Origin of the sequence: Photobacterium halotolerans DSM 18316, assembly GCF_000425165.1 — a bacterium.
Classification (GTDB): domain Bacteria; phylum Pseudomonadota; class Gammaproteobacteria; order Enterobacterales; family Vibrionaceae; genus Photobacterium; species Photobacterium halotolerans.
In genome coordinates, this window is the sequence record NZ_AULG01000027.1 from 1 (window position 1) to 57,671 (window position 57,671).

53 protein-coding genes and 1 riboswitch (1 of these 54 running past the window's edge) are annotated in these 57,671 nt (G+C 54.5%); of the genes, 30 read left to right on the forward strand and 23 right to left on the reverse strand.

The window, feature by feature from the left end; all coding sequences use genetic code 11:
- Together H511_RS22830 and H511_RS0107610 are read right to left on the reverse strand one after the other, a co-directional pair.
- Nucleotides 1–277, reverse strand: a 277-nt coding sequence (locus tag H511_RS22830; RefSeq protein ID WP_036759146.1) for a transposase, incomplete at its 3' end; no start/stop codon positions are given.
- Nucleotides 270–494 carry a hypothetical protein gene (locus H511_RS0107610; RefSeq protein WP_027251772.1) on the reverse strand — a complete coding sequence of 75 codons (225 nt, stop codon included), beginning with the start codon at nt 492–494 and terminating at the stop codon, nt 270–272. The genes H511_RS22830 and H511_RS0107610, both read right to left, overlap by 8 nt.
- Before the next feature lie 165 nt (nt 495–659).
- Between H511_RS0107610 and H511_RS0107615 the strand changes: the two genes are divergently transcribed.
- The 3 genes from H511_RS0107615 to H511_RS0107625 are packed head-to-tail and all read left to right on the forward strand — an operon-like array spanning nt 660 to nt 2,081.
- Nucleotides 660–968 (forward strand): antibiotic biosynthesis monooxygenase family protein, encoded by a 309-nt coding sequence (locus tag H511_RS0107615; RefSeq protein ID WP_027251773.1) that lies wholly within the window; start codon nt 660–662, stop codon nt 966–968.
- Between the two features lie 22 nt (nt 969–990).
- Entirely contained in the window at nt 991–1,374 is a 384-nt protein-coding gene (locus tag H511_RS0107620) for an amino acid-binding protein (RefSeq protein ID WP_027251774.1), read from the forward strand.
- A gap of 59 nt (nt 1,375–1,433) precedes the next feature.
- Nucleotides 1,434–2,081, forward strand: coding sequence for an ArsR/SmtB family transcription factor (locus tag H511_RS0107625; protein ID WP_051287991.1), 648 nt, complete (start codon nt 1,434–1,436; stop codon nt 2,079–2,081).
- Between the two features lie 102 nt (nt 2,082–2,183).
- Here H511_RS0107625 and H511_RS0107630 read toward each other — a convergent pair whose 3' ends face one another.
- Both H511_RS0107630 and H511_RS0107635 read right to left on the reverse strand, forming a co-directional pair.
- Entirely contained in the window at nt 2,184–3,194 is a 1,011-nt protein-coding gene (locus tag H511_RS0107630; RefSeq protein WP_027251776.1) for a porin, read from the reverse strand.
- A 473-nt stretch (nt 3,195–3,667) separates the two neighbouring features.
- Complete coding sequence (locus H511_RS0107635) at nt 3,668–3,922, reverse strand: hypothetical protein (RefSeq protein WP_027251777.1); 255 nt, start codon at nt 3,920–3,922, stop codon at nt 3,668–3,670.
- A gap of 266 nt (nt 3,923–4,188) precedes the next feature.
- On the opposite strand from H511_RS0107635, the gene H511_RS0107640 reads away from it, so the two are divergent.
- The gene (locus tag H511_RS0107640) at nt 4,189–6,261 is read left to right on the forward strand and encodes a BCCT family transporter (protein WP_051287981.1); all 2,073 of its coding nucleotides are present in this window, start codon (nt 4,189–4,191) and stop codon (nt 6,259–6,261) included.
- Nucleotides 6,262–6,296: 35 nt separating this feature from the next.
- On the opposite strand, the gene H511_RS0107645 is transcribed toward H511_RS0107640, so the two are convergent.
- Nucleotides 6,297–6,953, reverse strand: coding sequence for a pyridoxamine 5'-phosphate oxidase family protein (locus H511_RS0107645; RefSeq protein WP_027251779.1), 657 nt, complete (start codon nt 6,951–6,953; stop codon nt 6,297–6,299).
- A gap of 98 nt (nt 6,954–7,051) precedes the next feature.
- Nucleotides 7,052–8,584, reverse strand: a complete 1,533-nt coding sequence (locus H511_RS22835) for an MFS transporter (protein ID WP_051287983.1) — start codon at nt 8,582–8,584, stop codon at nt 7,052–7,054.
- A 201-nt stretch (nt 8,585–8,785) separates the two neighbouring features.
- Between H511_RS22835 and H511_RS0107655 the strand changes: the two genes are divergently transcribed.
- The 3 genes from H511_RS0107655 to pykF all read left to right on the forward strand — a co-directional run bounded on the left by H511_RS0107655 (nt 8,786) and on the right by pykF (nt 12,751).
- Nucleotides 8,786–9,094, forward strand: a complete 309-nt coding sequence (locus H511_RS0107655; protein ID WP_211225193.1) for an ArsR/SmtB family transcription factor — start codon at nt 8,786–8,788, stop codon at nt 9,092–9,094.
- Between the two features lie 83 nt (nt 9,095–9,177).
- Entirely contained in the window at nt 9,178–10,638 is a 1,461-nt protein-coding gene (gene pdxR, locus H511_RS0107660; RefSeq protein WP_155804827.1) for a MocR-like pyridoxine biosynthesis transcription factor PdxR, read from the forward strand.
- Between the two features lie 700 nt (nt 10,639–11,338).
- Nucleotides 11,339–12,751 carry a pyruvate kinase PykF gene (gene pykF, locus H511_RS0107665; RefSeq protein WP_027251782.1) on the forward strand — a complete coding sequence of 471 codons (1,413 nt, stop codon included), beginning with the start codon at nt 11,339–11,341 and terminating at the stop codon, nt 12,749–12,751.
- 115 nt (nt 12,752–12,866) lie between these two features.
- Here pykF and H511_RS25105 read toward each other — a convergent pair whose 3' ends face one another.
- The 7 genes from H511_RS25105 to H511_RS0107700 form a co-directional block, all read right to left on the reverse strand.
- Nucleotides 12,867–12,998 carry a hypothetical protein gene (locus H511_RS25105; RefSeq protein ID WP_027251783.1) on the reverse strand — a complete coding sequence of 44 codons (132 nt, stop codon included), beginning with the start codon at nt 12,996–12,998 and terminating at the stop codon, nt 12,867–12,869.
- A 196-nt stretch (nt 12,999–13,194) separates the two neighbouring features.
- Nucleotides 13,195–13,689 carry an acetolactate synthase small subunit gene (gene ilvN / locus H511_RS0107675; protein WP_027251784.1) on the reverse strand — a complete coding sequence of 165 codons (495 nt, stop codon included), beginning with the start codon at nt 13,687–13,689 and terminating at the stop codon, nt 13,195–13,197.
- Complete coding sequence (locus tag H511_RS0107680) at nt 13,689–15,407, reverse strand: acetolactate synthase 3 large subunit (RefSeq protein ID WP_027251785.1); 1,719 nt, start codon at nt 15,405–15,407, stop codon at nt 13,689–13,691. Before H511_RS0107680 ends, ilvN begins: the two co-directional genes overlap by 1 nt.
- Nucleotides 15,408–16,010: 603 nt before the next feature.
- Nucleotides 16,011–17,831: an AMP-dependent synthetase/ligase gene (locus H511_RS0107685; protein WP_027251786.1), complete on the reverse strand. Its 1,821-nt coding sequence runs from the start codon at nt 17,829–17,831 to the stop codon at nt 16,011–16,013.
- Nucleotides 17,832–18,076: 245 nt separating this feature from the next.
- The gene (gene leuO, locus H511_RS0107690) at nt 18,077–19,033 is read right to left on the reverse strand and encodes a transcriptional regulator LeuO (protein WP_027251787.1); all 957 of its coding nucleotides are present in this window, start codon (nt 19,031–19,033) and stop codon (nt 18,077–18,079) included.
- 319 nt (nt 19,034–19,352) lie between these two features.
- Complete coding sequence (locus H511_RS0107695; RefSeq protein WP_027251788.1) at nt 19,353–20,465, reverse strand: MJ1255/VC2487 family glycosyltransferase; 1,113 nt, start codon at nt 20,463–20,465, stop codon at nt 19,353–19,355.
- Nucleotides 20,462–20,977 carry a phosphatase PAP2 family protein gene (locus H511_RS0107700; RefSeq protein ID WP_036759149.1) on the reverse strand — a complete coding sequence of 172 codons (516 nt, stop codon included), beginning with the start codon at nt 20,975–20,977 and terminating at the stop codon, nt 20,462–20,464. Before H511_RS0107700 ends, H511_RS0107695 begins: the two co-directional genes overlap by 4 nt.
- A 486-nt stretch (nt 20,978–21,463) precedes the next feature.
- Here H511_RS0107700 and leuA point away from each other — a divergent pair, with 486 nt between their 5' ends.
- From leuA to thiQ, 8 genes are all read left to right on the forward strand, one after another.
- The gene (leuA, locus tag H511_RS0107705) at nt 21,464–23,014 is read left to right on the forward strand and encodes a 2-isopropylmalate synthase (protein ID WP_027251790.1); all 1,551 of its coding nucleotides are present in this window, start codon (nt 21,464–21,466) and stop codon (nt 23,012–23,014) included.
- Between the two features lie 2 nt (nt 23,015–23,016).
- Nucleotides 23,017–24,108, forward strand: a complete 1,092-nt coding sequence (gene leuB / locus H511_RS0107710) for a 3-isopropylmalate dehydrogenase (protein ID WP_027251791.1) — start codon at nt 23,017–23,019, stop codon at nt 24,106–24,108.
- Nucleotides 24,109–24,134: 26 nt separating this feature from the next.
- Nucleotides 24,135–25,574 carry a 3-isopropylmalate dehydratase large subunit gene (leuC, locus tag H511_RS0107715; RefSeq protein ID WP_027251792.1) on the forward strand — a complete coding sequence of 480 codons (1,440 nt, stop codon included), beginning with the start codon at nt 24,135–24,137 and terminating at the stop codon, nt 25,572–25,574.
- Between the two features lie 17 nt (nt 25,575–25,591).
- The gene (leuD, locus tag H511_RS0107720) at nt 25,592–26,194 is read left to right on the forward strand and encodes a 3-isopropylmalate dehydratase small subunit (RefSeq protein ID WP_027251793.1); all 603 of its coding nucleotides are present in this window, start codon (nt 25,592–25,594) and stop codon (nt 26,192–26,194) included.
- A 151-nt stretch (nt 26,195–26,345) separates the two neighbouring features.
- Nucleotides 26,346–27,125 carry a DUF547 domain-containing protein gene (locus H511_RS0107725; protein ID WP_027251794.1) on the forward strand — a complete coding sequence of 260 codons (780 nt, stop codon included), beginning with the start codon at nt 26,346–26,348 and terminating at the stop codon, nt 27,123–27,125.
- Nucleotides 27,126–27,214: 89 nt separating this feature from the next.
- Nucleotides 27,215–27,317, forward strand: a riboswitch (TPP riboswitch).
- Between the two features lie 116 nt (nt 27,318–27,433).
- On the forward strand, nt 27,434–28,420 hold the full coding sequence (thiB, locus tag H511_RS0107730) for a thiamine ABC transporter substrate binding subunit (RefSeq protein ID WP_081669221.1): 987 nt from the start codon (nt 27,434–27,436) through the stop codon (nt 28,418–28,420).
- A 27-nt stretch (nt 28,421–28,447) separates the two neighbouring features.
- Nucleotides 28,448–30,061: a thiamine/thiamine pyrophosphate ABC transporter permease ThiP gene (gene thiP / locus H511_RS0107735; protein ID WP_036759152.1), complete on the forward strand. Its 1,614-nt coding sequence runs from the start codon at nt 28,448–28,450 to the stop codon at nt 30,059–30,061.
- A 3-nt stretch (nt 30,062–30,064) separates the two neighbouring features.
- Nucleotides 30,065–30,790: a thiamine ABC transporter ATP-binding protein gene (thiQ, locus tag H511_RS0107740; RefSeq protein WP_036759155.1), complete on the forward strand. Its 726-nt coding sequence runs from the start codon at nt 30,065–30,067 to the stop codon at nt 30,788–30,790.
- Between the two features lie 37 nt (nt 30,791–30,827).
- Here thiQ and H511_RS0107745 read toward each other — a convergent pair whose 3' ends face one another.
- A complete protein-coding gene (locus H511_RS0107745; RefSeq protein ID WP_027251798.1) occupies nt 30,828–32,204 on the reverse strand; it encodes a PhoH family protein in 1,377 nt (458 codons plus the stop codon).
- A 287-nt stretch (nt 32,205–32,491) separates the two neighbouring features.
- Here H511_RS0107745 and rapA point away from each other — a divergent pair, with 287 nt between their 5' ends.
- The 3 genes from rapA to H511_RS0107760 all read left to right on the forward strand — a co-directional run bounded on the left by rapA (nt 32,492) and on the right by H511_RS0107760 (nt 37,263).
- The gene (gene rapA / locus H511_RS0107750) at nt 32,492–35,407 is read left to right on the forward strand and encodes an RNA polymerase-associated protein RapA (protein ID WP_027251799.1); all 2,916 of its coding nucleotides are present in this window, start codon (nt 32,492–32,494) and stop codon (nt 35,405–35,407) included.
- Nucleotides 35,408–35,497: 90 nt separating this feature from the next.
- Nucleotides 35,498–36,190 carry a bifunctional tRNA pseudouridine(32) synthase/23S rRNA pseudouridine(746) synthase RluA gene (gene rluA, locus H511_RS22840; protein ID WP_051287988.1) on the forward strand — a complete coding sequence of 231 codons (693 nt, stop codon included), beginning with the start codon at nt 35,498–35,500 and terminating at the stop codon, nt 36,188–36,190.
- A 119-nt stretch (nt 36,191–36,309) separates the two neighbouring features.
- The gene (locus H511_RS0107760; protein ID WP_027251800.1) at nt 36,310–37,263 is read left to right on the forward strand and encodes a D-2-hydroxyacid dehydrogenase; all 954 of its coding nucleotides are present in this window, start codon (nt 36,310–36,312) and stop codon (nt 37,261–37,263) included.
- A 12-nt stretch (nt 37,264–37,275) separates the two neighbouring features.
- Here the strand turns inward: H511_RS0107760 and djlA are convergent, their stop codons facing one another.
- Nucleotides 37,276–38,130, reverse strand: a complete 855-nt coding sequence (djlA, locus tag H511_RS0107765) for a co-chaperone DjlA (RefSeq protein WP_027251801.1) — start codon at nt 38,128–38,130, stop codon at nt 37,276–37,278.
- A 295-nt stretch (nt 38,131–38,425) separates the two neighbouring features.
- Here djlA and lptD point away from each other — a divergent pair, with 295 nt between their 5' ends.
- The 6 genes from lptD to H511_RS0107795 all read left to right on the forward strand — a co-directional run bounded on the left by lptD (nt 38,426) and on the right by H511_RS0107795 (nt 45,195).
- Nucleotides 38,426–40,765, forward strand: a complete 2,340-nt coding sequence (lptD, locus tag H511_RS0107770; RefSeq protein ID WP_027251802.1) for an LPS assembly protein LptD — start codon at nt 38,426–38,428, stop codon at nt 40,763–40,765.
- A gap of 58 nt (nt 40,766–40,823) precedes the next feature.
- A complete protein-coding gene (gene surA, locus H511_RS0107775; RefSeq protein ID WP_027251803.1) occupies nt 40,824–42,128 on the forward strand; it encodes a peptidylprolyl isomerase SurA in 1,305 nt (434 codons plus the stop codon).
- Nucleotides 42,115–43,107 carry a 4-hydroxythreonine-4-phosphate dehydrogenase PdxA gene (gene pdxA / locus H511_RS0107780; RefSeq protein ID WP_027251804.1) on the forward strand — a complete coding sequence of 331 codons (993 nt, stop codon included), beginning with the start codon at nt 42,115–42,117 and terminating at the stop codon, nt 43,105–43,107. Before surA ends, pdxA begins: the two co-directional genes overlap by 14 nt.
- Complete coding sequence (rsmA, locus tag H511_RS0107785; RefSeq protein ID WP_027251805.1) at nt 43,104–43,916, forward strand: 16S rRNA (adenine(1518)-N(6)/adenine(1519)-N(6))-dimethyltransferase RsmA; 813 nt, start codon at nt 43,104–43,106, stop codon at nt 43,914–43,916. Before pdxA ends, rsmA begins: the two co-directional genes overlap by 4 nt.
- A 73-nt stretch (nt 43,917–43,989) precedes the next feature.
- Complete coding sequence (gene apaG, locus H511_RS0107790) at nt 43,990–44,373, forward strand: Co2+/Mg2+ efflux protein ApaG (RefSeq protein ID WP_027251806.1); 384 nt, start codon at nt 43,990–43,992, stop codon at nt 44,371–44,373.
- 12 nt (nt 44,374–44,385) lie between these two features.
- Nucleotides 44,386–45,195, forward strand: coding sequence for a symmetrical bis(5'-nucleosyl)-tetraphosphatase (locus tag H511_RS0107795; RefSeq protein ID WP_027251807.1), 810 nt, complete (start codon nt 44,386–44,388; stop codon nt 45,193–45,195).
- Nucleotides 45,196–45,338: 143 nt separating this feature from the next.
- Here H511_RS0107795 and folA read toward each other — a convergent pair whose 3' ends face one another.
- The 6 genes from folA to rplU form a co-directional block, all read right to left on the reverse strand.
- Complete coding sequence (gene folA, locus H511_RS0107800) at nt 45,339–45,821, reverse strand: type 3 dihydrofolate reductase (protein ID WP_027251808.1); 483 nt, start codon at nt 45,819–45,821, stop codon at nt 45,339–45,341.
- Nucleotides 45,822–45,835: 14 nt separating this feature from the next.
- Nucleotides 45,836–46,309 (reverse strand): threonine/serine exporter family protein, encoded by a 474-nt coding sequence (locus H511_RS0107805; RefSeq protein ID WP_027251809.1) that lies wholly within the window; start codon nt 46,307–46,309, stop codon nt 45,836–45,838.
- Nucleotides 46,306–47,085, reverse strand: coding sequence for a threonine/serine exporter family protein (locus H511_RS0107810; RefSeq protein WP_027251810.1), 780 nt, complete (start codon nt 47,083–47,085; stop codon nt 46,306–46,308). Before H511_RS0107810 ends, H511_RS0107805 begins: the two co-directional genes overlap by 4 nt.
- 114 nt (nt 47,086–47,199) lie before the next feature.
- The gene (cgtA, locus tag H511_RS0107815) at nt 47,200–48,381 is read right to left on the reverse strand and encodes an Obg family GTPase CgtA (RefSeq protein ID WP_027251811.1); all 1,182 of its coding nucleotides are present in this window, start codon (nt 48,379–48,381) and stop codon (nt 47,200–47,202) included.
- Nucleotides 48,382–48,570: 189 nt separating this feature from the next.
- On the reverse strand, nt 48,571–48,831 hold the full coding sequence (rpmA, locus tag H511_RS0107820) for a 50S ribosomal protein L27 (RefSeq protein ID WP_027251812.1): 261 nt from the start codon (nt 48,829–48,831) through the stop codon (nt 48,571–48,573).
- Nucleotides 48,832–48,849: 18 nt separating this feature from the next.
- On the reverse strand, nt 48,850–49,161 hold the full coding sequence (gene rplU / locus H511_RS0107825; protein ID WP_027251813.1) for a 50S ribosomal protein L21: 312 nt from the start codon (nt 49,159–49,161) through the stop codon (nt 48,850–48,852).
- 277 nt (nt 49,162–49,438) lie between these two features.
- Between rplU and ispB the strand changes: the two genes are divergently transcribed.
- Both ispB and H511_RS0107835 read left to right on the forward strand, forming a co-directional pair.
- Nucleotides 49,439–50,410, forward strand: coding sequence for an octaprenyl diphosphate synthase (gene ispB, locus H511_RS0107830; protein WP_027251814.1), 972 nt, complete (start codon nt 49,439–49,441; stop codon nt 50,408–50,410).
- A 248-nt stretch (nt 50,411–50,658) separates the two neighbouring features.
- A complete protein-coding gene (locus H511_RS0107835; RefSeq protein ID WP_027251815.1) occupies nt 50,659–50,850 on the forward strand; it encodes a hypothetical protein in 192 nt (63 codons plus the stop codon).
- A 100-nt stretch (nt 50,851–50,950) separates the two neighbouring features.
- On the opposite strand, the gene mdh is transcribed toward H511_RS0107835, so the two are convergent.
- Nucleotides 50,951–51,889, reverse strand: a complete 939-nt coding sequence (gene mdh / locus H511_RS0107840; RefSeq protein WP_027251816.1) for a malate dehydrogenase — start codon at nt 51,887–51,889, stop codon at nt 50,951–50,953.
- Between the two features lie 371 nt (nt 51,890–52,260).
- Between mdh and argR the strand changes: the two genes are divergently transcribed.
- From argR to H511_RS0107860, 4 genes are all read left to right on the forward strand, one after another.
- The gene (gene argR, locus H511_RS0107845) at nt 52,261–52,731 is read left to right on the forward strand and encodes a transcriptional regulator ArgR (RefSeq protein WP_027251817.1); all 471 of its coding nucleotides are present in this window, start codon (nt 52,261–52,263) and stop codon (nt 52,729–52,731) included.
- 282 nt (nt 52,732–53,013) lie between these two features.
- Complete coding sequence (locus H511_RS0107850; protein ID WP_027251818.1) at nt 53,014–53,982, forward strand: TAXI family TRAP transporter solute-binding subunit; 969 nt, start codon at nt 53,014–53,016, stop codon at nt 53,980–53,982.
- 160 nt (nt 53,983–54,142) lie between these two features.
- Entirely contained in the window at nt 54,143–56,746 is a 2,604-nt protein-coding gene (locus H511_RS22845) for a TRAP transporter permease (RefSeq protein ID WP_051287989.1), read from the forward strand.
- A gap of 71 nt (nt 56,747–56,817) precedes the next feature.
- Nucleotides 56,818–57,258: a universal stress protein gene (locus tag H511_RS0107860; protein WP_027251819.1), complete on the forward strand. Its 441-nt coding sequence runs from the start codon at nt 56,818–56,820 to the stop codon at nt 57,256–57,258.
- A 1-nt stretch (nt 57,259) separates the two neighbouring features.
- Here the strand turns inward: H511_RS0107860 and H511_RS0107865 are convergent, their stop codons facing one another.
- On the reverse strand, nt 57,260–57,671 hold the 3' portion of the coding sequence (locus tag H511_RS0107865) for a flavin prenyltransferase UbiX (RefSeq protein WP_027251820.1). It continues 209 nt past the right edge of the window; 412 of the gene's 621 nt are visible here — the last part of the coding sequence; the start codon falls outside the window, past its right edge — the gene reads right to left on this strand; its stop codon occupies nt 57,260–57,262.

Below are 57,671 nucleotides of genomic sequence, written 5' to 3' on the forward strand. Positions count from 1 at the left end.
ACTTCTTGACGGTCTGAGGTTCGAACGTGCCATTACGGTCTCTCGGCGTTTCCAGTTCAAATTCACCTGACGATGTTTTGACCGTCTTTCTGGAGGTGCCATTCTTGCGGTTGGCAGAAGTTTCATTCGTCAGGTGCTCGTCCAGCTCTGCTCCCAATGCGGCTTCGGTGATCTGCTTGATCAGTGGCGTGAGCAGGCCATCCTTGCCATTGAGGTTTTGCCCGGACTGCAGCGCTTTGGCGAATGCCTGGATATCAATTTCGTATTTATCAGCCATGATGTGTCTCTCCCGTTTTTAGGAAGTGTAGGAAAAGACACAAAACTTTGAACACTACCTTTTGAACTGCTTCATGAGCTTGAAGCTCAGTTCGTGATGCTCCCTGCTGCGTAGTCTCATCGTTGGTTGACGAACAGCCAATATCCAGAAGATCGTTATCTTCAAACCAAGCTGTTTGTTGATCACTTCCGTTCAACACAACACCTATGGGTTTCATTGTGTAACCTCCCCTAATTAGTTGCACGCATAGTTAGAGTTACGGAAACAGCCCTATCCCCCAACCAATCTCTCTATAAACACCACATTTCGCCCAGCACCGAAGTATCCTTTTTTCACCACGCTATATTGAACCCGACACATTGACATTCAGAAGGATAAAACAATGATCGCGGTTCTTTTTGAAGCGACAGCCGTGCCTGAAAAGCAGGCTCGGTATTTCGAGCTGGCTGAACAGTTAAAGCCGTTGCTGAGCAGCCATGCTGAGGGGTTTATTTCTGTTGAGCGCTTTCAAAGCCTGACCCATCCAGAAAAATTTCTCTCGCTGTCATGGTGGGAGAACGAGGAGGCCATTTTGCAATGGAAGCACAACATGCTGCACCGATCGGCTCAGCAGGAAGGAAAGGCAGCCATTTTCTCTTTTTATCAGATTCAGGTGCTCAGCCTGGTCAGAGAATACTCATCATCCCAGTAAGCTAAACAAGGAAGCTATCGCTATGTATGACGTTCATGTCGTTCTAAAAAATCTGCCCGGAGAGCTTGCACGATTAGGCGAGACACTCGGTGCGAATCACATTGGCTTAGAAGGTGGCGGCGTCTTTTCCGTCAACCAGCAAAGTCACGCTCACTTTTTGGTGGAAGATGGCGAAAAAGCCAGAGCGGTACTCATCGAACAGGGTTTTGAGATCATCAATATCTGCAGGCCGCTGATTCGGAAACTCAGGCAGGAACAGCCGGGCGAATTAGGGGCCATTGCCAGAGTGCTGGCTGATAGTGGCGTCAACATCATCACCCAATACAGCGACCATGCAAACCGTTTGATCCTCATCACTGATGACTATAAGGTTGCAGAAACAGTAACCCGTCACTGGATGGTCTGATTGTGAAGCCTCACCCGCAAGTCCCGCAGGAACACGAAGAATTTCAACAAGAATTATCCATGGCAGCCCTTGCGGCTGCTATGTCTGATGCGTCTCGGATGAAAATTCTTTGTGCGCTGATGGATGGCCGCGCCTGGACGGCCACTGAATTAAGCGCGGTATCCGATATCGCCCCGTCCACCACCAGTGCGCACTTGTCACGGTTGCTAAAAGCCAATCTCGTCACTTGTTTATCGCAAGGGCGTCACCGTTATTTTCGCCTCTACAGTGCCAGTATTGCCGCCTTGCTTGAAAATATGATGGGGGGTTCGTTTGGCGCGATGCAGCCACCAAAAACACGGGTGCCGGCCGAGTTGCAACGGGCACGAACCTGCTACGACCATCTGGCAGGCGAAATCGCCGTCGGTATTTACGATTACCTTTTCGCGAATGCATGGATTACCAGCGACGGCAATGCGTTAACTCCTTTAGGTAAGGCGCAGTTCAGTCAATTAGGTGTCATGCTCGATGCAAAGACCAAACGTAAAAAGTGCTGTGCATGCTTAGACTGGAGTGAGCGAAAATTTCACCTTGGCGGCCATGCCGGGGCGGCACTTTTTCAGTGCTTTGAGCAGCAAGGATGGATAGAAAAAGTGCCGGGATACAGGGAAGTTACAGTGACAGCAAAAGGCCAGGCGGCTTTCAGCCAGTATTTTGGCTTGGCTTAGCGCGAAATAAATCACCGGCAAGCAGACCTCTGAGCGACCATATTGATCTGACAAAAAAACGCTGCAGGTTGCCCCGCAGCGCTGTGTTGATCGGTATTGCTGTTACAGGTAGTAACGCATACCGATAATCCACATGTCATCTTCTTCAACGTTGATATCGTTACCCAGATCAAACTGGTAACCACCGAAGCCGACGAAAGTTGGCGTGAAGTTATATTCCGCCTGCAGCGCCATCTGGCTGAAGATGGTGTCGCTGTTCTTATCATCTTCAACAGATTCGTAGTTCAGGCTCAGGTTCAGGCTGCTGGGCAGGGCGTAAGCCAGCAGGCCTTCAATCGCCACCGACTCTTCCAGACCCTGGTTCATGTAATCGTTCATTGCATACACCACAGCCACGTACAGGCCGTCACCGTAGGTGCCGTAATTGGCACTGAACATGTGTGAGCGCGCGGTTTCATCGAAAGTACCTACCTGAACATCACCTGTGTTATAGGCATAGTTCAGGCCAACGCCCATGATCGAGTAGTTCAGTGCAATCTGGAAGCGATCATCATAGTCTGCGGGAGTACCAGCAAATTCCTCACCCTCCGTAGCCCCCTGCCAGCCCAGGCCGAAAGACACCACGCCGGCATCATTCAAGTTGAGGCTGTTACGGTAGGAGATCATGCGCTCGGCACGGGCTGTACCCAGCGGGCCTTGATCGTCGTACAGGAAGTCGTTCGCAAACGCGATGGGTAAATCGGCGATCCCTGCACCATCATAGTAAGGTGACCACTGCGTACCCACCACGCCGCGACCATAAGCATTGTGTGAGACACCAATGTAGCCCAGACGGGTAGAGAAGGTCTCTTCATCACCTTCCAGGTAATTCAGCGCCCACTCGCCTGTTGCATCAGCGGTGTAGCCGTTACCTATATCCTGTGTCGCATTGATATTGATACGCGGCGACACTTGCTGTACTTCCGTTTCGCCCTGTTCGGAGCCGCCAAGACCCACAGAAACATGACCACCGACAGAGAAGGTAGTGTCACCTTCGTTGTATAACTCAACCGCGACGGCCTGAGATCCATAAAATGCAGCTGCCACTGCAATTGCCAAGTGCTTTTTATCCATAATCATCTTTCCATCTTTTGTTGTGTTCTTATGCGCCGATACACAGCGTTATGACAAAAATGTGAACATTTGAAACGAGCATTGAAAGCGTAGTTAAGGAATGACATAAATACATAAAATAACGACAACAAATTTGTTCAAAACTTGTGTTATATCCCATTCGCGACAGGCATGCGGCATAAGTATGCTTTGAACGCATTATTGAACAGATGCCATAGCAAAAGGTTGAGCATAATTTGGGGTCTATTCCGGCTTTAAAACGGCATGGCTGGATGAGCCGGTGTATTACACATCATGATGGCGTTTTTGTGCTTGGCGAGTGAGAAGTGTGTGGCTTATGTGAGGGTTAGACGAAAAAGCCTCTGTCGTTACACCTTGGATGACGGATAAAAGGCGAGAGTGCAAAAATCCCAGTCCGCCATGGATCTGAACAGACTGGGAACAGCGTTTTGGCGATGCTTCACAATCCTTTGTTATCGTTTACCCAGAAAATTGAGCAGAAATTTCACTGCGCCCAGAAAAAAGGGAATTGCCAGCAGGCCCGAACCGATGGAGATCGCCAGATAGGTATAGTCGGTGCTGGCTGACGAAAATTCAAAAGAAGCGGTAAAGTAATAAAATGCCTGCAGGCAAAAGAAAAAGCAGCCGATGGTTGCAATCGTTATACCCAGTAAGCTTTTGATCTTAGACCATAAAAACTCATTATTTGCCATGTTGTTGTCGTGCATCCGGTACTCTCTTCAAGATCCAAAGCCAAATAGGCCTACCCGGATGATCTCAAACTCGCCCGTGCAAGTGCCGGTATCCTGAGGTCACCCGGATGTCAGGCGCTTCTCTCATAATGCGGATGTTTTCCTGTCAGATTAAATCGGCGACTGGCGTCTCATTATCGAACATGCCGGGTAATGTCTTGTCTGAACAGGACAATTCACTCAGAAGCATGCCGTTGCGTATGCCATACTTGGGAGCAAGGTTTGGATCAAGGAGCGAGACTATGTCAGCAGAAAAACCGTCAGAAGAAAAAACGCAACGCAGTTCAACTATCCTGATTCCTGTCTTTATCCCCGCCGTGGCGGTGATTTTACTGATGGTGATAGGCACCATCAGTAATCCGACTCTGGCCGGAAAAGTCTTTTCAGAGACCCTCAGTTACGTTACCCAGAGTTTTGGCTGGTTTTATATGCTGTCGGTGGCGATCTTTCTGTTTTTTATCGTCACAGTGGCATTGACCAAATGGGGAGAGATCAAACTCGGCCCGGATCACGCCGAGCCGGAATACAGCTTTCCGTCCTGGTTTGCCATGCTGTTTTCAGCCGGTTACGGGATTGCCCTGCTGTTCTTTGGCGTCGCCGAACCTGTGCTGCACTATGCCTCGCCGCCTGATGGCCCGGCCATGACAGTCGATGCCGCCAGACAGGCGATGCAAATTGCCTTTTTTCACTGGGGATTTCACATCTGGGCCATTTATGGCCTGGTCGGACTGACGCTGGCCTATTTCGCCTTTCGGCACGGCCTGCCGTTATCGATGCGCTCGACACTGTATCCGCTCATCGGCGAAAAAATCCATGGCCCGATTGGCCATACCGTGGATATCTTTGCCATTCTCGGCACCCTGTTCGGGATTGCGACCACGCTGGGTTTGTCGGTGGCACAGATCAATGCCGGGCTCAATTATCTCTGGCCATCGATACCGGTAAATACCACAGTGCAAATTATTGCGATTGTGGTGATCACCGCACTGGCGATTTTTTCTGTGGTCGCCGGGATGGATAAAGGGGTCAAACGCCTGTCGATTCTCAACATGGTGCTGGCTATCTCCCTGATGTTGTTTGTGTTTGCCGTCGGACCCACCGTCTTTATTCTCAATACTTTCATGCAAAACACCGGCAGCTATTTAAGCAATATTGTCGAGCGGACCTTTAACTTGCAGGCCTATACCGCCAGCGACTGGATTGGTAACTGGACGCTGTTTATCTTCGGCTGGACCATTGCCTGGGCCCCGTTTGTCGGCCTGTTCGTAGCAAAAATCAGCCGCGGCCGGACCATCCGCCAGTTCGTGGTCGGGGTAATGGTGGTACCGACCATCTTCACTTTCCTGTGGTTTTCCGTATTCGGTGATACCGCACTTCATATGATCATGGTTGAGGGCTACACCCAGCTGATTGAGGAAGTGCAGGCCGATCAGGCGATTGCGCTGTTTAAACTGCTGGAACAGTTGCCGCTCACCTCGATCGTGTCCTTTATTACCGTTTTCTTGATCGTCACCTTTTTCGTTACCTCGTCGGACTCCGGCTCGCTGGTTATCGACTCGCTGGCCTCTGGCGGTGTCGCCCATACACCGGCCTGGCAACGGGTGTTCTGGGCCTCAATGGAAGGGCTGGTAGCGGCAGTACTGCTGCTTGCCGGTGGCCTCAGTGCCCTGCAAACGGCGTCGATTGTCAGTGCCCTGCCCTTTGCGATCATCATGCTGATCGCGGCCGTTGGTATGTGGCGGGCGCTGGTGATTGAAACCCACCACAGCCAGAGCCTGGAGCAGCACGTGCAATCCCGATCGCGCCAGAGCGGCGGGAAAACCGGCCCGGGTTACTGGAAAAAACGCCTGGCCAACATTGTCGATTTCCCGGGACGCGAAGAAGTCTCCGGTTTTATTCAGAAGACGGTCTACCCAAGCATGGAAAAAGTAGAGCAAGAGCTTGAACAGCAAGGCTGGGTGGCCGAAGTGGTTTACGATGAAGAGCAAGGCAGAGCCAAATTCGAGGTATATCAGGAAGGTAAGCTGGAATTTCTCTACGAAGTCAGACTGCGGGGTTACCTTATGCCTGATTTTGCCTTCCCGGAAACCGACCATGACCCGGAAAATCCTGAGCATTATTACCGGGCGGAAGTCTTCCTGCGCCGCGGTGGCCGGGCTTATGATGTTTACGGCTATGAACAGCAGGACATTATTTCCGACATCCTGGATCAGTTCGAAAACTACCTGCACTTCTTGCATGTGTCGCCCGGCATCCTGCCGTGGAACATGGAAGAAGAGGAAAACGACGATCAGCAGCAGCAGGCGAAAGAGTAATCAAGGCCGCCCTCTCGCTGCGAGGGCGGCTTAGCTTAACTTTCCCAGCGCTTCCCGTAGGCCGCGCGGTAATCCGGCGTCGGGATCGCTTCGTGCAAACCCGCCGTTGCTTTGAGCGGGCCAACCACAGTGCGATACGGAATAAAACCCGCCCAGACCGGCAAATCCTGATCCGCCGGATCGTCACTCACGTCTTTATTGCTGATTTTCACCGAGGCCTCGTTAAGCGGCATCCGCAGCACAGTGGTCGCCGCCAGCTCCTTGCTGTTACTCAGCCGGATCTCCTGCGTCCGTCCGGGGGCGATCTGCTCAACAAAGTGGTTCAGCACCTGGTCTTTTTCAGCGCTGTCCTCAATCACCTCAAACTGGCCGAACACCACAGCCGAGCGGTAATGGGCGCTGTGATTAAACGCCGACCGCGCCAGCACCCAGCCATCGAACAGAGTGAAGGTTAAACAGGTTTGCACCTCCTGCCTGAGCTTGCGCAGCAAACGGCTGTTGTTGGCGCCGTGAATATAGACAAAATCCCCCACCCGCCAAGCCAGCATAGGGATCACCACAGGCCCGTGCGCTTCCTGAATCGCCACATGCGCCACCAGGCTTTCATCGATGATCTGATACAAGGCTTCCTGTTCAAACACCGCCTTGTGGGCACCTTTCTTAATGTCGGTTCTTTTGCTTGTCGATAACATAACTGTCCCTGATTTCACTGCATCTCAAATAACCCTGAAAAGATACCGGCAAACCGGTATGATTTTCAGAGCCAGTTTTAAGCAAATGACAGGTCCAGTTATACCTGGACAGGACTGACTGTTCGGCGTCTTCGCAGCTTCAGCACAGCCATGACCGACACGCCTGCGGCGATGATCAGCAGCAGGCCGTTGGTAGTCAGAAAGGCAATCTTGAGCATCTCAGTCACCTGGCTCATCAGAATTGATGCTTTGTCATCCGTCCACTCAGCGATCAGAGTGGATGCATTGCCGGACGCCATGGCCGTCACCCAATCACCCTGATCTGCGGTGGTATAATCAGTCAGCTGTTCAGCCACCAGAGTCGTCAGCGCAGAACTGATAAAAGAGCCGTACAAGGCCACGGCAATTGCCTCGCTGCCCAAACGAAAGGTGTTGAGCAGCCCCGCGGCCATACCGATATCGCCCGGCTCGACACAGCTTAACGCTTCGCCGTCGACCAGCCCTGCTGACAAACCCATGCCTGTTCCCACCACAAACAGGCAGCTACCAGACACCCAAACAGCTTGCATCGTTTCAACACCAAGCAGTAATCCGCCGGCACCGGCCAGCATGCATACAAGGCTCAGGTACATCAGAAAAGAAGAAGGGACGCCCTTGGCCGCTAAACGGCCCGCAATCAGAGGAAACAACAACACAGGCAGGGTCAGACACAGCATCATCAAACCTGCCGCAGATGCCGGCATCTGCATAGCGCCGGTAAGATAAGTGGGGAAGTAAGTCAACAGGGTGACAAAGGTAAAGCTTGCGACCACGGGCACCAAAATGTATCCCATAAAGCGGTTATTACTGAGCAGGGACACGCTAAGCACTGGATTTGCCACCCTTCTGATGTGCCGGACAAACACAAGGAACAACAACAACGAGCCAGAGGCACACAGCAGGCTGAGAGTGCTGCTCCAGCCCCAGTCATAGCCTTTTGACAGTGTCAGCATCAGCAAAAACATGCTGCTGATAAACAGGCCGCTCCCGATAATATCAATCTCGCTGACAGGCCTGTCTGTCACTCTGTCATCGGGCAGCTTAATCGTGAGGCACAGGACGAAAATCAGCACCACGGCATGCAGAATGAAGATCGCCTGCCAGCCTGACAACGCCAGCAAGATACCGGACATTGTCGGGCCCAAAGTGATCCCCAACCCAGCCGTCGTGCCAAATAATGCAAACGCCTGAGTGCGCTGCTTGCCGTCAAACACATCAATGAAAAGCGCACTGCCGCAGGAAAAAATGGCCGCACCGCCCACGCCGGCTATGGCCCGGAAAATATCCAGCCACAGGATATCCGTTGCCCATGCCGACCCGGCAGACGCCAGCGCATAAAGGCAAGCGCCGGTGACAAAGGAGCGTTTCCGGCCAAACACATCTGAAATTTTCCCCCACATCAGAGTAAAACAGGCAAACGTCAGGTTAAACGCATTCACTACCCACTGTAAGCTGGCAACATCCGAATTCATGTCGGTGCTGATATAGGGCAAAGCGATAGCAGTACCTGAAATTGAACTGGGCACCACAAAAACCGCCAACAGCACAGCTAACAAAATGTATTTCTTGTTCGATAAACTGACTTCACTCATGTTGATCCTTTAGATTGCTGACTCTTTAACACTTTTCTTTGCAGATTAACGTCATCCATGACTTCACCTGCGGTTACCATTACAATGGTTAGCAATAAAACGTACGTATTATTAAATCCATACGTTCGAAGTTTATCGAACCTTATGGGCGACCGACAGATATGTCAATGGTTTTATATCCAATGACTGAGGAATATAAGTGTGTCAACACAGGAAAAGAGCAGCAGCATTAAGCGTGAATCCATGCTGGGTGTGCTAAAAGCACTGGCTCACCCCATCAGACTGAAAATCATAGTGGATCTGATAAACGATGAAGAAAATGCGGAACGGCATTGCACCTCGTTCGGACTCGCCGTATCCAAGGCGACAAGGTCCCACCATTTTAAAATTCTGAAAGACGTCGGTCTGATATCACATGTCGACCGCGGTAATTGCTCTTTAGCAACACTGCGCAAAGCAGAACTGGAGCACGAGTACCCCGGCCTGCTCAATCTCCTGAAAGACAAGTGATCAGCTGCGCTGTTCGGATCTTTGCAATACTGAGTAACGACTAGGATTCGGATCATCATCGGGCTTTGAGAGGTAAGCTGCACGTGACATTGTTGTCTCCCACACTCATAGAAACCGGCGATCTTTCGATCACCGGTCATTCAGGCACGCGCCAGGATCGGCTTTTTCACGCGATCCGCGAAAAGATTGTCGGGAATTTGTGGCCAATGGGCGGGAAATTACCGTCAACGCGCAAACTGGCTGATGAGTTATCCCTGAGCCGCAATACCGTCACAGCGGCTTATGAGCAACTGGTCGCGGAAGGCTACATCGAAAGCCGGTTGGGCTCGGGATTTTACGTCTCTGTTGAGCTGCCGGAACACTATCTGACGGCGCAATCGCCAAGGGCCAACAGCCAACCCCTGGCCGCCGAGCAGGCACGGGATCCGAATGCCCCTTTTGCGCCCGGCGTGCCGGATCTGGCCGCCTTTCCGGCGACCAAATGGCAAAGCTTATTGCAGCGCCACGCCGGTCGGCAATCACTGATGGGGAATCAGGATCTACAAGGGTTACCCGTACTGCGCCAGGCGCTGTCTGACTATCTGGCTGCCAGCCGCTCGGTTCACTGCGATCCCGGCCGCATCATCATTACCAGCGGGGCGCAGCAGGCACTGTCGCTGGCCCTGCTGGCGACGCTCAACCGGGGTGATCGGATCCTGATGGAGCAGCCGGGCTACAGCCAGATGCGCAAAATCATCGACTGGCAGGGTTATCACTTACAACCGCTTCCCGTGCAGGCACATCAGGGGCTGGATGTTGATGCCGTACTGGCCTGTGCGTCAGAAGCGCTCTACTTAACCCCCAGTAATCAGTACCCGATGGGCACGACCCTCAACACAGAACAAAGACTGAAGCTGATTGAGTGGGCAGTACAGGGCAAGCGCTGGATCATCGAAGATGACTACGACAGTGAGTTTCAGTTTGCCCATCGTCCTTATACCAGTCTGCAGGGTCTGGCCGGCCAGATGGGCTGTGATGATCAGATCCTCTATGTCGGCTCGTTCAGTAAAGTGATGTTCAACAGCCTGCGGCTGGGTTATCTGGTGGTGCCGCCCTCGCTGGTGTCACGCTGTCTGATGATCAAAGATGCCCTGACCGGCGACACCCAGGCGCACACTCAGGCCGCCCTGGCCGATTTCATTCAGGAAGGCGATTTGCTGCGCCATATCCGTAAAATGCGCCGGCTGTACAAAGACAAACACCGCTTGATGCTGGATGCCATCAGCCGCTTTTTCGGGGATCAGATCGAAGTGATCAGCCAGCCCGCCGGACTGCACATTACGCTCAAATGGCAGGGCGGGATCAGCGAGCATGACTGGGCGCAGCAAGCAGAAGCCGCCGGGATAGTGCTGCGGCCGCTGAGTTATTACGAACACCCGCAGCACCAGACCAGAGACTGGCACGGGGCGGTACTCGGCTTTGGCAATGTGGCGTCCGGTGCCATCGAGCCTCTGATGGTCCGCCTGGCGGCGCTGTTTCATAATGGAACCAGCGATGAAAAATGATTGCCGTCACAGCGTGCTTAATTTTCCCAAGCTCCAGTTCTGTTCCTCTGCGCGTTGCAGTCTGCGTCTGGATACCTGATGTCTGAATACTGATAAGCGCAGATTTCCGTGAATTGTCGACAGGGATAAGGTCTTTGAAGGGCTTCAAACGACTTACTGTAACAATCTTTGTATACATTAATGATGTGATTTGTTTTCCAAACAGCCATCTTGCTTCAACAGAATTGGTTATTTGATAAAAATCTTTTTCGGCCGGGCGATCCCTTCAATCCTGCTGATGAGCGGGCCAATGCCTTATCGTCTGTGGCTTTTATCGGGGGATCAGGCGCATAGATACCTGGTCAGGTCAAAAAGTTGACACAACTCACATGCTGGTAAGGCAAGGAAACTCTGCTATAATTACGACCTTGTTAATTCAGCCACTTTGTGGCACTGGCAGCGGATCTCCACAGTCTTTGTGTCGACGGTTCAGTCAGTCTGTACAGCCTTTTCGTCAGCTTTATCAAAGCAATGCAACTGCTTTTATAAAGCAAGTAATGTTGCCAGACAATTTGTATGGCTCAATGATACCTTTCAGGACTTTGTTGATAAAAACACGATCATGATCTCATTTTGTAGCTGTGATTCAACATTAACAGATCAGTCCTTTGAGGTATAAAAGCGCCAGAAGTTTCCTTCAAGTTCTCGGAGAATATTCTCAATGAAAAAAACCAAAATCGTCTGCACGATTGGTCCTAAGACAGAATCAGTTGAAATGCTGACCAAACTGGTTAACGCCGGTATGAACGTTATGCGTCTGAACTTCTCGCACGGCGATTTCGCCGAGCACGGTCAGCGTATCCAGAACGTTCGTGAAGTCATGGCGCAAACCGGCCAACCTGTGGCTATTTTGCTGGATACCAAAGGGCCTGAAATCCGCACCATCAAACTGGAAGGCGGCGCAGACGTTTCACTGACAGCCGGTCAGGAATTCACTTTCACTACTGACACCACAGTTGTCGGTAACCAAAACCGCGTGGCCGTGACTTACTCTGGTTTCGCCAACGATCTGAGCGCAGGCGACACTATCCTGGTTGACGATGGCCTGATCGAAATGGAAGTGCTGGCCACCACCGACACAGAAGTGAAATGCCGTGTACTGAACAACGGCGATCTGGGCGAAAACAAAGGTGTGAACCTGCCAGGCGTGTCTGTCAAGCTGCCGGCACTGGCTGAAAAAGACAAAGCCGATCTGAAATTCGGTTGTGAGCAAGGCGTTGACTTCGTTGCCGCTTCTTTCATCCGTAAAGCAGAAGACGTTAATGAAATCCGTGAACTGCTGAACGCCAACGGCGGCGAGAAGATCCAGATCATCTCTAAGATCGAGAACCAGGAAGGTGTTGATAACTTCGACGCGATTCTGGAAGCTTCTGACGGCATCATGGTTGCCCGTGGCGACCTGGGTGTCGAAATCCCGGTTGAAGAAGTGATCTTCGCGCAGAAGATGATGATCGAGAAATGTAACCGTGCCCGTAAAGTGGTGATCACTGCCACTCAGATGCTGGATTCTATGATCAAGAACCCGCGTCCGACCCGTGCCGAAGCCGGTGACGTTGCCAACGCCATCATGGACGGTACAGATGCCGTGATGCTGTCTGGTGAGTCTGCGAAGGGTAAATACCCGATTGAAGCGGTCACCATCATGGCGCAAATCTGTGCCCGTACCGATTCTGCCATGCGTGCGTCTCTGAGTGCGCGTCTGGACAGCCCTCGCCTGCGTATTACTGAAGCCGTCTGTAAAGGTGCGGTAGACACAGCCGAGAAACTGAATGCACCGCTGATTGTGGTAGCGACCGAAGCCGGTAAGTCTGCCCGCTCTGTGCGTAAATACTTCCCGACGGCCAACATTCTGGCTATCACCACTAACAGCAAAACCGCCGCTCAGCTGTGCCTGACCAAAGGCGTCACGCCAGTGGTGGTCGATGCGATCGAAAGCACTGATGCCTTCTACGCACGCGGTAAAGCGCTGGCGCTGGAATCCGGTCTGGGTGCCAAAGGCGATATCGTGGTCATGGTCTCAGGTGCGCTGGTCCCTTCAGGCACGACCAACACGGCCTCGGTACACGTACTGTAATTCAGCCGTCACGGCTACTGCTGTATAGCAGCATAGAGAAAGTGCATAGAAAACGGGAGCTTCGGCTCCCGTTTTGTTTATCTGCCCGCCTGTTTTTGCATTGCCTGACCAAGGTTCACCAGCCAAAGATTTCCTTGTGATGCGTATTCAGTAACAAGACAGCCAGCAGGAAATACAAGGCGCTGACGTGAAAGCCGAGCAAACACAGCAACAAAGTGGTGCTGCGAACCAAGACTGTATTCAGCATAGATCGACCCCTCCTCGTATGCAGTCTGCCTGACCCCGGTTAAGACGCTGCGTGATAACGCAGCCACGCGGTCAACAGAACAATCGTCACACCACCTATTAGACTTTAGTCTAATGTCGCAAGAAAAGGCCACTACGAAAAAGCCCGCCAGGTGTTGCCTGGCGGGCTTGAAAAGGACGGTATTTTGCTGGAAAGATCAGGCTTTCAGTGAGCGTTCACCGCGGGCAATGCCGACCACGCCGCTGCGGGCAACTTCAATGATTTCAGTCGCTTCGCTGACTGCGTCCAGAAACGCATCCAGTTTGTCACTGGTGCCGGCCAGCTGAACGGTATAAATCTGGCTGGTGACATCAACAATCTGGCCGCGGAAAATATCCGATGTCCGCTTCACTTCTGCACGGGCATAGCCACTGGCTTTGACTTTCACCAGCATCAGCTCACGCTCAACATGTTCAGAGTCGGTCACATTGCTGACTTTCAGAATATCGATCAGCTTGTGCAGGTGCTTCTCGATCTGCTCCAGCGCCGCATCTTCCACGCTGGTGGTAATGTTCAGCCGCGACAGCGTCGGGTCGTCCGTCGGTGCCACAGTCAAAGATTCAATGTTGTAACCACGCTGGGAGAACAGCCCCACCACGCGTGAAAGTGCACCTGGTTCGTTTTCTAATAATACTGATACAATCCTGCGCATTAGGTTCTCTCCGTTTTACTCAGCCACATTTCACTCATGGATCCGCCCCGGATCAGCATTGGGTAAACGTGCTCTGTTTCATCCACGCTGATATCGACAAAGACTAACTTATCTTTCATTGCTAAAGCGCGTTCCAGCTCACTTTCCAGCTTCGCCGGATCCGAAATCCGGATACCGACATGGCCATAAGCTTCTGCAATAGCAGCAAAATCAGGCACTGAATCCATGTAGGAGTGCGAGTGGCGGCCCTGATAGATCATGTCCTGCCATTGTTTTACCATGCCCAGGAAACGGTTATTCAGGTTAATGATTTTCACCGGAATGTCGTACTGCAGGGCGGTCGACAATTCCTGGATGTTCATCTGAATACTGCCGTCACCGGTCACGCAGAGTACTTCCGCATCAGGAAAGGCGAACTTCACCCCCATCGCCGCCGGCAGGCCAAAGCCCATGGTGCCCAGGCCACCTGAGTTTAACCAGCGACGCGGCTTGTCGAACGGATAGTACAGGGCCGCAAACATCTGGTGCTGACCCACATCCGATGCCACGTAGGCATCACCATTGGTTAATTTGTATACCGTTTCAATGACCTGCTGAGGTTTGATGCGGTCACTGTCTGTTTTGTAGCTCAGACACTTGCGCGCCCGCCAGGATTCGATTTCGCTCCACCATTCATCCATCGCGGCTTTATCGTTGCTGTCCTGCTGCTCTTCCAGCAGTTTCAGCATGCTGTTGAGCACTGCATCTGCCGAGCCGACGATCGGAATGTCGGCTTTAACTGTCTTGGATATCGACGACGGGTCGATATCGATATGCATGATGGTGGCGTTCGGACAGTATTTTTCCAGATTATTGGTAGTACGGTCATCAAAACGAACCCCGATGCCAAAAATCAGATCGGCATTGTGCATGGTCATATTCGCTTCATAAGTACCATGCATACCCAGCATGCCCACGCTGTTGCGGTGCGTGCCGGGGAAGGCGCCCAGCCCCATCAGGGTACTGACCACAGGAATATTCAGGCTTTCAGCCAGTGCCAGCACCTGCTGCTCACTGTTCGACATGATGACACCGCCACCCACGTACAGCACCGGCTTCTTAGCGGCCAGCAAGGCTTTCACGCCGCGCTTGATCTGGCCTTTGTGGCCCTGAAGGGTGGGATTGTACGAGCGCATGCTGATCGCTTCCGGGTACTGGTACGGGTACGTTTTCGATGGATCCAGCATGTCTTTGGGGATATCGACAACCACAGGCCCGGGACGGCCGCTGGCTGCAATGTAAAAGGCTTTTTTGATGATGGCAGGAATATCTTCTGTTCGCTTCACCAGAAAACTGTGTTTCACCACCGGACGGGAGATACCGACCATGTCGCATTCCTGGAAAGCATCGTTACCAATCAGGTGACTCATCACCTGACCGGACAGTACCACCATAGGGATAGAATCCATATACGCGGTAGCAATACCGGTAATGGCGTTGGTTGCACCCGGACCTGAAGTCACCAGTACAACGCCGACTTCACCCGTGGCGCGGGCATAGCCGTCTGCCATGTGAACGGCCGCTTGCTCATGGCGCACGAGTACGTGCTCGATGTCGCTCTTTTCATGCAGCGCATCGTAAATATCCAGAACAGAACCGCCAGGGTAACCGAAGATATGCTTCACGCCTTGGTCGATCATCGAACGGACGATCATATCAGCGCCGGACAACATTTCCATATTCTTGTCTCCAGGTTGCGTATACCTGCGTCTGTACCGGAGCCTCTGACCTTGTGTGCCGGATATGATGGCGAGCTGGGGCTGTCTTTCTGTGCCGCAGCAACAGAAGGGCAGTCATACCGGGTTACGCCAGCATACCGAACGGGTTTGCTTAACATTCGTCGCCGTCAGCAAGACAGCGGTAGGGAGCAGACCAACAGTGTCAGTGGTACAGACGGGTATAACATAGTTAGGGCTTATCTTTAGCCTAAAGAAATCCAGTGTGTTTTTCGTACTATGTGACTGCCAATGGACATTCCCACCAGCAGTAACCCAGTCGCCACCTTAACGTTTTTTAACCGCTGACGTCCATTCCCCACAGCTATTTCGTGGTTATTTTCTGTACTGACTGCAAATAGCCTTATTAACGGCCAGCGAACAGAAATCAAACAGGATAATGAACCAGTATCACACCAATAAATCAGCATATGCGCCCATCATTATCCTTTGCAGAGCAGGAAGGCTGACAGAAAATCATGAAAAAAGCAGACGTGAGTCTCGCTGATAAGACAACGACCTGCTGACAGGCCGCTGGTAACAGAAAGGATTGCCGGTAGGTTTCGCTTAGCGCTTTGGTGGCTTCTGGCGCGGACTCTCGTGATACATGGCTTCGATCTGCTGGTGATAGCGCTGAAGGATCACCTTGCGGCGCAGCTTCTGGGTCGGTGTCAGTTCTCCCTCATCCATTGAAAAGGCTTTGGGCAGCAAAGTGAACTTTTTCACCTGCTCGAACTTGGCGAGATCTTTTTGCAGCTCGGCAATGCGTTGCTCGACCACGGCCATGATCTGGCTGTGCCTGAGCAGTTCCAGACGGTTGTGATACCTGATATTCAACTCGCGGGCGTGGTTTTCCAGGGTCTCATAACAAGGCACCACCAGGGCAGACACAAACTTGCGGGCATCGGCAATCACCGCGATTTGCTCGATCATTGAGTCCTTGCCGATCGCACCTTCAATCACCTGAGGCGCAATATACTTGCCGCCTGAGGTTTTCATCAGCTCCTTAATCCGGTCGGTGATGAAAAGATTGCCCTGTGCATCGAATTCGCCGGCATCACCGGTTTTCAGGAAACCGTCCGGGGTAAAGTTCGCGGCAGTTTCTTCCGCCAGCTTGTAGTACCCGCGCATCACCATGGGCCCGCGCACCAGAATTTCACTGTGCTCACCGATTTTCACTTCCGCACCGGGCATCAGGGTACCAATCGAATCGGCGTTAAAACCAATATCGTCCCAGCAGGATACGGTGGCCGTGGTTTCCGTCATCCCGTAGCCCAGCTTGACGTTGATGCCTATGGCATGAAAGAAACGTCCGATACCGGCATCCAGCTTGGCTCCGCCGCAAGGCATGAACTTGATACGTCCGCCCAGCACCTCACGCAGCTTTGACAGCACCAGCTTGTCTGCCGCTTTATGGGCGATGTTTAACCAGGCCGCTGGCCGGCGGTTCTGCTGCCGGCATGCCGCCATACGGTGACCAATGGCCAGCGCAGCGTGAAACAGCGCCCGGCGGTGCACCGGGGCTTTGGCCACTTTGGCCTGCACCGCACTGTAGATTTTCTCGTAAACACGCGGCACCGCCGACATCACATTCGGCCGCACTTCCACCAGCGCCTCACGCACGGCATTGGTGTCGGTCAGATAGCAGTTGATACCGCCGCGGTGCAGCACATAGAAAGTCCAGGCGCGTTCGAACACGTGGGACAAGGGCAGGAAACACAATGAGACATCCCCTTCGTTCAGGGCCAGTCTCTGATCATGGCCCTGCAGCTGCGCTGCAATATTGGCGTAATCCAGCATCACCCCTTTGGGCGTGCCTGTAGTACCTGAGGTATAGATCAGCGTCAGCAAATCATCCATCCGGCAATCAGCCAGACGGGCCAGCAGCGCCTCTTCATCCCCGCTTCTACCCTGGGCGACAAACTGCTGATAATCACATACCAGCGCATGATCGGCAGGGTCGCAGTGGCCATCCATCAAGACGATGCGTTCGAGCTGCGGGCACTCTGCCGCTATCTGCAAGACCGCGTCCAGCTGGGCAGCCTCGCCCACGAACAGCACCTTAATGTCGGCGTTATTGATGATATAGGCCGCCTGCTGCGCGGTACTGGTCGGATAAATCGGCACCGTCACCCCGCGCAGGTACAGGGTGGACAGATCGGCGACCGTCCAGCGGGCCATATTGGGCGAAAAGATCCCGACTTTATCCTGAACGCCGACACCCTGGGCCAGCAACGCCAGTGACAGCTGATGAATCTGCTCACCCAGCGTCTGCCAGCTGATGTCCCGCCACTGGCCATCTTGAGGATAGCGAAGCGCGATACGGCTCCCCAAACGGGCGATCTGGTGCTGAATACGGTGAACTATGTGGTAGTCAAGTTGTGACATAAACGGCTCTGTCATGAAATTAGCTTACAGCTGTTCGCTGAAGGAGCAGAAAGTCTACTGATCGGACATCAAAAGGCAACAGAGATCATCAGGCTGACAGGCAGAATGCTGCATGGCTCCCACTCCTTGCGACGGCATAACACAATGCGGCGACTATCTGCACGCCAGAGCCAAAGCCAAAAAGAAGAAACGGCTGTTTCCCCGAAGAGAAACAGCCGTATTCAGCACAGTAAACCTGGCGGGATTTAGCAGGTAACCTGATCACAGATAGCCAGTAACTGTTCGCGCAGCCACTGGTGGCCCTTGTCTTTTTGCGAAGAGTCATGCCAGCTCAGGTAGCCGCTGATGGTCTTACCTTCAAACGGCAGTGTCATCAGCTGGAGCGACAAGTTCTCCGCCATGGATTGCGCCAGCCATTTTGGCATCACGGCAATCAGATCGGACTGGCCGACCACATACATCATATTGCTCAGGCTGCCGCCCTGGTAGGCGACATGACAGCCTGGCGCCTGATGGTATACGGCTTCTGCAAACCCACGCGCCCCCTGCACTGGCTGAAGCACAGCATGCTTTTCAGCCACGAACTCGCCGGCACTCAGCGCACCCTGAATGCGCGGGTGGTTACCGGCCGCGACCACCACCAGCTCGTCTTTAAACAATTCAGTGGACGTAAAACCCTGATCATCAAAACGCAGATAATCGATAACGAAATCCAGTTCCTGATAGCGCAGTTTCTGTACCATGTCACTTTCAATACCCGCTTCCAGCGCCACCTGTGCCTTGGGGGCCAGATCGCCCAGCTGACGCAGAATGTGGGGAGCGAAACGGATATCCAGCGGATTACACACCGCCAGGCGGAACAAGCGGTCCGATGTTTCCGGCAGGAAAGTTGAAGACGGCAGTTCATTTTTGATGAGCTGCAGCGCCTGGCGCACGGGACCAAATAATTGCTTGGCTCTGGTGGTAGGCTGGATCCCCCTTCCATGGCGAATGAACAGCTCATCGTCAAAGGTCGCTTTCAGCCGCGCAACGGCATTACTCACCGCTGGCTGAGACATACCCAGGTTATGTGCTGCTCGGGTGATATTCTGCTCCTGCATCACCGCATCGAATACTGTCAGCAAATTCAGATCTACATTCCGCAGGCTCAAGCCCATGGAGAGATTTTCTGCTGCTTGGAAAGACATACCTCTACGCGCCATTTCTGACCTCTTGTTCGAATAATCCGGAGAGTCTTGCTCCGCTAACCAGGGCACAACACCCTCACATACCCATTAGAAAATTGGGGGTAATCAGTATTATTCAAAAGAATGATGACACCAATACCCTGAGGGACCCCAACCTGATTCTAACAGTATGATATAGGTCAATATTGAACGACAGTCCAAACAAAAACAAGCAGATAAATCCGTTATAAAAATATCTAAAAGGATATAAAACAATATGACCAGAAATGAATATCAACGACTTAGAAGGGAATCAGACTCCTGACGCGCCAGCCACGTCAGGAAGAAAAGGGGATCAATAAGTCCCGGTGATTAATGATCGCTCGCTGGAGCTCCCGCTCTCTGGGCCAAAATCTGCCACGGTTTCCAGCACAGGTTCCGGGAAGCTGACAGGTTCCCAGAGTGACTGGCACAGTGCATCCACCGACGGCCGGTTGTCCTGCTGTAACCAGCGGGCCACGGCCAGTGCCACATCCGGCCAGATAACCTGACCCGGCGAATGGCTGTCGAGCCAGTTGCGTATCGCGGCTGCATCGAGCGAATGCATACCGACCGCCAGCCCCATCAGCTCCAGCGTCGCCACATTGCTCAGTTGCTCATACTGGCCTTGCAGCGGTTTGAGCAATAATTTCTTGCCCAGTGCGATAGCTTCCGACGGCAGCTCAAAGCCTCCGTTAGCAATCACCCCGTCACACACGGCTAACCGCTGGTGAAAACCAGTCCGGCTCAGCGCGCAGACGTGGACATTGTCTTGCTGATAGCTCTGGCGCACCGAGGGGTGATAACAATAAAAGGTCACCGCTGAAAAACGGGACAGCATCTCCAGCACTTTATCCAGCGCTTCAAACGGCAGGTACACCAGCACTGACCCGTCGGATTGGGGCGGGGAGTCAGTATGCCGGGGCACGATCGGCGGCAGGATCGGGGCACCGAAGTGGTACCAGTGCAGGCCCAGTTGCTGATCCGTCGGCGCAAAATGGCGGATCAGCTTTCTGTCCAGCCAGCTTTCCCCTTCTTTCGGCACATCATACAAAAACGCGCTCTGATGGCTGAGCCCCAGGCTGGGGATCCCCTGCCGGCGGGCAGCCCAGGCCGAGACAGGCTCAAAATCATTGAGCACCAGATCATAGCCGGACAGATCCATGGCCCTGACCTCCCGCCAGAAACCCAGCAACGAATTCTGCCGCAAGGTTTTCCATTGGTTCACCTTGCCGTGCTCTGTGATAAAGGTCAGCCCCCGGGCGGTGTGATAATCGCCGAAGCACTCCATATCAAAATAGTGTTCAGCCGGGCGGCCGGAGAAATGGAAATCAACGGTCACGCCAAGCTGGGAAAAGGCTCGGGCCATTTCCCTGGCCCGGGAAATATGGCCGTTACCGGTTCCTTGTACGCCGTAAAGTATTTTCATATCGCCCCCTTGACGACAGCAAAGCACATCATGCCCAGCAAAGCGCCCGCCACAATGTCGGTAATGAAATGCACCCCCAGCAGCACACGGGAGAAACCTATGAGTATCGCCCAGGGCCAGACCAGCCAGGCCGCTGCCGGGTAAAAGGCAGAAATTAAAGAGGCCATCAGAAAAGCAGCGGCGGTGTGTCCGGATGGCAGGCTGTATTTGTCAGAAGGTTGAATAAAACTGGGTAGCTGCGCCGGACGATCTCTTTTGAAGGTGTTTTTCAACAGCAGGTAGACAGGCAATTCCAACAGGAATGCCAGTAATCCCAAGCCCAATACCTGACCGCCCTGTTGCCGGTCAAATACCCAGGCCAGCAAGCCGAACAGTAAGTACAACGGCCCGTCCCCCGAACGGGAGACCATCCGGCTCAGTGTCGCCACCGGCTGATTAAAGCGGTGACACAGACATAAACTGGAAAAGGCGTAATCAAAGCGCTGGATAGGTACTAATACAGTCACTGCCATAGCACTATTCTCCTCTTAACCTGTGCAGCCAGATTAAGAAGCGGATATGACATCCGGGTGACGATTTCGAGGAGGGATAATGACAATCGCCGTCTTTGCGCGGGCGGAAAGGGTCGGGGACGGCTGCGCGCTCACCAGAGTAATGAGTTAGCCGCAGCTCTCCTATAGCCAAAGCGGGCCAGACTCCCCCTGCTTTCCTATCGAAAATGCATAAAGATACAATTATCGCTTGACGCTAGTCTGTACAATTTGATATTCCTTTGGTCAACAACACAGCGGATCAAAAAAACAATGCAAACACAATTCACTCTTCTACTCAGCCTACTCCTTCTCGTGACCAGTCGCGTGGGTAGCTGATGGGTGAAATTCACCGCTAAAAATTCAGATTAACCCGCGCCCAAGCGCGGGTTTTTCGTATAAAGGCCCGGCGTACAGGACGCGACCCAGCCATCATAGACAGGCAGGCCAACTAAAAAGGAAGCAATCATGAACGATCAGGTCATTATATTCGACACCACCTTGCGCGACGGCGAACAGGCCCTGTCCGCCAGCTTAACCGTGAAAGAGAAGCTGCAGATTGCCTACGCACTGGAGCGCCTGGGTGTAGATATCATTGAAGCTGGCTTCCCGGTGTCCTCGCCGGGCGATTTTGAGTCGGTGCAGACCATCGCCAGGCACATCAAGAACAGCCGCGTCTGTGCCTTGTCCCGTGCCGTAGCGAACGACATTGATGTCGCTGCCGAATCGTTAAAAGTTGCCGAAGCCTTCCGAATCCACACTTTCATCTCCACCTCCACCATCCATGTTCAGGACAAACTGCGCCGCAGCTACGATGATGTGATCGACATGGCGGTGGCTGCCGTTACCCGTGCCCGCAAGTACACGGACGATGTGGAGTTTTCCTGCGAAGATGCCGGCCGCACCCCGATCGATAACCTGTGCCGCATGGTCGAAGCGGCCATCAAGGCCGGTGCGACCACAGTCAACATCCCCGATACCGTCGGCTACACCCTGCCCAGCGAGTTTGGCGGCATTATCAGCCAGTTGTTTAACCGGGTGCCAAACATCGACAAAGCAGTCATTTCGGTGCACTGCCACGATGATTTGGGCATGTCGGTCGCCAACTCCATGGCCGCCATTCAGGCCGGTGCCCGCCAGGTAGAGGGAACGATTAACGGGATTGGCGAGCGTGCCGGTAACTGTGCGCTGGAAGAGATCGCCATGATCATCAAAACCCGCGCCGAGCTGCTGGGTGTCAGCACCAATATCAAGCACGAAGAAATTTCCCGCACCAGCAAGATGGTCAGCCAGCTGTGCAACATGCCGATTCAGTCCAATAAAGCCATTGTCGGTGCCAATGCCTTCAGCCACTCGTCGGGTATCCACCAGGACGGCGTACTGAAGAACAAGAACACGTACGAGATCATGACACCGGAGTCTATCGGCCTGAAGAACCAGGCGCTGAACCTGACCAGCCGCTCCGGCCGCGCGGCCGTCAAGAGCCACATGGACAGCATGGGTTACAACGACAACGAGTACAACCTGGACACCCTGTACGCCGACTTCCTGAAGCTGGCCGACCGCAAAGGTCAGGTGTTCGATTACGATCTGGAAGCCCTGATGTACTTCGCCAACATGCGCGAGGAAGACGATTACTTCAAGCTGAACTACCTGAGTGTGCAATCGGGCAGCGTCATGGCCACCACCAGCATCAGGCTGCAGTGCGGTGACGAAGAGAAATGTGAAGCGGCAGTCGGTAATGGTCCGGTGGATGCGCTGTACCAGTGTATCTACCGCTTAACCGGCTATGAGATCGCCCTGGACAAGTTTGACCTGACCGCCAAAGGCGAAGGGGAAGACGGCCTGGGTCAGGCGGATATCATTGCCAATTACAAAGGCCGCAAATACCACGGTACCGGTCTGGCAACCGATATTGTTGAAGCGTCCGGACAAGCTTTGCTGCATGTGATCAACAGCATTCACCGCGCCGAGCAAATTGCAGAAATTAAACAGAAAACAAAAATGGAGACAGTATAACCATGGCAGGTCAACGCTATAAAATTGCCGTGTTATCCGGCGACGGGATTGGTCCGGAAGTCATGCGTCAGGCACACAAAGTGCTGGACGCCATTGAAGCCCGTTTTGGCTTCACCCTAGACCGTGAAGAATATGATGTGGGTGGTATTGCCATCGACAATCACGGCTCGCCGTTACCGGACCACACCCTGAAAGGCTGTGAAGCTGCCGATGCTGTGCTGTTCGGCTCGGTGGGCGGCCCGAAATGGGAACACCTGCCCGCCAATGAACAACCGGAACGCGGTGCACTGCTGCCGCTGCGCAAACACTTCCAGCTGTTCTGTAACCTGCGTCCGGCGCAGATCCACAATGGTCTGGAAGCCTTTTCTCCGTTGCGTGCCGACATCTCCGAGCGTGGTTTTGACATAGTAGTGGTGCGTGAGCTGACCGGCGGCATCTACTTCGGTCAGCCAAAAGGCCGCGAAGGGGAAGGGGCGATGGAGAAGGCCTATGATACCGAGATCTATCATCGCTATGAGATCGAGCGTATCGCCCGTATCGCCTTTGAATCTGCCCGCCTGCGCCGCAAGAAAGTCTGCTCCATCGACAAAGCCAACGTGCTGCAAAGCTCGATTCTGTGGCGCGAAGTGGTGGAAGGGATCGCCAAAGATTACCCGGATGTCGAACTGAGCCATATGTATATCGACAACGCCACCATGCAGCTGATCAAAGATCCGTCGCAGTTTGACGTCATGCTGTGTTCCAACATCTTCGGTGACATTATCTCCGACGAATGCGCCATGATCACCGGCTCTATGGGCATGCTGCCTTCGGCCAGCCTGAATCAGGACAAGTTCGGTATGTATGAGCCGGCAGGCGGTTCTGCGCCGGATATCGCCGGTAAAAACATCGCCAACCCGGTGGCACAAATCCTGTCGGCCGCCCTGATGCTGCGCTACAGTCTGGAACAAGAAGAAGCGGCACGCGCCATTGAGCAAGCCGTCTCCCAGGCACTGGAAGCCGGTGAGCTGACCGCCGATCTGGCCGGCAGCCGCCCAGCCCTGTCTACTGACGCCATGGGCGATAAAATCGCCGCCTACATCCGCCAGGCGTAAGCCGAACGACGAGGAGCAAACGAGCAATGTCAAACACAACACACACAGCCAAAACGCTGTACGAAAAAGTCTATGATGCCCACGTCGTGGTGGCCGCCGAAGGTGAAAACCCGATCCTGTATATCGACCGTCATCTGGTGCACGAAGTGACCTCACCGCAGGCCTTTGACGGTTTGCGAGAGAAAGGCCGTCAGGTTCGCCAGACCGGCAAAACCTTCGCCACTATGGACCACAACGTCTCAACGCAGACCAAAGACATCAATGCGTCGGGCGAGATGGCCCGTATCCAGATGGAAACCCTGGCCAAGAACTGTAAAGATTTCGGCGTCACCCTGTATGATCTGAACCATAAATACCAGGGCATAGTCCATGTCATGGGGCCTGAGCTGGGTATTACCCTGCCGGGCATGACTATCGTGTGTGGCGATTCCCACACCGCCACCCATGGGGCGTTCGGCGCGCTGGCCTTCGGTATCGGGACGTCTGAGGTTGAGCACGTACTGGCCACCCAGACCCTGAAACAAGCCCGCGCCAAAACCATGAAGATTGAAGTCAGAGGCAAAGTCGCCCCTGGCATCACAGCCAAAGACATCATTCTGGCGATCATCGGCAAAACCACAGCCGCCGGCGGTACCGGCTATGTAGTCGAATTCTGTGGTGAAGCTATCACGGATCTGAGCATGGAAGGCCGGATGACGGTCTGTAACATGGCGATTGAGCTGGGTGCCAAAGCGGGTCTGATCGCACCGGATCAGACCACCTTTGATTACATCCAGGGCCGTAACTTTGCCCCGACCGGCGCCGAGTTTGAGGCTGCCGTAGCATACTGGCAGACACTGAAATCCGATCCCGATGCTCAGTTCGACCACGTGGTGACCCTGGATGCCAAAGACATCAAACCCCAGGTCACCTGGGGCACCAACCCGGGTCAAGTGATTGCCATTGATGAGCCGATCCCGGCACCGGACAGCTTCAGCGATGCGGTTGAGCGCGCTTCTGCCGCCAAAGCGCTGGCTTACATGGGCCTGGAAGCGGGCAAAAAACTGGCCGATTTCCCGATTGATAAAGTCTTCATCGGTTCTTGCACCAACTCGCGCATTGAAGATATGCGAGCCGCCGCCGCGGTCGCCAAAGGCCGCAAAGTGGCTCCCAATGTTCAGGCACTGGTAGTGCCCGGCTCTGAGCAGGTCAAAGCACAGGCCGAGCAGGAAGGGCTGGACAAGATCTTCATCGAAGCCGGTTTTGAATGGCGCCTGCCTGGCTGCTCTATGTGTCTGGCGATGAACAACGACCGCTTAGGTCCGGGAGAGCGCTGCGCCTCGACCAGTAACCGTAACTTTGAAGGCCGTCAGGGCCGCGATGGCCGCACCCATCTGGTCAGCCCGGCGATGGCCGCCGCCGCTGCCTGTGCCGGCCACTTCGTGGACATCCGCGAGCTGGACAAAGCCACCGTCGCCACCGCCTAATTTAAGAGGGAACAAGCATGGCAGGAATCAAACAACACACAGGACTGGTGGTGCCGCTGGATGCCGCGAACGTCGACACTGACGCCATCATTCCAAAGCAGTTTTTGCAGAAAGTGAACCGTACCGGTTTCGGTAAGCACCTGTTTCACGACTGGCGCTTTCTTGATGACGCCGGCGAACAGCCTAATCCTGAGTTCGTCCTGAACCACCCGCGCTATCAGGGCGCCAGTATCCTGCTGGCCCGTGAAAACTTCGGCTGCGGCTCATCACGCGAGCACGCGCCCTGGGCGCTGGCTGACTACGGTATCAAAATCATCATTGCGCCGAGCTTTGCCGATATTTTCTATGGCAACGCGATCAACAATCAGATGGTGCCGGTACGGCTGACAGATGCTGAAGTCGATGAGATCTTCCGGTTTGTCGACGCCAGCCAGGGCGCCGAAGTGACGGTGGATCTGGAAAGCATGACGGTCAGCGCCAACGGCAAGACCTACAACTTTGAGATTGACGAGTTCCGCCGCCACTGCCTGCTGAACGGTCTGGACAACATCGGCCTGACCCTGCAGCACGAAGATAAAATCGCTGAGTATGAAAGTAAGATCCCGGCTTTTCTGGCCTGATCTATACTGTCATTGCTGACTGGCTCAGACACCCTGCTCCGGCAGGGTGTTTTGTTTAGCGCCCGCCATCAGAAAGAAACGCCCCCGGTTTCGGTCTGCTGAATATCAATCTTTTTACAGAGGTGTTCACATGTATCCGTTACGCCAACCCCTGATCGTCCTGCTCCTGATGATGCTACTCAGCCTGTCTTCAGCGGCACTGGCCGCCCCCAAAGCCGATCTCTGGCCTTTGTGGCAGGCCAGTAACCCGGGCAGTAGCGCAAAAATTGATCACGCCCTCTGGCAGGGCCTGCTCAACGACTATCTGCTGGTCGCCCCCAAGCAGACCCGCTTTCGTTATGCCGCGGTCAGCCCGCAGGATAAAGCCGCTCTGGCACGTTATCTGGACCAGCTCGCCGCGCTGGACCCGCGCCGCTACAACCGCAATGAGCAGTTTGCCTACTGGGTGAACCTGTATAACGCCCTGACCGTCAAAGTGATTCTGGACAACTATCCGGTCAGTTCGATCACCAAACTCGGCGGCTTGTTCAGCTTCGGTCCCTGGGATGAAAAGCTGATCACCATCAGCGGACAAAAACTGTCGCTCAATGATATTGAACACAGGATTTTGCGCCCTATCTGGCAGGACGCGCGTATTCACTATGTGGTGAACTGTGCCAGTTTAGGCTGCCCGGATCTGCTCCCCGAGGTCATGCAGGCCGATACACTGAACGAACAGCTCGACCAAGCGGCCGAGCGCTTTATCAACAGCGATAAAGGGGTTGATGTGCGCGGCCAGAGCGTCCGCCTGTCGTCGATTTATGACTGGTATCAGAGTGATTTCGGCACCCTGGCTGAACTGCAGACACACCTGAACACTTATCTCAGCCGGCCGGTGACGCTGACATCGCCCAGTTACGATTACGACTGGCGGCTCAATGAGATCAAATAGCCTCGCCTGATCAGCTAACTTGCAGCTCAGGATTCACAGCCGGCTGCAATTGTGGCTGGCAACCTGTGTCGGCCGCGTTTACAATGAGAGCCGTTCTCATGGGGAGTCTTAGGGCTGAGATCGTACTGCGTACGGGACCCATTGAACCTGAACCAGATCATGCTGGCGGAGGAATTGAGAAAAACTGAGAGACAAGAAAGCACACCTTTACCCCTTTCGTGCCTTCCCGGGGAGATTCTCCCTCTCACTCAACCCCGCGCCTTGAAGAAATCGGAATTCCCTGTTTGACAGGAACTCAGGAGCGCTTTGTGAAACACCTACTGATAACCTTACCCCTGCTGGCTGCCGCCACGTCTGCCGCGGCCGCTCAACCGACCTTGACCGTTTACACCTACAGCTCTTTTACCGCGGACTGGGGACCAGGTCCGGCCATCGAAACCGCGTTTGAGAAACAGTGCGGCTGCGATCTGCAGTTTGTCGCCCTGGACGATGGTGTGTCGATCCTCAACCGTGTCCGGCTGGAAGGCAAAAGCAGCAAAGCCGATCTGCTGTTAGGGCTGGATAACAACCTGATGACGGAAGCCAAAAAAACCGGGCTGCTGGCCACCCACCAGGTGGATACCGCAGCGGTCACCATTCCGGGCGGCTGGCAGGATGACACCTTTGTCCCTTTCGATTACGGTTACTTCGCTTTCATTTACGACAGCAAAAAACTGAATAACCCGCCAGAGAGCCTGAAAGCCCTGGTTGAGCGCGACGATCTGACGGTGATTTACCAGGATCCCCGCACCTCAACGCCGGGACAGGGTCTGATGCTGTGGGTGAAATCTGTCTACGGTGACCAAGCCGCCGCTGCCTGGCAGCAACTGGCGAAAAAAACCGTGACTGTGACCAAAGGCTGGTCAGAGGCCTACAACATGTTCCTCAACGGTGAAGCCGATCTGGTGCTCTCTTACACCACCTCACCGGCCTACCACCTGATTGCCGAGAACGAAGACAAGTACAAAGCCGCCAACTTCAGCGAAGGCCACTATATGCAGGTGGAAGTTGCCGCCAAGCTCAAAAACAGCCGCAACAGTGAGCTGGCCGAGCAGTTCCTTGCCTTCATCCTGACGCCGGGCTTCCAGTCACACATTCCAACCGGCAACTGGATGTATCCGGTGACCAATCAGGAACTGCCTGAAGGGTTCAGCACCCTGACCCGGCCTGCCAAGTCGCTGGAGTTTTCCGCCGATGAAGTCGCGAAAGAGCGTAAAAGCTGGATTCGCGAGTGGCAGACGGCCCTGACCCAGTAATGCACCTGTAATGCAATAGGACAGACCTTGTTACTCTCCCGTTCCAGCCTGCCCGGCCTGTTAAGCGCCGGGCTGATACTGCTTGTGGTCGGCGGGGCGCTCAGCGCGCTGCTGAGTCAGGCCACCGAACTGCAGCCGCTCAGCTTGTGGCAGGATCCTTACCTGCGTCATGTCACAGCCTTCAGCTTTCAACAGGCCCTGTTATCGACCCTGCTCAGTGTGATTCCGGCGATCCCTGTCGCTTACGCCCTGTCCCGGCGCCGTTTTCCGGGCCGGACGGTACTGCTCAGGTTATTTGCCATGACAGTGGTGCTGCCGGTACTGGTGGCGGTGTTTGGTCTGCTGGCTATTTATGGTAACAGCGGTTTGCTGGCCCAAGGACTGGCCAGGCTGGACATGACCCTGCCGTTCAGCATTTACGGTCTCAACGGCATTCTGCTCGCCCATGTTTTCCTCAACCTGCCGCTGGCAAGCCGTTTACTGCTGCAAAGCCTGGAAGGTATTCCGGCCGAACAGCATCAGCTTGCCGCCCATCTGGGTATGAAAGGCTGGCCGCTGTTCCGGCTGGTTGCCTGGCCGCGGCTGCGTCAGCAGTTGCCTCAGGTCGCCGGGCTGGTGTTCATGCTGTGCTTTACCAGCTTTGCGGTGATTATGTCGCTCGGTGGCGGCCCGAAAGCCACCACGATCGAGCTGGCTATCTATCAGGCACTGAGATACGACTTTGATTTAGCCGCCGGTGCCATGCTGGCGTTATGGCAGATGCTGCTGTGCTGCTCGCTGGTGCTGCTCGGCCAGCGCTTTGCCAGACCGCTGTCCACGCTCAGCGGCCGGGTTCGCCAGGGGCATCCGAATTACCTCGACAGCCGCTCGGCCAGAGTGTGGGACGGATGCTGGATTGGCTTGGTGCTGCTGTTAGTTCTGCCGCCTATGCTGGCAGTACTGAGCGCCGGGCTCAACGCCCAGCTGCCGCAGCTGCTGAGCACCCCCGCCCTGTGGCAGGCGATCAGCCATTCATTGCAAATCGCGGCACTGGCCTGTGTTCTGGCACTGATCAGCGGGATCGCCATCCTCTGTGCCAGCCGTTACTGGCGGCTGCAGCGCTACCGTCTCTCTGCCGACGGGCTGGAGCTGATTGGCACCATTATTCTGGTCACACCCGGGCTGGTGATCAGCACAGGTCTGTTTTTGCTGCTGCGCGAATTCACCGACGTCTTTGCCTCGGCCTTCTGGGTGGTCGTGGCCGTCAATGCCCTGATGGCACTGCCTTATGTAATCAAAACCCTGAGCCAGCCGATGCTGCATCTCGCCCAGCAATACAATCCGCTGTGTCAGAGTTTGGGCATGCGCGGCCTGTCGCGCCTGTATCTGGTGGAATGGCGGGCACTGCGCAAACCTATGGCCCAGGCGATGGCGATCAGCTTCGTGTTGTCGCTGGGCGATCTGGGTGCCATTGCGCTGTTCGGCAGCCAGGATTTTCAGACCCTGCCCCTGTACCTGTTCCAGCTGATGGACAGCTATCAGATGGATGCCGCCGCCGTTGCCGCTCTGCTGCTGCTCTTGCTCAGCCTGGGCATTTTCACTGTAGTGGAAAGCCTGTTATTGTCCCGATCTGCCTCGTCTGCCCGCACTGCTAACGGATAACTTATGACTTCACCTATGCTCTCTTTGTCTCAACTGAGCCATTGCTACCGTCACCATAACCAGGCGCCGATGCAGCTCAGCTTTGATCTGTCGGTCGCGCCGGGAGATATTCTGGCGGTGATCGGCCCCAGCGGGGCGGGCAAAAGTACCCTGCTGGCAATGATCGCCGGTTTTCTCAGGCCGGACAGCGGGGAGCTGAGGATCAACGGTGACGTAATCGACAAGCAGAATCCGGCCGAGCGGCCGCTGTCGATCCTGTTTCAGGATCACAACCTGTTTCCTCATCTGAGCGTGTTCGACAATATTGCCCTGGGTATCCATCCCGGGCTGCGCCTCAGCGCGGCTGACAAAGCATCAGTCAAAGACGCGGCAGAACGGGTCGGCATTGGCCGTTATCTGGATCGCTTGCCAGAGCAATTGTCTGGCGGTCAGAAACAGCGGGTGGCTGTGGCACGCTGCCTGGTCAGACACCGGCCGCTGCTGTTGCTCGATGAGCCGTTTTCCGCGCTGGATCCGGCGCTGCGACAAGAAATGCTGGATCTGATCGCCAGTCTGGCCAAGGAAGCCGGGATCACTGTGCTGATGATCACCCACAGTCCGGACGATGCGCTGAAAATTGCCGATCACTGTGCTTTTGTCGAGCAGGGGGAAATCCGGGTATGCGGCCCCACCCAGCAAGTGCTGGGGGAGCCGGAAGATGAAAGATTAAGGAAGTACCTCGGGCGATGAATGCTTAAGATCCGCTCAGCGGATCCCGCCCGGTTAATTACAGATTTTCTTCAGCAAATTCCGCCAGACGGCTGCGCACCACACCATTGAGGTAGATATTGGCGCTGCCCTCGAAATTCTTAAATCGTTCAACGATATAGGTTAAGCCTGATGTCACAGGCGACAGGTAAGTGGAATCGATCTGCGCCAGGTTACCGGAACAGACCAGCTTAGTGCCCTCACCACAGCGGGTGATGATGGTCTTGATTTGTGAAGCCGTGAGGTTCTGACACTCATCCAGCAACACGAAAGCGTTCTGGATAGAGCGGCCGCGCATAAAGTTAATCGATTTGAACTGGATATTGGCTTTTTCGAAGATATATTTCATCGAACCGTCAGTGCAGACATCGTGCTTATGCAAGGCCTCCATGGTGTCTGTCACTGCCGCCAGCCAAGGCATCATTTTCTCTTCTTCCGTACCCGGCAGGAAACCGATAGATTCGGCAATGTCCGGGGTATTGCGGGTAACAATGATCTTGTCGTACATGCCTTTTTCGATCACCAGCTCCAGGGCGGCAGCCATCGCGAGGATCGTCTTACCACACCCGGCCGGGCCGGTCAGGATCACCAGATCGATATCAGGATCGAGCAGCGCGTCCATCGCCATGCCCTGATAGATGTTCTTCGGATGAATGCCCCATGCCTGGCGGTGCATCAGGCGCTCATGCCCCAGATCTTTCAGGGTGACCATTTCCCCGTCCAGACTCTGGATCCGGGCCGCGAAATCGGTATCTTCATCAATCAGGTACTGGTTGACGAAGGGGGATTCAAACAGCTCTTGCGGCAGCGTATGCAAGGTCGAGCGGCCGCGTTTTTCAGAATGGCACTCACCCACACGCTCCCAGAAACTGGCCGGATAGCGGTGGAACCCTTTGGTCAGCAGGCTGACGTCATCAATCAGCTGATCTGACCGGTAATCGTCGACGTAAAACACCCCGGCGCCTTTGGCACGCAGGCGCATGTTGATGTCTTTAGTGATCAGCACCACCTTGCGCGGCGCATAATGATTCTGGAGGTAGAGCACCCCGTTGAGAATCCGGTTGTCACCGGCCTTGTCGGCAAAGGCATGCACAGTTTCGTGAATTTCGTAATCGGCGAAAATCGCGATACGGCCTTTGTGGTCACCTTGCTCGGTCAGGGGGATCCCGGCTGAGATTTGTTCCGGTGTGGCATCGTGGAAGATATCTTCGAGGGCGCGGATAGCAACACGGGCATCGCGGGCAACGTCGCGTTTGCTGTCTTTGATCCGGTCGAGCTCTTCCAGGACCGTCATGGGAATCACTACGTCGTGCTCTTTGAAAGAGTAGATGGCGAGGGGTTCATGTAACAGGATGTTGGTATCAAGTACAAAGACTTTCCTATCAGCATCGTCCATAGACGTCTCCTTGTTCACCTGAAATAGCCATTGGCAAAGGCTATCATTAATAAGCCTAAACCCGCTTTTCATTAATGACCGCAAAAAATGAAAATATTGTGACAATTTTCTCACTTGATGGGTCCATCACTTAGCTCGTGACCTGGCTCCCATCATGCAGTACCATTAGCCCCCTTTTTTGCCGGCGCCATTTGTGGCTTACACTTAATTTCAGTGTAGTTGATATATTCATCGTCGCCGGGATCCAATTCTCCTTGATTTCAAATATTTAGAAGGTTTTGTCCACTATGCCATTTGCTTTGGGTCAACGCTGGATCAGTGACACGGAAAGTGATTTAGGGTTAGGAACCGTGGTCGCCATGGATGCGCGTACTGTCACCCTTATGTTTGCCGCCAGCGAAGAGAATCGCGTATATGCCCGCCATGATGCCCCTGTCACCCGTGTGATGTTCAACGCCGGTGATGTGACTGAAAGCCAGGAAGGCTGGTCGCTCAGGGTCGAGCAAGTGGAAGAACAACAAGGGGTGCTGACCTATATCGGCACCCGCACCGATACCGGGGAAGAAAATGTATCGCTGCGCGAGATCTTCCTCAGCAACCAGATCCGTTTTAACAAGCCGCAGGACAAGCTGTTCGCCGGTCAGATTGACCGCATGGACCGTTTCGTCCTGCGCTACCGCGCCCTGAAAAACCAGCACCAGCAGCACAAGAGCCCGTTGCGCGGCTTGTGCGGGATGCGTGCCGGCCTGATCCCGCACCAGTTGTTCATTGCTCATGAAGTGGGCCGCCGTTTTGCCCCCCGTGTCCTGCTGGCCGACGAAGTGGGTCTGGGGAAAACCATTGAAGCCGGGATGATCATCCACCAGCAGGTGCTGGCAGGACGTGCCGAGCGTATTCTGATCCTGGTGCCGGAAACCCTGCAGCATCAGTGGCTGGTTGAGATGATGCGCCGCTTCAATCTGTATTTCTCTATCTTCGATGAAGAGCGCTGTGTCGAGGCGATTGCCGATGCGGCCAATCCGTTTGAGACCGCGCAATACGTGCTGTGCTCACTGGATTTTCTGCGCAAGAGCCGCCGCCGTTTCGAACAGGCGCTGGACGCCGACTGGGATCTGCTGGTAGTCGATGAAGCCCACCACCTGGTGTGGAGTGAAGAGGCGCCAAGCCGTGAGTACCAGGTGGTGGAAGCCCTGGCCGAGAAAACCCCGGGCTGCCTGCTGCTGACAGCCACCCCGGATCAGCTGGGCCATCAGAGCCACTTCGCCCGCCTGCGCCTGCTCGACCCGGATCGCTTCTACGATTACGAGGCCTTTCTCGATGAAGAGCGCCAGTATGCTCCGGTCGCCGATGCGGTGTCAGATCTGCTGGCCGGCAAAAAACTGGACGACGACAGCCGCGCGACACTGATCAATCTGCTGCCTGAGCAGGACATTGCCCCGCTGCTGGACACCCTGACCACCCAGGGCGACGAACACGCTCAGCATGCCGCGCGTCAGGAGCTGGTCGACAACCTGATGGACCGCCACGGCACCGGTCGTGTGCTGTTCCGTAATACCCGCGCGGCCGTGCAGGGTTTTCCTCAGCGTCACCTCAATCTGTACCCGCTGGCGATGCCGTCGCAGTACAGCACGGCCATGCGTGTCGCCGGCATGATGATGGGGAAAATCAGCGAAGAACAAAAAGTGCTCAAGCTGCTGTATCCGGAAGATATTTATCAGGAATTTGAAGGCGAATCGGCCACCTGGTGGAACTTCGACCCGCGGGTGAGCTGGCTGCTGGATTTCCTCAAAGCCAACCGCAATGAAAAAGTGCTGGTGATCTGCTCCCGCGCGCAAACCGCGCTCAATCTGGAGCAGGCACTGCGCGAAAAAGAAGGCATCCGCGCCACTGTGTTCCACGAAGGCATGTCGATTCTCGACCGCGACAAAGCGGCCGCTTACTTCGCTCAGACAGAAGACGGCGCACAGGTGCTGCTGTGTTCAGAAATCGGCTCTGAAGGCCGCAATTTCCAGTTTGCCAACCAGCTGGTGATGTTCGATCTGCCCAACAACCCGGATCTGCTGGAACAGCGTATCGGCCGACTGGACCGCATCGGCCAGCAACGGGATATCGAGATCCATGTCCCGCATCTGCAGGGCACCTCGCAGGCGCTGCTGGCGCACTGGTATAACGAGGGGCTGAATGCCTTTGAAGAAACCTGCCCGACAGGCCGTGCGGTGTATGAAGCGATTCAGCCGCAGCTGATCACCCTGCTGGCCAGTGAAAACCACAGTGCTGAGGCGCTGGACTCGCTGATCGCCGACAGTGCCCGCATGCACACTGAGCTCAAGAGCAAAATGGAGCAGGGCCGCGACCGTCTGCTGGAGATCCATTCCAACGGTGGCGATGCCGCCCGAGAGCTGGTCGAGCAGATTGCCGCCAAAGACGGCGACACCAATCTGGTGACCTTCGCGCTGGGCCTGTTTGATACCGTGGGCCTCAATCAGGATGACAGAGGCGAAAACGCCCTGGTGATCACCCCGTCTGAACACATGCTGGTAGCGAGTTTCCCGGGTTTGCCGCAGGATGGCTGTACCATTACCTTTGACCGTGATACCGCGCTGTCACGCGAAGACATGCACTTTATCAGCTGGGAACACCCTATGATTCAGGGCGGGATTGACCTGCTGCTGTCGGAAGGTGTCGGCACCACAGCGGTGTCTTTGCTCAAGAACAAGGCACTGCCCGCCGGCACGTTGCTGCTGGAACTGGTGTACGTGGTCGATGCCCAGGCACCTAAGCAATCCGGGATCGGCCGCTTCCTGCCGCACACGCCTATCCGTATCCTGCTGGATGCCAAAGGCAACAACCTGTCGGATAAGGTCGAGTTCGAAGGCTTCAACCGCCAGCTGAGTCCGGTCAACCGCCATCTGGGCAGTAAACTGGTAAATTCGGTGCAGAGAGACATCCATGCCCTGATTGCTGCCGGTGATCAGCTGATCGAACCTGAGCTGGCCAAAGTGCGTCAGGCGGCGCAGCAGGAGATGGAAAGCACTTTAGGTGCCGAGCTGGCCCGTCTGCAGGCCCTGAAATCGGTCAACCCTAACATCCGGGACGATGAGCTGGAATTGCTGCAAAGCCAGATTCAGGATCTGACCGCTTACATCAGCAAAGCCCAGATTCAGCTCGATTCGCTGCGTGTCATCGCCGTCAGCCATAACTGATACAGGCACTATCCGGGCGGTAGGTACTCCCTGCCGCCCTGTGTTACCATTTCGCCGCTGCCTGTGCATACAACCTGAGATAGCCCGAACATGAACCCCTTACCACAGCTGGACTATAACCCGCCTACCGATCCCTGGCTGGATGTGCTGTATGTCGACCGCGATATCATAGCCGTCAACAAACCTTCCGGTCTGCTGTCAAATCCCGGCCGCGATCCGGCGCATGCCGACAGCGTGTTTAACCGCGTGCTGGCCGAGCATCCCAAAGCGCAGATTGTGCATCGTCTGGACATGGCCACTTCCGGGCTGATCATACTGTCGCTCAACAAGGATGCCGAACGGCACCTCAAAGCCCAGTTCCGCGACCGTCAGACCGAAAAAGTCTATTACGCCCGTATCTGGGGCACACCGGAACAGCCAAGCGGCACCATAGATCTGCCGCTGATTTGCGACTGGCCCAACCGCCCGATGCAGAAAGTCTGTTTTGAGCACGGCAAACCCTCGGTGACCCATTATGAGGTGATTGCCAGTGACGGCCAGAGCAGCTTAGTCAGACTGCGCCCGGTCACAGGACGCTCTCATCAGCTTCGCGTCCACATGCTGGCGCTGGGCCACCCGATCCTGGGCGATGGTTTCTATGCCCATGATCAAGCCAAAGCACTGGCCCCCCGCCTGCAACTGCACGCGGCGGAACTGAGCTTTTTCCACCCCTACAGCAACGAAGCCCGTCATGTGTTCGCACCGTGCGAATTCTATCCCGACGCGCCTGAGCGGACGCTGTAAAGCACAACCGGCCTTCCCTGCCGACCTCTGAGTCGGCAGCTTGGTTCGCCCGGCTTGCAGCCTGCCCCTCGCTGGTGTTTACTGTGTGCCATCAACCACAGCATCAGCAGGGAGCCGTGATGCACCAGATAGTTTTTCTCGATCGCGATACCATCCCCCATCAGATCACCCTGCCCCGCCCGGCCTTTGCGCACCACTGGCAGGAATACCCGACCACCTCTTCGGCGCAGCTTGTTGAACGGCTGCAACAGGCCACCATCGCCATCACCAATAAAGTGGTGCTCAATGCCGATACACTGCGTCAGTTACCGCAGCTGAAAATGATCGCCATTGCCGCCACAGGCACCAATAATGTCGATCTGGACTACTGCCGCGAGCACGGCATAGTGGTCAGTAACATTCGCGGTTATGCCACCGGCTCGGTGCCGGAGCATGTCATTGCCATGCTGTTTGCGCTCAAACGCAACCTGTTCGCGTACCACAAAGATATTCAGGCCGGCGTCTGGCAGGAGAAGAAACAGTTTTGTTTTTTCAGCCACCCGATTGGCGATGTGGCCGGCAGCACGCTGGGGGTGATCGGCAGCGGCAGCCTGGGACAGGCGGTCGCCCGGCTGGCGGCAGCGATTGGCATGAAAGTCGTGTTTGCCGAGCGCAAAGGTGCCAGCCAGTGTCGCGCGGGCTACCTGCCTTTTGAGCAGGTGCTGCAAACCGCCGATGCGATTACGCTGCACTGTCCGCTCAGCGAGGAAACGACAAATTTGATTGCGGCACCAGAGCTGGCACACATGAAGCCCGGCAGCCTGCTGATCAATACCGGCCGCGGCGGGCTGGTTAACGAAGAGGATTTGGTTGAGGCGCTGCGATCCGGCCACCTGGGCGGTGCCGGGTGCGATGTGTTTACCCGGGAGCCCGCCGACGCGTCTAACCCGCTGCTGGCCAACGCCGCCTTGCCCAACCTGCTGCTGACACCCCATGTGGCCTGGGGGGCGGACTCGGCCATTCAGACGCTGGCCAATCAGCTGATCGACAACCTGGAAGGCTTTGCCGCCGGCCGCCCTCAGCACTGTGTCTGAGGGCCTTGGCCCTTATTTAAAGCCTTTTTCTTTTTTTATCAGCTCGTAAGCTGCCGTCAGTTCCTGGGCTTTCTGCTTCGCCAGCTCCATCATCTCTGGCGGTAAGCCTTTGGCCGCCAGTTTGTCCGGATGGTGCTCGTTCATCAGTTTACGGTAAGCACGTTTCAGATCTTTCGGATTGGCTTCTTTTGCTACCCCCAGCAGTTCATACGCATCACTGAGCTGATCCCGGGTTGGCGCCTGTCGAAAACCGCCCTGCTGTTGCTGTGACTGCTGGCGATAAAAACCGCCCCCCTGCTGAAAACGAAACGCCGCTTCTTGCATATGCAGACGCCTTTCCAGCTGCTGATCGGAAAAACCCAGCGCACGGCCAATCACGAACAGTAACTGGCGCTCTTTCGGATGCAGGCTGCCGTCGGCAAACGCGGCCTGGATCTGCAATTCGAGAAAAAACTGCAGCAAATCGAGCCGGCCCGTCCCTTGCTGACGCACCCGGGTCAGCACCTCCTGAAGGGGAAAATCTTCTGATTTACCATCGCGGAAAGCTTCCTGAGCCAGCCGGCGTGCTTCGCCGTGCAGTTGCATGCGGTCCATAATGGCACTGGCAACACGAATTTCCTCCAGGGTCACCCGGCCTTTCGCTTTGGCCATATGGCCCATCACCGCAAACGCCGCATGAAAAAACGCCGCCTGACGTTCATGCTGATCAGCCTGACCCTGGCTAAATCGGCCAAAACTGCCACCCTGATACACACCGGCACGCGCCCGATCGAACTTATGACCCAAAAAGATGCCTAATAACAACCCGATAGGTCCACCAAGAAGGAAACCAAAAAATGCCCCTAAAATCTTGCCCAACACCTGCATGTTATACTCTCTGGTAATTTGCTAAATTGTGCCCACGAATGCCGTCTAGTCTTACGAAAAGAGATAGGTTTATCAGCGTGACTTGCTGCCATAAAGCACAGCGCCGTCTGATAAAGACCTCGCGGCATAATAGCAGAAAAAACAATAATGAATTTATCCGGTCCGATGAATACAGGGTCCCACAGAGATGCCGATAAGCAGAAATTGCTTTATCATAGCAGCCTTTATTGCGGGGACGGCAGGGCCGGTCTGGACACCTTTGCGCTATATCATGAACACAGGAAATTAAATCTCAATGTCATTCACTTCTCGCAGCTTATTGGCGACCATGATCAGCATAGCTTTATATGGCCCGTCAGCTTTCGCCAATGATGCCCTCATTGAGAATGAAGCCAGCCCGACGGCAGAGGAAGAGCTTGCCCTGGTCAAAGGCATGTGCCTGACCCCGGATCCCAGTGACGGTGATCCCAATAATGCCCCGATCAGAATCACCGCCGATAAGGCAGAGGCGGACAGCGACGCCAGCGTGACTTACTCCGGCGATGTGGTCGTTCGGCAATCCAACCGGACCGTGGCGGCCGATGTCGCGACCATGAACCAGCAAAACAATACTGTCAGCGCCAAGGGCAACGTGTATTTCCACGATGGCAGCATTGAAGTCTACGCTGACAGCATGCACAACAACCTGGATACCGACGACGCCGAAATTAACAACGCCGTCTACAGCCTGACCTGCGAAGCCGGCCGGGGTGAAGCCACCAAAATTGAAAAGCAGGGCATGACCTATTATCGCCTGCGCAACGGCACTTACACTACCTGTCCGCCCGGGGATAAAAGCTGGCAATTTACCGCCACCAGCATTGAACGTGAGGCCGACTCGCCGTTTGCCGACCTGTATAACGCCCGGTTCGAAGTACTGGATGTGCCGGTGTTCTACATGCCTTACCTGCGTGTGCCTGTCGGTGACGAGCGGCTGACCGGTTTCCTCTACCCGACCGTGAGTTACGGCTCCCGTGACGGTTTTGAGCTGGAAACCCCGTTTTACTGGAATATTGCCCCCAACTACGATCTGACCTTTACCCCGAAATACATGAGTAACCGTGGCCTGCAGCTCAACAGCCAGTTCCGTTATCTCACCGATCTGGGACAAGGCAGCCTGAAAGGGGAATACCTCGGCAGCGATGAAGCTTCCGATACTGACGATGCACGCTGGGCCTACAACTGGTCCCACAGCGGCCGGTATCAGGATAACTGGCTGTTTAATGTTGATTACAGCAAGGTCAGTGACGTGACCTATTTCTCGGATGTCGATTCAGAGATCGGCCGCCGGGAAGACAACAACCTGCTGCAAACCGGCGAAGTGACCTACCAGGAAGAAAAATGGAACTCGACCTTACGGGTCAGGAATTTCCAGCCGCTGACGCCGGGGGTGTCGTCCAACTACCGTCTGATGCCGCAGCTGACCTTCAATTACTACGAACCTGAGCTGGGTTATGATCTGGACTTTGGCTTCCTGAGCCATATCAGCCGGTTTGAAAATGACGACTCGACGAAACCATCCGCCGACCGTGTCCATTTAGAGCCATCTCTGACGCTGCCCTTCGCAACCCCCTGGTGGTCAATGACTACAGAAGCCAAGCTGATGTACACCTACTACAATCAGGAGTTCGATCCCACGGTTGCCGGTCTGGAAGATCTGGAAGAAACCGCATCCCGGACTGTGCCCAGTCTGCGGATGCTGACAGGCTTGTATTTCGAGCGGGATACCGACCTGTTCGGTGATGCCTATGTTCAGAGTCTGGAACCGCAACTCCAGTACCTGTACATCAAGGATGTGGAGCAGGGCGACATTTACGGCTCATACGACACCACTATTCTGCAAACCGATTATTACGGTTTGTTCCGTGATCGCCGTTACTCCAGCGTCGACCGCATTGCTGCCGCTAACCAGTTTACCGTCGGTGCCACCACCCGCTTTTTCGACAGTAATTTAAAAGAGCGCTTCAACCTTGCCTTTGGCCAGATTTTTTACCTCAACGATTCCGGCCGGAATTTACAGGAAGAAGGCGAATCTCAGCCGAATTATTCTGCCTCGGCGTTTGAGTCTGATTTCAACTTTAATGACTGGCTCTTCTTCCACGGCGGCCTGCAATATGATGCCAGTGAAAGAGACATGCAGTTTGCCAACGCCGCACTGGAATACCGTGAAGGCGGCCTGTTCAGCCAGCTGAATTACCGCTACGTGTCGAAAGAGTACATCCAGCAGAGCCTGCCGGATAACAACCAGATAGATAATTACACCGAAGAGGGTATTTCTCAGATTGGCTTCTCAACCGGATTCCCGATTCACGCCGGACTGAGTGTGCGGGGGGATTACTACCACGATGTCACAGAAAACCAGATGGTGGAAGGCCAGGTCTCGCTCAATTACCGCTCCGACTGCTGGATGATCACACTGGGCTACAACCAGTACATGGTGGCGCGCAGCAACGTCAACACCCAGCCGGTTGAGTACGAACAGAACTTCAGTATCTCGTTCTCACTGCTTGGTCTGGCAGGAGTCCCACCTGTCGGCGCGTCGTCAGCCAGTGGCAATGCCATTGCATACGGACGACCTTTCTACCTGAACAATTAACAGGCCGGGCCAAGGCCCGCCCTAACCAACCGCGCATTGAAGCGCCCTGGATACGGATATGAAAATGTGGAAGTCTTTTATTCTCGGCCTGACTCTTCTGGGCCTGACAACCGGTTCGCTGGCCGCCCTGCAGCCACTGGACAAAGTGGTCACTATTGTTAACGACAGCGTTATCCTGCAAAGCGATGTCGATGCGATGCTGAAAACCGTCCATCTCAATGCGGCGCGTCAGGGCCAGCCCCTGCCGGACGACAGCATTCTGGTCAATCAGGTGATGGAAAAACTCATCATGGAAACCCTGCAGCTGCAACAGGCAGAGCAATTTGGTATCCGTATTGATGACAACCGCCTGGATCAGGCGATCAGCCAGATTGCTGCCGAGCAAAATATGTCCCTGGCCCAACTGCAGCAGGAGCTGGCCGCCGGTGGCATCAGCTACCCGATTTTCCGCGAGCAAATCCGCCGCGATCTGACCGCCAGTGAAGCCCGTACCATCATGGTGCGCCGCCGGATCAATATTCTGCCGCAGGAAGTGGACAGCCTGGTGACCCAACTGGGCCAGCAGCAGCAGGAAAGCGTGCAATACAATGTCAGCCATATCCTGATCCGCCTGGGCGAAGGTGCCAGTCAGTCGGAGCGCCAGACGGCCGAGCGAAAAGCCAACGAATTGCTGGCGCAATTGAACCAGGGGGCTGATTTCACCAACCTGGCCTACAGTGCGTCCAATGGTCCCAAAGCCCTGCAAGGAGGGGCCTGGGGCTGGATGAGCCCGGAAGAAATGCCGACTATCTTTGCCGATCAGATCCAAGGTCAGGGGAAAGGTGCTATCATAGGGCCATTCCGCAGCGGTGTGGGTTACCACATTCTCAAAATCAATGATGTGAAAGGCCAGGAGACTGTCTCAGTCACCGAAATCAATGCCCGCCACATCCTGCTGAAAACTTCTGTCATCCTCAGCGATGAAGGAGCGAAGAAACAACTCGAGCAGGTTCGCCAGGACATTATCGCCGGTAAGCGCAGCTTTGCTGATGCAGCCCAGGCACTGAGTGCCGATCCGGGCTCTGCGGCCAATGGCGGTGAACTGGGCTGGCAGACGCCAGATATTTACGTCCCTGAATTCAAACAGCAGGTTGAAACCCTGCCTGCAGGCACCGTCAGTGAACCGTTCCAGACGGTACATGGCTGGCATATTGTGGAAGTGCTGGATCGCCGTCAGGTTGACCGCACCGATGCGGCCGCGAAGAACCGTGCTTACCGGATTCTCTTCAGCCGTAAATTTAACGAGGAAGCCCAGGCGTGGCTGCAGGAACTGCGGGCCGGCGCCTATATTGAACAACCAGGATTTGATGATGAACAAGGTTAAACGTATTGCCATCACGCCGGGAGAACCGGCGGGTATTGGCCCGGATCTCGTCGTGGCACTGGCACAACAGCCGTGGCCGCACGAGCTGGTAGTTTGTGCCAACGCCGAACTTATGGCAGAACGTGCGGCCCTGCTGGGCTTACCGCTGGAAATCATCAACTATGATCCAAGCCGTCCGGCCCAGCCGCATCGTGCAGGTACTCTGGTGGTCGACAGCCACCAGCTGAAAGCCAGTGTGACCCCAGGCCAGCTTGACGAGCACAACGGTCATTACGTGCTGGACACCCTCCGCCGTGCTGCCGAAGGCAATATGGACGGCGAATTTGCCGCACTGGTCACCGGGCCGGTGCATAAGGGCATCATTAATCGTGCGGGCGTCTCATTCAGCGGACACACAGAATTTTTCGCCCAGCAGGCACAATCCAATCAGGTGGTGATGATGCTGGCAACCGAAGGGCTGCGTGTGGCGCTGGTGACCACCCACATTCCGCTGGCTTATGTGGCCAAAGCGGTAACCGAAGATCGTATTCATCAGGTAATTCGGGTGCTGCATGCCGATCTGATCAGCAAGTTTGGCATCAAACAGCCGAAAATTTATGTCTGTGGCCTCAACCCGCATGCCGGTGAAGATGGCCACTTGGGCCGGGAAGAGATCGAAGTGATCACGCCGGCCTTGAATGTTCTGAGAGAGCAGGACGGTATGGATCTGGTTGGCCCGCTGCCAGCCGATACCATTTTCCAGGATAAATACCTGGCCGAAGCCGATGCCGTGCTGGCGATGTACCACGATCAGGGTCTGCCAGTGCTGAAATTCAAAGGGTTCGGTAATGCCGTCAATATCACTCTGGGATTACCTTTTATCCGAACATCAGTTGATCATGGTACCGCATTGGAACTCGCCGGTACCGGACAGGCGGACACAGGGAGCCTCTGGACAGCGCTTACCCACGCCATCGAAATGGTAGATAAAAAACAATGAGCAGTGATCAGGTCCATTTAGGCCACCGCGCCCGTAAGCGCTTTGGCCAGAACTTCTTGCACGACGAATACATCATCGACAACATTGTCGCCTCGATTAACCCGAAACCGGGCCAGAATCTGGTTGAAATCGGTCCCGGTCTGGGCGCACTGACCGAGCCTGTCGGTAAACAGGTCGATAAATTTACAGTGATTGAGCTGGACCGCGATCTGGCCGAGCGTTTACGCAATCACCCGGATCTGTCCGGCAAGCTGACGATCCATGAAGGCGATGCCATGCGTTTCGACTTCACTCAGCTGATCAGGGAAAACAATAAACTGAGGATTTTTGGCAACCTGCCTTACAACATTTCAACGCCGCTGATGTTCCACCTGTTCAGTTTCCACCAGCATATTGAAGATATGCATTTCATGCTGCAGAAAGAAGTGGTCAACCGTCTGGCTGCCGGCCCGGGCACCAAAGCCTATGGCCGCCTGACCGTGATGGCGCAATATTACTGCAAAGTGATGCCAGTGCTTGAAGTGCCGCCAAGCGCCTTCAAACCCGCTCCCAAAGTGGATTCTGCTGTGGTTCGGCTGGCACCGTATGAAACATTACCGCATCCTTGTACTAACCTGAAATGGCTGGACCGTGTTTGCCGGGATGGTTTTAACCAGCGCCGTAAAACGGTACGTAACTGCTTTAAAGCCATCATGGACGTGGACACACTGGAAAGCCTGGGCATTAACCCTGGCTCGCGTCCGGAAAACCTGACACTTGAACAGTTTGTGTCTATGGCTAACTGGCTGGATGCCAACCACAGCCACTAAGTAATGTGCCGGGCCATACGCCCGGCAACTGCCTTGCACAAAGGCATTGTCGTATCAGAAAGGAAGCAGCAAGGTGAACAACAAAGTTATCCCTACCATCAAATGCCGGGTCATCACCCATTACATTGATGACCAGTCTGAGCCGGAACAGAACCGCTACGTCTTTTCGTACACCATTACCATTTGCAACCTGGGCCAGGGCAACGCACAACTGCTTCGCCGCCGCTGGCTGATCACAGATGCCAATGGCAAGAAACTGGTGGTGGAAGGGGAAGGTGTGGTCGGTGAACAACCTACCATCGCCCCCAATGATGAATACACCTATACCAGCGGCACCATCATAGAAACACCACTGGGTGTGATGGAAGGCCATTACGTCATGGTCGACGACCACGGTAACGAGTTCAATGCCGACATCGTGCCTTTCCGTTTGGCTATCCCCAATATTCTGCACTAGACAGGGGCGATAATGGCAACCTATCTGGTCGGCGATATTCAGGGCTGTTACCGCGAACTCTGTGCGCTTCTCGAGCGTGTGGGCTTCAGTGAACAGCACGATGAACTCTGGCTGGCCGGCGATCTGGTTGCCCGCGGGCCGGACTCTCTGGCCACCCTGCGTCTGGTGAAATCACTGGGTAACAGTGCCACCAGCGTGCTGGGCAACCACGACTTGCACTTACTGGCTGTGGCCCGGGGCATAGGCAAAGCCAAGCAGAAAGATCGGATTGATCCGGTTTTGCAGGCCAGCGACAGTGACGCATTGCTTGACTGGCTCAGCCGCCAGCCTCTGCTGGCCGAACACCCCACACACCCTGTTGTCATGGTGCATGCCGGTATTCCGCCGCAATGGCAGCTCGACGATGCCCGCCGCTGCGCGCGCGACGTCGAGGCCATATTGCAAAGCGAGCACCAGCACTGGCTGCTGAGCAATATGTATGGCAATGAGCCTGATCTGTGGGATCCTGAGCTGTCGGGGCTGGACCGGTTACGCTACACCATCAATGCGCTGACCCGGATGCGCTACCTGTATCCCGATGGCCGGCTGGAGATGCATTGCAAGCTGCCACCGGGCGAACCGGGCACCGATCATCTGCTGCCCTGGTTCCGCTTTCCGCGCACGCAGCCGCTGGGAAAAACCGTTATTTTCGGCCACTGGGCCTCACTGATGGGCTATCAGGATGACAAGGCGATCGGACTGGACACCGGCTGTGTCTGGGGCCATCAGCTCACCATGCTGCGCTGGGAAGACCAGCAATGGTTTAAGCAAGACAAACTCTGACAGGACCACGTTTTTTCTCCGCTCACTCAGCGCTCAGCTCGTCGCTTACCCCTTGAGAGCGGCTAGCAGGCACACGTTACCATGCCAAATTTATGGCATGGTAACGGCCAGAGCCGGAGGCAAGAAAACAGCGGCAGGCAGGTTTACTGACGTTCCAGTATCACAAATTCCATCTGGTGGGCATTTTTCTCATCGGCCGCGTAGTGCTCGCTGTGCGTCTGCCGCCAGCCGTCTCCCCAGTCCGGGAAGCAAGTATCTCCCTCGACACTGAGATCGATAAAGGTCAGATAGAGACGGTCTGCGACTGGCAGACATTCTGCATACACGCTGCCACCACCGATGATCATCAATTCATCGACCTGCCCTGCTGCAAGCTGGGCAGCAGAAAGATCAGCCACCACTGTCACGCCGTCGGCGGTAAAGTCCGGGTTGCGGCTGATCACAATATTGTGGCGCCCCGGCAAAGGCCGGCCAATGGATTCAAACGTTTTGCGTCCCATGACAACCGGTTTACCCATGGTGACTTTTCTAAACCAGGCAAAATCGGCTGGCAAGTGCCAGGGCATGGCGTTGTCTTTGCCAATCACACGATCTTTTGCCATAGCGGCAACCATACTGATCTTCACACATCGACTCCCTTTTAAATCACTGGTCGGCGACGATAAAACATTAAGCCGGGCATTGCCAGCCCTATGGCCAGCGCTGCCACGGTAAAGGCTGCGGTGATCCCGTTTTCGGCCATACGCTGCCAGATCTCAGGAGAAAAGCCATGCTGATTGAGATCCACCAGCGCAATCATGGTCTTAAAAGCATAAACACCGGGCACCATAGGGATCACGGCCGCCACGGTGAACACATGCGGCGGCGCCAGCAGCCGGCGCGACCCGATAATTCCTGTTATCCCGACCAGCAAAGCGGCAAAGAAGCTCGCCCATTCAATCGGCATGCCCTGATGCATGAGCACAAAACGACAGCCGTGACCGAGCGCCCCCGCCATGGCGCAGTACTTCAGCGCCCTGACCGGCACATTAAAGACCATAGCAAACCCGACAGCCGGGATCGCCGCCAGCACCATGTCTGCAGGCAGCGCGTACAGCCATTGCCAGAACGTCATACCAGCCACCCCCAGACATTAAACAGGTTCATCGCCGCCACTATGCCCAGGCTGGTCGACAAGGTCAGCAGACTGGCCATTACCCAACGGGAAATGCCCAGATTCACGAAACCTGACACCATGTCGGCGACCGCATTAATCAGCGGAAAACCCGGCACCAGCAATAATACCGATGATGCCATTGCCAGAAAGGGCTGATTGCCAAGCTCGAACAAAGGGGCAAACGCTGAGACAGCCGTCGCGACAAACGCGGCGGCAGCAAAGGTCAGCAGCGGATTGAAATGATGGTGCGCCATCATCAGGCGCAGCGCCATGGCGGCAGATGCGGCGAACAAGGTAATCAGGGCCACCGTCAGATCACCACCGGCCAGAAGACAGAATGCAGCGCAGGACAGACCGATCATCAGGATCACCAGCAGCGGCGGATAGCGCTGGGGCTCAATGGCAGACAGACGCTTCGACATGGCCGCAGGATCCAGCAGCCCCTTTTCCGCCATGATACACAAATGATGGATCCGGGTGACAACCGCCATATTGATCCCATGATCCCGGCAGCGGCGCGTAGTCGTCAGGCAATGCCCTTCCACATGCACAGTGACCACAATGGCATTGGCGGTCAGCGCAATGTTGACCTCATCCACCCCCAGCGCCAGGCCGACACGCTGGCTGACATCCACCACCACCGCCGATTCCGCGCCATGCTGTAACAGCCGCTGGCCCACCTGAGCGACTATCCGGGCAATCTCCCGTTCCGTTTTCACTGTAACCGGCTGCATCCTGACTCCCTCAGAGCTTTTTCTGTTGATCATTATCTCCGACAAGAGAAAGATCAATTTGATGAGGCACAAAAAAACCGCTCCAAAGAGCGGTTTTTCACATCAGACGGCCAGTTACGGCTTGTAAATGATTTCGACGTCGTAATCGTCTTCGTTCCAATCATCCCAGTCGTCATCATCGTCGTCATCGCTTTTCGCAGCACTTTTCTTCAGTTGCTGCTCGTGGTAATCGTCCCACTTGAAATCGACTTTGGTTTCTTCGGTTTCGTCCTCTTCGACCAGAGCCTGAGGAATGGAGTCAATCAAATCCATCAGCTCATAGGTCAATGGCTTAATACCGGTACGGTTCAGGGCAGAAATACAGAAGTATTTCTCCTCCCATGCCAGTGCTTCCAGCACTTCCTCGATTTTCGCCTGAGCTTCCTCTTCCTGCAGCAGATCAACTTTGTTAAAGATGATCCAACGCGGCTTGTTCAGCAGCTTCTCGCTGTACTGCTCCAGCTCATTGAGGATAGTGAAGGCGTTTTCCACCGGATCCGAACCGTCTGCCGGCAGCAGATCGATCATGTGCAGCAGCACACGGCAACGCTCCAGGTGTTTCAGGAAGCGAATCCCCAGGCCGGCACCGTCGGCAGCACCTTCGATCAGACCGGGAATATCAGCGACCACGAAACTGCGCTCGCTATCGACCCGTACCACACCCAGGCTAGGCACTAAGGTGGTAAACGGATAATCCGCCACTTTTGGCTTAGCGGCCGATACAGCGCGGATAAAGGTCGATTTACCGGCATTCGGCAAACCCAGCATGCCGACGTCCGCCAGCAGCAGCAGCTCCAGGCGCAGGTGACGAATCTCACCTTTGGTGCCCATCGTCTTCTGGCGCGGTGCACGGTTGACCGAGGACTTGAACCGGGTGTTACCCAAACCGTGGAAACCGCCTTTGGCGACCATGATCTTCATGCCGTGCTGGGTCAGATCAGCGATCACTTCACCGGTTTCTTCGTCCACGGCACGCGTACCCACAGGGACAGACAGTACCCGGTCATCGCCTCGCTTACCGGTACAGTTACCACCGCGGCCGTTTTCGCCGCGCTCAGCTGCATGAAAACGTTCGAAACGGTAATCGATCAGCGTGTTGAGGTTTTCATCGGCCAGCAGGTATACATCACCGCCGTCACCGCCGTCACCGCCGTCAGGCCCACCTTTGGGGACATATTTTTCACGGCGGAAGCTGACAGTACCGTTGCCGCCATCACCTGCATCCACCCGGATTACCGCTTCATCTACAAATTTCATCTTATTCTCCGCACTCTGGCGTTCACTTCGCCAGCCAGGAGTCACCACCTGACTGTCTTTATTGTAATACCAATCGGAATAATTCTCAGGGCTTTACACACCCGCAGGCACTCAAACTGATATTGTCCTGTGCCATAACAAAAAGCCCCGCCAATAGGCAGGGCTTTCACGTTCTTAACGAAACTGAACTTATTCAGCAGATTCGATAGAAACGAATTTACGGTTTTTAGGACCTTTCACTTCGAATTTCACTTTGCCATCAGTCAGAGCGAACAGAGTGTGGTCTTTACCCAAACCTACGTTGTTACCAGCGTGGAACTTAGTACCACGTTGACGAACGATGATGTTACCTGCCAGTACAGATTCGCCACCGAAACGCTTAACACCTAGGCGTTTACTTTCTGAGTCACGGCCGTTACGAGTAGAACCGCCAGCTTTTTTGTGTGCCATCTCTAAACTCTCCTATTATTAAGCGCTGATGCCAGTAATTTTGACTTCAGTGAACCACTGACGGTGGCCCATTTGCTTACGAGAATGCTTACGACGACGGAACTTAACGATTTTTACTTTATCGCCGCGACCGTGCGTAACAACTTCAGCAGTCACTTTACCACCCGCAACGAATGGTGCACCAACTGTTACTTCTTCACCGTTGGCAACCAGCAGAACTTTGTCAAATTCAACGTTCGCACCAGTTTCAACGTCCAGTTTTTCCAAGCGTAAGGTTTGGCCTTCGCTTACTCGGTGTTGCTTACCACCACTTTGGAAAACAGCGTACATGTCTTACTCCGCTTATCCGCATAGGCCATTTGCCACGGCAAAATTGGGCAATGGGTATGCGCTTAATCTTGTCATCAATAGGGCGCGAATATTACTGGAAAACACCGAACATGGCAAGCCGTTGGCTAAAGAAAATTGGTGAAAAGCTGCTCAGCAGAAAAAGTCGCCCAAATAGCTGCAATGTAGGTTAGGAAGCCGGGAAGATTTTAGTGTAGTATGCGTGCATAATTCTTATTTTGATTGCGCCGATACGGCTAACAATTTTGCTGGATGTATCATGGATTTCAAAGCTATCCAAGCACTCACCGCTGACGACATGGCGGCGGTTGACGCAAAGATTCAGGCCCAACTCACTTCAGACGTCGCCCTGATCAACCAACTGGGATTTTACATTGTCAGCAGCGGTGGCAAGCGTTTGCGCCCCATTCTGGCAATTCTGGCCGCCCGGGCTCTAGGTTACCAGGGTGAAAAACACATCACCGCAGCGGCATTTATCGAATTTATTCACACCGCCACTTTGCTCCATGACGATGTGGTGGATGAATCTGATATGCGGCGCGGGAAAGCAACCGCCAATGCTGCATTTGGCAATGCCGCCAGCGTACTGGTGGGTGATTATATCTACACCCGCTCCTTCCAGATGATGACCAGCCTGAGATCCTTTAAGATCCTGGACATCATGAGCGAAGCGACCAATGTGATCGCCGAAGGGGAAGTCCAGCAGCTGATGAACTGCAATGATCCTGACACTACCGAAGCCAGCTATATGCAGGTGATCTACTCCAAAACGGCGCGACTGTTTGAAGCGGCGACTCAGGTGGCAGCCATTCTTTCTGATGCACCAGAACAGGTAGAGACAGCCCTGCAGGACTATGGCCGTTATCTTGGTACCGCCTTCCAGCTCATCGACGATGTGCTTGATTACAACGCCGATGGCGAGGAGATGGGCAAGAACGTGGGGGATGATCTGGCGGAAGGTAAACCTACCCTGCCGCTGCTTCACGCCATGCACCACGGTAACCCAGAGCAAACCGCCATGATTCGCGCCGCGATAGAGCAAGGCAACGGGCTGGATAAACTGCAACCGATTCTGGCCTGTATGGAAGAGCACGGCTCTCTGGCTTACACTCAGCAACGTGCTGAAGAAGAAGCAGATAAAGCCATTGCCGCCCTGTCGGTACTTGCTGAAAGCGAATACAAAGATGCGCTGATCGCGGTCGCCCGGCTGTCGGTCAATCGCACCAAATAAACCCGCCCCTTCAGCGAAAACGGCCTGACTCTTGTCGGGCCGTTTTTTGTTGTACTGTCTTGCTGCAATGTCTGGTTACACAGCCTTGTTGTACTCTCTTGTTACATGGCCCCGGCAGCCAAACTGCTCTCACCCGTTTCACTCCCGGACTGGCTCTGCGCCAAGCTCCAATTCTCTTTACGCTATAGTTATACAAGGTAAAGGGAGATCTGTGCCCTGACCGTTTCTTCCCAAGACGGAGGTGACGCATGCAAGCCAGCCAACTGAAAAAGGGAATGTGGGTTGAATACCCGCAGGGGATCGCCGAAGTGATCGAGGTCGATCCGGATCATAATACTGCATTGATCGAGAATCTGAAGGATCATAAAAGGATCCATATCCCGTGCAGTGAACTGACCGACGAGCCCCAGCTGCACAGCGGCTGCGGCGACTATTACTGAGCAATCCCCCTTCAATCCCAGTGCCAGAAACAACAAAGCGGCCGGAGGGCCGCTTTGTTCATTGTCATCAGGCTATGACGGCCTGGTGTCGGGTACGGGCTTATTTTGCCGCGAACTCTTCACCCAGGGCGATATCGCCTTTCAGGGTATCCAGCATGCTGTCCAGGGCATTCTGCTCGAACGCGCTCAGAGTGCCGTAATCCAGCACTTCTTCCACACCGTCTTTGCCCAGACGAACTGGCTGTGCAAAAAAGCGAGCGTGCTGGCCGTTGCCTTCCACGTAAGCGCACTCAACCACATTTTGCTCACCCTGCAGGGCACGCACCAGCGCCAGACCAAAACGGCAAGCCGCCTGACCCATTGACAGAGTGGCAGAACCGCCGCCTGCTTTGGCTTCAACCACTTCCGTACCCGCATTTTGGATGCGAGGAGTCAGTGCTTTCACTTCTTCTTCAGTGAACTCAACACCTTCAACCTGAGACAGCAGAGGCAGGATAGTCACACCTGAGTGGCCGCCGATGACAGGGACATTCACGTCACGCGGATTCAGGCCTTTCAGCTCACCAACAAAGGTTTCAGAGCGGATGATATCCAGCGTAGTCACACCGAACAGCTTACGCTTGTCGTAGACGCCGGCTTTTTTCAGAACGTCTGCCGCGATAGCCACAGTCGTGTTAACCGGGTTAGTGATAATACCGATACAGGCATTTGGACAGACAACCGCAATTTTTTCCGCCAGTGATTTAACAATACCGGCATTGACGTTGAACAGGTCCGCACGGTCCATCCCTGGTTTACGGGCGACGCCGGCAGAGATCAGCACCACATCCGCACCTTCAAGTGCAGGAGTCGGATCTTCACCAGCATAACCTTTGATAGAAACAGGAGTTGGGATGTGGCTCAGATCAGCGGCAACACCAGGGGTAACAGGGGCAATATCATAAAGTGCCAGGTCAGAGCCGGCAGGCAGTTCATTCTTCAGTAGCAGAGCCAAAGCCTGGCCGATACCACCAGCCGCACCAATAACAGCAACTTTCATTTTCGTTCTCCTTTACGATAGAAGTCAGGGTTCATCAGACAGACCCCTTCAGATAGAATTCAGGCCATATACCCAATGTTTCAAACCCTTACTAATGTCTCTCAGTTTCTCGGGCACCAAGACGGTATAGCAAGCCTAAACGAAATACAATCATACCCCCTCAGCTTTGCGATGTTGCGCAGGGAGCAAGTTTGCTTTTCCTTGCGCCGATAAAAGCTAACAACAGTCTCAACAGTGGATTTATTTAATAGTTATGCAGGCGACTAAGCTATTAACAGTAATCTGGTTCCAAGTTCGAATGAACATTGTTTGCTACCAGCTAACAGGTTGTGACAAAATACGGACCCTCTCCCTGTACATGAAATTTACTTATGCGTAGTTCTGATAAACAAGAACGCTTGATAAAAGCATTCAAATCCATACTCAAGGAAGAAAAATTCAGCTCTCAAGGTGAGATTGTCGATGCCTTGAAAGCACAGGGCTTCGATAACATTAATCAGTCGAAAGTGTCACGGATGCTGACCAAATTCGGCGCGGTACGTACCCGCAACGCTAAAATGGAAATGGTGTATTGCCTGCCGGTAGAGTTGGGCGTACCGACCATCAGCAGTCCGTTGAAAGAACTGGTCATGGAGGTGGGTTATAACCATGCCATGGTCGTGATTCACACCGGTCCGGGCGCAGCGCAAGTGATCGCCCGTCTGCTTGACTCACTGGGCCGCGCCGAAGGCATCCTGGGTGTTGTGGCGGGGGATGATACGATTTTCATCACCCCAACCCTGACCACAACCGCTGAGGAACTCTTCGACTCTGTCTGCTCGCTGTTTGATTACAGTAAGTAAGTCAAGCTTCAGGCAACGCCTTCTCCGTTTCACCTGAGAGGGCGTGCTTCTTCCCCCTTCTCCGCCCCGCCTTTTCCCGCTCGGTTACCCCGCTTTGCAGTGGATAGTTATGCTCTGAAATATGGTCAGTTGTCGCAATATCATTACTTTTTCACAAAAAGGTTTTTACATTATTTCAATAATACGCCGATCGTTTGCTATTATCTCTTTGATTTGTTTAAAGCATTGCGGGCCGTGTACCTGCAGTACTGATAAGAATTAACACAACAGGAAGGGATCACAATGGCGTTTACAAAACTGTTAAAAGTCAGCGCACTATCTGCCACCGTTCTTGCCTCAGGATTGGCGCAAGCGGAAGAGTTCATCACCATAGGTACCGGTTCTGTCACCGGTGTGTATTATCCTACCGGCGGTGCTATCTGTAAGCTGGTGAACAACGATCGTAAAACCAATGGCATTCGCTGCTCTGTCGAATCGACCGGCGGGTCCGTATACAACGTGAACACTATGCGTGCCGGTGAACTGGACTTCGGCGTGGTGCAGTCTGACTGGCAATATCACGGCTATAACGGTACCAGTGAGTTTAAAGAATTAGGTCCGTATAAAGAAATGCGGGCTGTTTTCTCTCTGCACACAGAACCGTTCAACATTATTGCCCGTACAGATTCAGGCATTAATAACCTGGATGATCTGAAAGGCAAACGCGTCAATATTGGTAACCCGGGCTCTGGTGATCGCGCCACCATGGAAGTGGTCATGAATACCATGGGCTGGAGCAAAGATGACTTCAAACTGGCGGCCGAGCTGAAAGGTTCTGAGCGTTCCCAGGCCTTGTGTGATAACAAGATCGATGCCTTTGTCTATGTCGTCGGCCATCCAAACGGTTCAATCAAAGAAGCAACCACCTCTTGTGATGCCAAACTGATTCCGGCCACAGGTGCTGCTATCGACAAACTGGTTGCCGATAATCCTTATTATGCAAAATCGACTGTACCGGGCGGCATGTACCGTGGTACCGACAGCGACGTCAACAGCTTTGGTGTTGCCGCGACATTAGTGTCTTCAACCAATGTATCGGATGATGCGGTCTACGCGCTGGTCAAAGCCGTGTTTGAGAACTTCCATGTTTTCACCCGCCTGCATCCCAGCTTCGCCAACCTGAAGAAAGAAGACATGATCAAAGCCGGTATTTCCATCCCATTACATCCGGGCGCTGAGAAGTACTACAAAGAAGTAGGTTTGATCAAATAAGCTAACAGCTGTTCATCCTGCAAAGTGCACCGTCTTGACGGTGCACTTTTTGTCTGTCAGAGCACAAAAATGTCCCCTGTCAGATCAATGAGCCAGACTACAATAAAAACTGAAACCTCAAACAGTTAATAACGGATCGCTCCTGAAATAAGGAAGTAGCATGACAAAAACCAACCATGACGATGTCCAGAACATGGTGGCACAGGCGGATACCGGCGCACGCAGCCCCAGGGGGCTACAGGGACAAATTCTGTGGGTCGTCGCCCTTTGCTGGTCATTGTTCCAGCTTTGGTATGCCTCTCCGCTCCCTTTTATTTTTGATATAGGCATCTTCAACGATACCGAAGCGCGTTCTATCCATTTAGCATTTGCCATTTTTCTGGCTTATACGGCCTTCCCTGCCCTGAAGGGATCACCCAGGGATCACATTCCACTGCAAGATTGGATCCTGGCGCTGCTGGCCAGCTTTTCTGCCGCCTATATCTATCTGTTTTACGAAGTTTTATCAGGGCGTTCCGGCGCACCAACCACGCTGGATGTCGTCACTTCGGTAATAGGGATGCTGTTGCTCCTTGAGGCCACGCGACGTGCACTGGGCCCTCCGCTCATGGTGGTCGCCTCTGTTTTCCTGCTGTACACCTTTGCCGGCCCTTACATGCCGGATGTGATTGCGCACAAAGGTGCCAGCCTCAACAAAGCGATGTCACACTTATGGCTGACTACTGAAGGTGTATTCGGGGTGGCACTGGGGGTCTCTACTGCCTTTGTTTTCCTGTTTGTGCTGTTTGGCTCGATGCTCGAACGGGCGGGTGCAGGCGCTTATTTCATTAAAGTTGCCTTTTCGTTACTTGGCCATATGCGCGGCGGTCCGGCAAAAGCGGCCGTGGTCGCATCCGGTTTGTCCGGCCTGGTATCCGGTTCGTCCATTGCCAACGTGGTGACGACGGGGACCTTTACTATCCCGCTGATGAAACGGGTGGGCTTCCCTGGCTACAAAGCCGGGGCGGTTGAGGTTGCTGCCTCGACCAACGGCCAGCTCACACCGCCCATCATGGGCGCGGCGGCATTTTTGATGGTGGAATATGTCGGTGTCTCTTATGTCGAGGTTATCAAAGCGGCCATACTGCCGGCCCTGATCTCCTACATTGCCCTGCTTTACATTGTCCATTTGGAAGCCTGTAAAGCCGGTATGACAGGCCTGCCCCGCCATTATCAGCCTACCCTGGCGCAAAAGCTGACCTCGTTTGTTGGTACCATAGTCGGCCTGATGGTGCTCAGTGCCATAGTCTATTACGGCATCGGCTGGACCAAAGACGTGTTTGGCGCCGCCGCCACGCCTATCATAGCGGTTGCGATCCTGATCGCGTATGTCGCTCTGGTTCGTCTGGCGGCCAACTATCAGGATCATCTGCTGGAAGATCCGGATCAGGAGCTGACCGAAGTGCCGGATCCCGGCCCGACCGTAAAATCCGGTTTGTACTTCCTGCTGCCCATCGTTGTGCTGGTCTGGTGTCTGACCGTTGAGCGTTTCTCGCCGGGCCTGTCAGCATTCTGGGCAACGGTGTTTATGATTTTCATTCTGCTGACCCAGCGTCCGCTCATGGCCATCTTTACCAAAGAGCAGACGCTGACAGAGGCAGGTAAACAAGGCTGGCACGATCTGCTGGAAAGTCTGGTCACCGGCGGGCGCAATATGATAGGTATCGGTGTTGCCACTGCCGCAGCCGGTATTATCGTGGGCGTGGTGACGCTGACGGGCGTCGGGCTGGTGATGACCGACTTCGTCGAGTTCATCTCTGGCGGCAATATCATACTGATGCTGCTGTTTACCGCCGTGATCAGCCTGATCCTCGGTATGGGGCTGCCCACCACGGCGAACTACATAGTGGTGTCGACCCTGATGGCACCGGTGATTGTCACCCTGGGGGCTGAAAACGGCCTGATCATTCCGCTGCTGGCCGTGCATCTGTTCGTGTTCTATTTCGGTATTCTGGCCGATGATACCCCGCCGGTCGGCCTGGCTGCGTTTGCGGCCGCCGCGATTGCGAAAAGCGATCCTATCCGTACCGGTATTCAGGGTTTCACCTATGATATCCGCACCGCCATCCTGCCCTTTATGTTCATTTTCAATACCCAGCTCTTGCTGATGGACATTGATACCTGGTGGCATCTGTTCCTGACCGTGGTGTCTGCTGTCATTGCCATGCTGACCTTCTCTTCGGCAACCCAGGGATGGTGGTTCACCAAAGTCAAATGGTGGGAAAGCGTTTTGCTACTGCTGATCACTTTCTCACTGTTCCGCCCCGGCTTCTGGTGGGACATGGTCTATCCGCCCAAGTACGACATGCCGGGCACCCTGATTGTCGATGCCGCCGATAAACTGGTCATTGGTGAACCGCTGGAAGTGCAGGCGACAGGCATGGACATGCTGGGCGATGAAGTGACCAAGCACGTGCTGCTGCCGTTTGATAAGCAGGCCGTTGATCCGAATGAAAGAATTGCCTCAACCGGCCTGATGCTCAAACAGGAAGGCGAGAAAATGATCGTTGAACTGGTCGAGTTTGGCAGCCCGGCCGAGCAGGCAGGTATTGATTTTGGCTGGGAGATTGTCACTGTCAGCCTGCCAGCGGCCAGACCAATGAAGGAGTGGGTATTCGTACCTACGCTGGCGCTGCTGGCTGTACTGGGCTGGAATCAGCGCCGAAAAGCCAAACGTGATGCTGCCGTCAAAGGTGAAACACACAAAAATACGGAACAGGACTAAACTCTAGTCAGCACAGTAATTCAGCCACAGGTGCCAATGCGGGCCTGTGGCTGCCTGACAGAGAGGATGCCATGTACACTCACATTCTGGTGCCTGTCGATCTCAATGAGGAAGGCTTTGGTGACAAAGCGGTTGAGCTTGCCGTCTGGCATGCCCGCCAGTCTGACGCTGTTATCCACTTGCTCAACGTCCTGCCGGGCATTCATCTCGCTATGGTGTCCAACTATTTCCCCAAAGATGCCGCGCGCAAAATGCTGCAGGACACCCAGCAAAACCTGAAGCAGTTTGCCGAGCAGCATATTCCCGCCGATGTCCGCCATATTGAAACCGTATCAGAGGGGAAAGTCTGGTCCACCATCGTTGATCATGCCCGCCAGGTGAAAGCGGACCTGATCATTATGCCCAGCCACCAGCGCTCCACGATAGATAAGCTGGTACTGGGTTCAGTGGCGGCCAAAGTGGTGGAAAATGCGCCCGGCAATATCCTGATCATCAAACCAGAAGGGTTATGATTCAGAACGGGCGGTGATCATAGCCCCAGCGCGGAACCAGTCCTTGCTCGACGCCAAGATGATCCAGTATCCGCGCCACCATGAAATCGACCAGATCGTCGATAGACTTCGGCTGATGATAAAAACCGGGGGCGGCCGGCATGATGGTCGCTCCCAGGTTAGAGAGCTTGAGCATATTTTCCAGATGCAGGGAAGAAAACGGGGTTTCCCTGACCACCATCAGCAACTGACCGCGCTCTTTCAGCACCACATCCGCGGCGCGTTCGAGCAAGTTATCTGACAGGCCGTGAGCCACCGAGGCCAGAGTACCCGCAGAGCACGGGCAGACCACCATTTTTTTCGGCGCGGCAGAGCCGGACGCCACCGGAGAAAACCAGTCTTCTTTTCCGCAGACCGTCAGCTTATCGCCCTGA

Coding starts and splice junctions, on each gene's coding strand:
- H511_RS0107610 (WP_027251772.1), bottom strand. CDS start 494: ATGAAACCCATAGGTGTTGTGTTGAACGGAAGTGATCAACAAACAGCT.
- H511_RS0107615 (WP_027251773.1), top strand. CDS start 660: ATGATCGCGGTTCTTTTTGAAGCGACAGCCGTGCCTGAAAAGCAGGCT.
- H511_RS0107620 (WP_027251774.1), top strand. CDS start 991: ATGTATGACGTTCATGTCGTTCTAAAAAATCTGCCCGGAGAGCTTGCA.
- H511_RS0107625 (WP_051287991.1), top strand. CDS start 1,434: ATGGCAGCCCTTGCGGCTGCTATGTCTGATGCGTCTCGGATGAAAATT.
- H511_RS0107630 (WP_027251776.1), bottom strand. CDS start 3,194: ATGGATAAAAAGCACTTGGCAATTGCAGTGGCAGCTGCATTTTATGGA.
- H511_RS0107635 (WP_027251777.1), bottom strand. CDS start 3,922: ATGCACGACAACAACATGGCAAATAATGAGTTTTTATGGTCTAAGATC.
- H511_RS0107640 (WP_051287981.1), top strand. CDS start 4,189: ATGTCAGCAGAAAAACCGTCAGAAGAAAAAACGCAACGCAGTTCAACT.
- H511_RS0107645 (WP_027251779.1), bottom strand. CDS start 6,953: ATGTTATCGACAAGCAAAAGAACCGACATTAAGAAAGGTGCCCACAAG.
- H511_RS22835 (WP_051287983.1), bottom strand. CDS start 8,584: ATGAGTGAAGTCAGTTTATCGAACAAGAAATACATTTTGTTAGCTGTG.
- pykF (WP_027251782.1), top strand. CDS start 11,339: ATGAAAAAAACCAAAATCGTCTGCACGATTGGTCCTAAGACAGAATCA.
- H511_RS25105 (WP_027251783.1), bottom strand. CDS start 12,998: ATGCTGAATACAGTCTTGGTTCGCAGCACCACTTTGTTGCTGTGTTTG.
- ilvN (WP_027251784.1), bottom strand. CDS start 13,689: ATGCGCAGGATTGTATCAGTATTATTAGAAAACGAACCAGGTGCACTT.
- H511_RS0107680 (WP_027251785.1), bottom strand. CDS start 15,407: ATGGAAATGTTGTCCGGCGCTGATATGATCGTCCGTTCGATGATCGAC.
- H511_RS0107685 (WP_027251786.1), bottom strand. CDS start 17,831: ATGTCACAACTTGACTACCACATAGTTCACCGTATTCAGCACCAGATC.
- leuO (WP_027251787.1), bottom strand. CDS start 19,033: ATGGCGCGTAGAGGTATGTCTTTCCAAGCAGCAGAAAATCTCTCCATG.
- H511_RS0107695 (WP_027251788.1), bottom strand. CDS start 20,465: ATGAAAATACTTTACGGCGTACAAGGAACCGGTAACGGCCATATTTCC.
- H511_RS0107700 (WP_036759149.1), bottom strand. CDS start 20,977: ATGGCAGTGACTGTATTAGTACCTATCCAGCGCTTTGATTACGCCTTT.
- leuA (WP_027251790.1), top strand. CDS start 21,464: ATGAACGATCAGGTCATTATATTCGACACCACCTTGCGCGACGGCGAA.
- leuB (WP_027251791.1), top strand. CDS start 23,017: ATGGCAGGTCAACGCTATAAAATTGCCGTGTTATCCGGCGACGGGATT.
- leuC (WP_027251792.1), top strand. CDS start 24,135: ATGTCAAACACAACACACACAGCCAAAACGCTGTACGAAAAAGTCTAT.
- leuD (WP_027251793.1), top strand. CDS start 25,592: ATGGCAGGAATCAAACAACACACAGGACTGGTGGTGCCGCTGGATGCC.
- thiQ (WP_036759155.1), top strand. CDS start 30,065: ATGACTTCACCTATGCTCTCTTTGTCTCAACTGAGCCATTGCTACCGT.
- H511_RS0107745 (WP_027251798.1), bottom strand. CDS start 32,204: ATGGACGATGCTGATAGGAAAGTCTTTGTACTTGATACCAACATCCTG.
- rapA (WP_027251799.1), top strand. CDS start 32,492: ATGCCATTTGCTTTGGGTCAACGCTGGATCAGTGACACGGAAAGTGAT.
- rluA (WP_051287988.1), top strand. CDS start 35,498: ATGAACCCCTTACCACAGCTGGACTATAACCCGCCTACCGATCCCTGG.
- H511_RS0107760 (WP_027251800.1), top strand. CDS start 36,310: ATGCACCAGATAGTTTTTCTCGATCGCGATACCATCCCCCATCAGATC.
- djlA (WP_027251801.1), bottom strand. CDS start 38,130: ATGCAGGTGTTGGGCAAGATTTTAGGGGCATTTTTTGGTTTCCTTCTT.
- lptD (WP_027251802.1), top strand. CDS start 38,426: ATGTCATTCACTTCTCGCAGCTTATTGGCGACCATGATCAGCATAGCT.
- surA (WP_027251803.1), top strand. CDS start 40,824: ATGAAAATGTGGAAGTCTTTTATTCTCGGCCTGACTCTTCTGGGCCTG.
- pdxA (WP_027251804.1), top strand. CDS start 42,115: ATGAACAAGGTTAAACGTATTGCCATCACGCCGGGAGAACCGGCGGGT.
- rsmA (WP_027251805.1), top strand. CDS start 43,104: ATGAGCAGTGATCAGGTCCATTTAGGCCACCGCGCCCGTAAGCGCTTT.
- H511_RS0107795 (WP_027251807.1), top strand. CDS start 44,386: ATGGCAACCTATCTGGTCGGCGATATTCAGGGCTGTTACCGCGAACTC.
- H511_RS0107805 (WP_027251809.1), bottom strand. CDS start 46,309: ATGACGTTCTGGCAATGGCTGTACGCGCTGCCTGCAGACATGGTGCTG.
- H511_RS0107810 (WP_027251810.1), bottom strand. CDS start 47,085: ATGCAGCCGGTTACAGTGAAAACGGAACGGGAGATTGCCCGGATAGTC.
- cgtA (WP_027251811.1), bottom strand. CDS start 48,381: ATGAAATTTGTAGATGAAGCGGTAATCCGGGTGGATGCAGGTGATGGC.
- rpmA (WP_027251812.1), bottom strand. CDS start 48,831: ATGGCACACAAAAAAGCTGGCGGTTCTACTCGTAACGGCCGTGACTCA.
- rplU (WP_027251813.1), bottom strand. CDS start 49,161: ATGTACGCTGTTTTCCAAAGTGGTGGTAAGCAACACCGAGTAAGCGAA.
- ispB (WP_027251814.1), top strand. CDS start 49,439: ATGGATTTCAAAGCTATCCAAGCACTCACCGCTGACGACATGGCGGCG.
- H511_RS0107835 (WP_027251815.1), top strand. CDS start 50,659: ATGCAAGCCAGCCAACTGAAAAAGGGAATGTGGGTTGAATACCCGCAG.
- mdh (WP_027251816.1), bottom strand. CDS start 51,889: ATGAAAGTTGCTGTTATTGGTGCGGCTGGTGGTATCGGCCAGGCTTTG.
- argR (WP_027251817.1), top strand. CDS start 52,261: ATGCGTAGTTCTGATAAACAAGAACGCTTGATAAAAGCATTCAAATCC.
- H511_RS0107850 (WP_027251818.1), top strand. CDS start 53,014: ATGGCGTTTACAAAACTGTTAAAAGTCAGCGCACTATCTGCCACCGTT.
- H511_RS22845 (WP_051287989.1), top strand. CDS start 54,143: ATGACAAAAACCAACCATGACGATGTCCAGAACATGGTGGCACAGGCG.
- H511_RS0107860 (WP_027251819.1), top strand. CDS start 56,818: ATGTACACTCACATTCTGGTGCCTGTCGATCTCAATGAGGAAGGCTTT.